43 protein-coding genes and 1 riboswitch (1 of these 44 only partly in view) are annotated in these 42,962 nt (G+C 44.1%); of the genes, 17 read left to right on the top strand and 26 right to left on the bottom strand.

Features of this window, described 5'->3' with window-relative positions; translation table 11 throughout:
- Positions 1–565 precede the first annotated feature (565 nt).
- Complete coding sequence (locus tag HDC33_RS15585) at positions 566–1,429, bottom strand: nucleotidyltransferase-like protein (protein WP_179393489.1); 864 nt, start codon at positions 1,427–1,429, stop codon at positions 566–568.
- Between the two features lie 127 nt (positions 1,430–1,556).
- On the opposite strand from HDC33_RS15585, the gene HDC33_RS15580 reads away from it, so the two are divergent.
- Positions 1,557–1,925, top strand: a complete 369-nt coding sequence (locus HDC33_RS15580; RefSeq protein WP_179393488.1) for a YgzB family protein — start codon at positions 1,557–1,559, stop codon at positions 1,923–1,925.
- A 45-nt stretch (positions 1,926–1,970) separates the two neighbouring features.
- On the opposite strand, the gene perR is transcribed toward HDC33_RS15580, so the two are convergent.
- The 3 genes from perR to bcp form a co-directional block, all read right to left on the bottom strand.
- Complete coding sequence (gene perR / locus HDC33_RS15575) at positions 1,971–2,414, bottom strand: peroxide-responsive transcriptional repressor PerR (RefSeq protein WP_179393487.1); 444 nt, start codon at positions 2,412–2,414, stop codon at positions 1,971–1,973.
- 129 nt (positions 2,415–2,543) lie between these two features.
- Positions 2,544–3,488: a D-2-hydroxyacid dehydrogenase gene (locus HDC33_RS15570; RefSeq protein ID WP_179393486.1), complete on the bottom strand. Its 945-nt coding sequence runs from the start codon at positions 3,486–3,488 to the stop codon at positions 2,544–2,546.
- Positions 3,489–3,501: 13 nt separating this feature from the next.
- On the bottom strand, positions 3,502–3,978 hold the full coding sequence (bcp, locus tag HDC33_RS15565) for a thioredoxin-dependent thiol peroxidase (protein WP_179393485.1): 477 nt from the start codon (positions 3,976–3,978) through the stop codon (positions 3,502–3,504).
- Between the two features lie 126 nt (positions 3,979–4,104).
- Here bcp and HDC33_RS15560 point away from each other — a divergent pair, with 126 nt between their 5' ends.
- Both HDC33_RS15560 and HDC33_RS15555 read left to right on the top strand, forming a co-directional pair.
- Complete coding sequence (locus tag HDC33_RS15560) at positions 4,105–5,397, top strand: glutamate-1-semialdehyde 2,1-aminomutase (RefSeq protein ID WP_179393484.1); 1,293 nt, start codon at positions 4,105–4,107, stop codon at positions 5,395–5,397.
- 70 nt (positions 5,398–5,467) lie between these two features.
- The gene (locus tag HDC33_RS15555) at positions 5,468–6,550 is read left to right on the top strand and encodes an FUSC family protein (protein ID WP_179393483.1); all 1,083 of its coding nucleotides are present in this window, start codon (positions 5,468–5,470) and stop codon (positions 6,548–6,550) included.
- Positions 6,551–7,057: 507 nt separating this feature from the next.
- On the opposite strand, the gene nikC is transcribed toward HDC33_RS15555, so the two are convergent.
- From nikC to mutY, 10 genes are all read right to left on the bottom strand, one after another.
- Positions 7,058–7,954: a nickel transporter permease gene (gene nikC, locus HDC33_RS15550; RefSeq protein ID WP_179393482.1), complete on the bottom strand. Its 897-nt coding sequence runs from the start codon at positions 7,952–7,954 to the stop codon at positions 7,058–7,060.
- A 17-nt stretch (positions 7,955–7,971) separates the two neighbouring features.
- The gene (locus tag HDC33_RS15545) at positions 7,972–8,976 is read right to left on the bottom strand and encodes an ABC transporter permease (protein ID WP_179393481.1); all 1,005 of its coding nucleotides are present in this window, start codon (positions 8,974–8,976) and stop codon (positions 7,972–7,974) included.
- A 108-nt stretch (positions 8,977–9,084) separates the two neighbouring features.
- Positions 9,085–10,704 carry an ABC transporter substrate-binding protein gene (locus tag HDC33_RS15540; RefSeq protein WP_179393480.1) on the bottom strand — a complete coding sequence of 540 codons (1,620 nt, stop codon included), beginning with the start codon at positions 10,702–10,704 and terminating at the stop codon, positions 9,085–9,087.
- Entirely contained in the window at positions 10,701–11,714 is a 1,014-nt protein-coding gene (locus HDC33_RS15535; protein WP_179393479.1) for an ABC transporter ATP-binding protein, read from the bottom strand. The genes HDC33_RS15540 and HDC33_RS15535 overlap by 4 nt, the downstream gene beginning before the upstream one ends.
- The gene (locus HDC33_RS15530) at positions 11,659–12,708 is read right to left on the bottom strand and encodes an ABC transporter ATP-binding protein (RefSeq protein WP_179393478.1); all 1,050 of its coding nucleotides are present in this window, start codon (positions 12,706–12,708) and stop codon (positions 11,659–11,661) included. Before HDC33_RS15530 ends, HDC33_RS15535 begins: the two co-directional genes overlap by 56 nt.
- 150 nt (positions 12,709–12,858) lie before the next feature.
- Positions 12,859–14,610 carry an ABC transporter ATP-binding protein gene (locus HDC33_RS15525; protein ID WP_255457464.1) on the bottom strand — a complete coding sequence of 584 codons (1,752 nt, stop codon included), beginning with the start codon at positions 14,608–14,610 and terminating at the stop codon, positions 12,859–12,861.
- 52 nt (positions 14,611–14,662) lie between these two features.
- Positions 14,663–15,208, bottom strand: a complete 546-nt coding sequence (gene ntdP / locus HDC33_RS15520; RefSeq protein WP_179393477.1) for a nucleoside tri-diphosphate phosphatase — start codon at positions 15,206–15,208, stop codon at positions 14,663–14,665.
- A gap of 179 nt (positions 15,209–15,387) precedes the next feature.
- Positions 15,388–15,696: a gamma-type small acid-soluble spore protein gene (locus tag HDC33_RS15515; RefSeq protein ID WP_179393476.1), complete on the bottom strand. Its 309-nt coding sequence runs from the start codon at positions 15,694–15,696 to the stop codon at positions 15,388–15,390.
- A 64-nt stretch (positions 15,697–15,760) separates the two neighbouring features.
- Positions 15,761–16,507, bottom strand: a complete 747-nt coding sequence (gene fabL, locus HDC33_RS15510) for an enoyl-[acyl-carrier-protein] reductase FabL (protein WP_179393496.1) — start codon at positions 16,505–16,507, stop codon at positions 15,761–15,763.
- Positions 16,507–17,571, bottom strand: a complete 1,065-nt coding sequence (gene mutY, locus HDC33_RS15505) for an A/G-specific adenine glycosylase (protein WP_179393495.1) — start codon at positions 17,569–17,571, stop codon at positions 16,507–16,509. The genes fabL and mutY overlap by 1 nt, the downstream gene beginning before the upstream one ends.
- 119 nt (positions 17,572–17,690) lie before the next feature.
- Between mutY and HDC33_RS15500 the strand changes: the two genes are divergently transcribed.
- Positions 17,691–18,674, top strand: coding sequence for a metal-dependent hydrolase (locus HDC33_RS15500; protein ID WP_179393475.1), 984 nt, complete (start codon positions 17,691–17,693; stop codon positions 18,672–18,674).
- Between the two features lie 120 nt (positions 18,675–18,794).
- Here HDC33_RS15500 and HDC33_RS15495 read toward each other — a convergent pair whose 3' ends face one another.
- Positions 18,795–19,127 (bottom strand): YfhH family protein, encoded by a 333-nt coding sequence (locus HDC33_RS15495; protein WP_179393474.1) that lies wholly within the window; start codon positions 19,125–19,127, stop codon positions 18,795–18,797.
- Positions 19,117–19,929 carry a recombination regulator RecX gene (recX, locus tag HDC33_RS15490; RefSeq protein WP_179393473.1) on the bottom strand — a complete coding sequence of 271 codons (813 nt, stop codon included), beginning with the start codon at positions 19,927–19,929 and terminating at the stop codon, positions 19,117–19,119. Before recX ends, HDC33_RS15495 begins: the two co-directional genes overlap by 11 nt.
- 106 nt (positions 19,930–20,035) lie before the next feature.
- Here recX and HDC33_RS15485 point away from each other — a divergent pair, with 106 nt between their 5' ends.
- Both HDC33_RS15485 and HDC33_RS15480 read left to right on the top strand, forming a co-directional pair.
- Entirely contained in the window at positions 20,036–20,935 is a 900-nt protein-coding gene (locus tag HDC33_RS15485; protein WP_179393472.1) for a TIGR01777 family oxidoreductase, read from the top strand.
- Positions 20,936–20,990: 55 nt separating this feature from the next.
- The gene (locus HDC33_RS15480) at positions 20,991–21,794 is read left to right on the top strand and encodes a polysaccharide deacetylase family protein (RefSeq protein WP_179393471.1); all 804 of its coding nucleotides are present in this window, start codon (positions 20,991–20,993) and stop codon (positions 21,792–21,794) included.
- 153 nt (positions 21,795–21,947) lie between these two features.
- Here the strand turns inward: HDC33_RS15480 and HDC33_RS15475 are convergent, their stop codons facing one another.
- Positions 21,948–23,126, bottom strand: coding sequence for an MFS transporter (locus tag HDC33_RS15475; protein WP_179393470.1), 1,179 nt, complete (start codon positions 23,124–23,126; stop codon positions 21,948–21,950).
- Positions 23,127–23,691: 565 nt separating this feature from the next.
- Between HDC33_RS15475 and HDC33_RS15470 the strand changes: the two genes are divergently transcribed.
- From HDC33_RS15470 to HDC33_RS15460, 3 genes are all read left to right on the top strand, one after another.
- Positions 23,692–23,877 (top strand): SE1561 family protein, encoded by a 186-nt coding sequence (locus tag HDC33_RS15470; RefSeq protein WP_370457493.1) that lies wholly within the window; start codon positions 23,692–23,694, stop codon positions 23,875–23,877.
- A 27-nt stretch (positions 23,878–23,904) separates the two neighbouring features.
- Positions 23,905–25,446, top strand: a complete 1,542-nt coding sequence (locus tag HDC33_RS15465; RefSeq protein ID WP_218843303.1) for a fumarate hydratase — start codon at positions 23,905–23,907, stop codon at positions 25,444–25,446.
- A 321-nt stretch (positions 25,447–25,767) separates the two neighbouring features.
- Positions 25,768–27,672: a heavy metal translocating P-type ATPase gene (locus HDC33_RS15460; RefSeq protein WP_179393468.1), complete on the top strand. Its 1,905-nt coding sequence runs from the start codon at positions 25,768–25,770 to the stop codon at positions 27,670–27,672.
- 51 nt (positions 27,673–27,723) lie between these two features.
- On the opposite strand, the gene HDC33_RS15455 is transcribed toward HDC33_RS15460, so the two are convergent.
- Together HDC33_RS15455 and HDC33_RS15450 are read right to left on the bottom strand one after the other, a co-directional pair.
- On the bottom strand, positions 27,724–28,722 hold the full coding sequence (locus HDC33_RS15455; RefSeq protein WP_370457492.1) for a YihY/virulence factor BrkB family protein: 999 nt from the start codon (positions 28,720–28,722) through the stop codon (positions 27,724–27,726).
- A 26-nt stretch (positions 28,723–28,748) separates the two neighbouring features.
- Positions 28,749–29,132, bottom strand: a complete 384-nt coding sequence (locus HDC33_RS15450; protein WP_179393467.1) for a YtxH domain-containing protein — start codon at positions 29,130–29,132, stop codon at positions 28,749–28,751.
- Positions 29,133–29,361: 229 nt separating this feature from the next.
- Between HDC33_RS15450 and HDC33_RS15445 the strand changes: the two genes are divergently transcribed.
- Positions 29,362–30,720 (top strand): alanine/glycine:cation symporter family protein, encoded by a 1,359-nt coding sequence (locus HDC33_RS15445; protein WP_179393466.1) that lies wholly within the window; start codon positions 29,362–29,364, stop codon positions 30,718–30,720.
- Between the two features lie 74 nt (positions 30,721–30,794).
- Entirely contained in the window at positions 30,795–31,016 is a 222-nt protein-coding gene (locus HDC33_RS15440) for a DUF1128 domain-containing protein (RefSeq protein WP_179393465.1), read from the top strand.
- Positions 31,017–31,078: 62 nt separating this feature from the next.
- Here HDC33_RS15440 and motB read toward each other — a convergent pair whose 3' ends face one another.
- The gene (gene motB, locus HDC33_RS15435; protein WP_179393464.1) at positions 31,079–31,837 is read right to left on the bottom strand and encodes a flagellar motor protein MotB; all 759 of its coding nucleotides are present in this window, start codon (positions 31,835–31,837) and stop codon (positions 31,079–31,081) included.
- Positions 31,821–32,633 (bottom strand): flagellar motor stator protein MotA, encoded by an 813-nt coding sequence (gene motA, locus HDC33_RS15430; protein WP_179393463.1) that lies wholly within the window; start codon positions 32,631–32,633, stop codon positions 31,821–31,823. Before motA ends, motB begins: the two co-directional genes overlap by 17 nt.
- A 713-nt stretch (positions 32,634–33,346) precedes the next feature.
- Here motA and HDC33_RS15425 point away from each other — a divergent pair.
- The 3 genes from HDC33_RS15425 (at position 33,347) to HDC33_RS15415 (ending at position 35,483) form a co-directional block, all read left to right on the top strand.
- The gene (locus HDC33_RS15425; RefSeq protein ID WP_179393462.1) at positions 33,347–34,579 is read left to right on the top strand and encodes an aminopeptidase; all 1,233 of its coding nucleotides are present in this window, start codon (positions 33,347–33,349) and stop codon (positions 34,577–34,579) included.
- A gap of 108 nt (positions 34,580–34,687) precedes the next feature.
- Positions 34,688–34,828 carry a hypothetical protein gene (locus HDC33_RS15420; protein ID WP_179393461.1) on the top strand — a complete coding sequence of 47 codons (141 nt, stop codon included), beginning with the start codon at positions 34,688–34,690 and terminating at the stop codon, positions 34,826–34,828.
- A 79-nt stretch (positions 34,829–34,907) separates the two neighbouring features.
- A complete protein-coding gene (locus HDC33_RS15415; protein ID WP_179393460.1) occupies positions 34,908–35,483 on the top strand; it encodes a beta-class carbonic anhydrase in 576 nt (191 codons plus the stop codon).
- 103 nt (positions 35,484–35,586) lie between these two features.
- Here the strand turns inward: HDC33_RS15415 and HDC33_RS15410 are convergent, their stop codons facing one another.
- Positions 35,587–36,132, bottom strand: coding sequence for a GNAT family N-acetyltransferase (locus HDC33_RS15410; protein WP_179393459.1), 546 nt, complete (start codon positions 36,130–36,132; stop codon positions 35,587–35,589).
- Positions 36,133–36,139: 7 nt separating this feature from the next.
- Complete coding sequence (locus tag HDC33_RS15405; protein ID WP_179393458.1) at positions 36,140–37,942, bottom strand: M3 family oligoendopeptidase; 1,803 nt, start codon at positions 37,940–37,942, stop codon at positions 36,140–36,142.
- Between the two features lie 164 nt (positions 37,943–38,106).
- Here HDC33_RS15405 and HDC33_RS15400 point away from each other — a divergent pair, with 164 nt between their 5' ends.
- The gene (locus HDC33_RS15400) at positions 38,107–38,841 is read left to right on the top strand and encodes a tryptophan-rich sensory protein (protein WP_179393457.1); all 735 of its coding nucleotides are present in this window, start codon (positions 38,107–38,109) and stop codon (positions 38,839–38,841) included.
- A gap of 39 nt (positions 38,842–38,880) precedes the next feature.
- Here HDC33_RS15400 and thiT read toward each other — a convergent pair whose 3' ends face one another.
- Positions 38,881–39,441 (bottom strand): energy-coupled thiamine transporter ThiT, encoded by a 561-nt coding sequence (thiT, locus tag HDC33_RS15395; protein WP_179393456.1) that lies wholly within the window; start codon positions 39,439–39,441, stop codon positions 38,881–38,883.
- A gap of 77 nt (positions 39,442–39,518) precedes the next feature.
- Positions 39,519–39,621, bottom strand: a riboswitch (TPP riboswitch).
- A 107-nt stretch (positions 39,622–39,728) separates the two neighbouring features.
- Here thiT and HDC33_RS15390 point away from each other — a divergent pair.
- Positions 39,729–40,070: a magnetosome magnetite crystal formation protein family gene (locus tag HDC33_RS15390; RefSeq protein WP_179393455.1), complete on the top strand. Its 342-nt coding sequence runs from the start codon at positions 39,729–39,731 to the stop codon at positions 40,068–40,070.
- A 286-nt stretch (positions 40,071–40,356) separates the two neighbouring features.
- A complete protein-coding gene (gene map, locus HDC33_RS15385; protein ID WP_179393454.1) occupies positions 40,357–41,103 on the top strand; it encodes a type I methionyl aminopeptidase in 747 nt (248 codons plus the stop codon).
- A 64-nt stretch (positions 41,104–41,167) separates the two neighbouring features.
- On the opposite strand, the gene HDC33_RS15380 is transcribed toward map, so the two are convergent.
- Positions 41,168–42,310: a DEAD/DEAH box helicase gene (locus HDC33_RS15380; RefSeq protein ID WP_179393453.1), complete on the bottom strand. Its 1,143-nt coding sequence runs from the start codon at positions 42,308–42,310 to the stop codon at positions 41,168–41,170.
- A 77-nt stretch (positions 42,311–42,387) separates the two neighbouring features.
- On the bottom strand, positions 42,388–42,962 hold the end of the coding sequence (locus tag HDC33_RS15375; RefSeq protein WP_179393452.1) for an amidase family protein. Its footprint extends 877 nt past the window's final position; only the last 575 of its 1,452 coding nucleotides appear in the window; its start codon lies beyond the right edge, outside the window; its stop codon occupies positions 42,388–42,390.

Below are 42,962 nucleotides of genomic sequence, written 5' to 3'. Positions count from 1 at the left end.
TTCCATAAAGAAAATGAATAGCTCATTTCTTGCTGACTGGAGAGGAATAGAATTCCTCCCCTGAATCCGAAGATTCGATTGTGTTTCTTTTCGTCTGACATAGGTCAACTTACTAAGAAACGTTTTGCTCAAGTGTGTTAGCACTCTCGCTGTATTTCATTGACGTTTTGCTGTTCAGTTTTCAAGGTTCATTAGTTAAAGTGTTGATTAACATTCGTTGTAATTTCGTCCGCCCTCTAAAAGCGACTTCTCTAATTTAACACCGTATGGTTCTGGAGTCAAGCTTTATTTAAAACTTCTTTTTTTAAGTTGTTTTAAGTTTGCCTCTCAAGCGACCTTAATTACAATAACACGTTCGACATTCTTTTGTCAACAAGATTAATATAAAAAGCGAAATAAAAAACCTCTGACAATCCGCTTCGGCGCTAAGGGGATGCCTTCCGCCATAAGCCTGACCGCTTCGCTATCAGTTTTACGACTCCGGCTGTCCTCTATAACGCGCCTACGCTGATTATATGCCCAGCTTATATAGGACCATTTTAATTCGTTCTATATAAGCTGCCTATCACACTACTTTGTAATCCCTGTGAAAGATCAATTCATTTTTCGAGTCGCTTTGGACTACAGAAACGAAACCTTTCTCAATAAGAAACTCAATGAACACTTCAAGGTCTATTGAATACATCCGAACTTCTTCATGCTCGTGAAGTTCCTGAATCGTCCACAATTCTCGGGTTGCCATAACATCCCTAATATGTCGCGCACCATCAGCCGTCCGGTTATGGATGAAAAATTCACTCGCAAGAAATAATAGTTCCAATCTCTTTTCCAAAGGCTCTTCACTCATAATCAGTTCTTCATATAGTTTGTAAATTGCAGGGTCAATTTTTTTCACCTGAGACCACACCGTCACTTCCGGAAACAATCCGTTTTCAATAACCGCAAGTCTCGCGAGGTGATGAAGTGATTTAACTACGTGATGGTAAGCATCCATGTAGTTCCCTTCTTCAAAAAATGATTTACCTTCCATATATCCTCTTACAAGTTTTGAAAACTCCAGGCCCATTTTTATATCCCGACCACAAAAAGGATACTCCTGCAACTCCGTTCTCAATTTTTCAACGAACTCATTTCGATCGAAGTAGACCTTTCCGTAGTACAACCAATCTACGACTTTACGTTTCGAGCCAAGAACCAACCATTTCCGCAATTGTTTTTCACTAATTATATGCATCGCAGCTTTTTCTTTTCCGTCTGTATAATGCTTCGTAAAGATAGGGATTTCATCGTCGGCGGTAATGATGAGTAGGATCGCATCGAATGTATCTGTTATCGGATCCTCTTTCCCTCTCTTTTCTACAAGAATGACACCAAGAGTCTCCGGAAAACTTGCCCGCTCCTGATAAATTGGTCTTAGTACCTGTTCCACTAATACACCTCCCTGCCATTTCCTTTCGACGAACAGTAAAGTAAATCCTTTATTTAAATCGGTTAAATAACGTAGAAATCGGAATTTATGATATAGTAATTGAGGATATATCAAGGAGGTACGTTGGATGAAACCCTATAAAAATAAGATAAATAGGATACGGTCATTCGCTCTTGCTTTAATATTTGCAGGCGTCGTCATTATGTACATCGGGATTTTCTTCAGAAAAAACGAGATTGTCATGCTCATATTCATGTTCCTTGGCGTCCTCGCCATTCTTAGCAGTACGATCGTTTATGCATGGATAGGATCGTTGTCCACGCGAGCCGTCCAAATCCTCTGTCCGAATTGCGGCAAACACACAAAAATGCTTGGCCGTGTGGATATGTGCGGACATTGCCGTGAGCCTCTTACACTTGACCCTTCATTAGAAGGCAAGGAGTTTGACGAAACATATAACCGTCCGAAAAACAAAGCTAAAGACACTTCCAAATAAAAAGCGTCCGATACCTTCTACATCAAAAGGGGTATCGGACGTTTTTTAATTTGTAGTGGCTACGCGTGAAGCACATATCGGACATGTACCATACACTTCAAGACGATGGGAATTCACTTTGAATCCGGTAACATGAGAAGCAAGATGTTCGACTTCCTCAAGTCCGGGATGGTGGAAATCAACAATCGTTCCGCAATCGTCACAGATAATATGATAGTGATCGTGGGTCACAAAATCAAAACGGCTCGATGCATCTCCATACGTCAGTTCCTTGATGAGTCCCGCATTCAAGAATACACGAAGATTGTTATATACCGTCGCGACGCTCATATTGGGAAAATCGCTTTCAAGTGCTTTATATATATCATCGGCCGTGGGATGTGACTCCGAAGAGATAAGGTACTCTAAAATCGCATGCCGTTGTGGAGTGATTCTGACCCCACTATCTTTCAATGTGTCCAGCGCGTCTTTCAATCTCACTTCAGACATCGCTATGCACCTCTATTCATAAAGATTCTCACTTTATAATCATTATCATCAGTGTACTTAAAATAGGGTTCATATGTCAACTAAAGTGCTATATAGTCGCCTTCTTTATATCCATGGAGTTGATACTTCTTAGTACCCCTGATTCAAGTCAATTAAATTCGCTAGACTGCGATCCCCTTGTTGCCACTTTTCCAGATTCTCTTCAAATATGCCGAGGGCTCTTTCTATATACTTCCCTGAAAGACTGGATACATGCGGTGAAACCGTGCAATTCGGAAGTGCCCATAATTCATTATCGGCGGGCAAGGGTTCCGTTTCGAACACGTCAAGTACTGCATGCCCGATTTCTTCTTTTTTCAATGCCGCTATCAAAACCGCCTCTTCATAAAGGTCTCCGCGTCCGAAATTCATAAAAACGGCATTTTCCTTCATCGCCATGAAATGATTTTCGGTGATCAGTCCTCTTGTCTCCTCCGTGCTCGGTAAAACGGAAATGACGAAATCAGCTTCTCCCAGTCTGCCGATCAAAGCCTCAAACTTAATCGTCTCATTCATCGATTCACTTTCCTTGCCAGATCGATTACAACCGATTGTCGTGACACCGAATGTTTGGAGAAGACGGCCAATTTCAGAGCCGATCGCGCCAGGCCCCAAAATCATGGCGGTCGACCCTTTCAACTCAGTCGAACCAACTCTTCTAACCCACTCTTTCTCCTGCTGTCGTTCGTAAATAAGTGGTAACGATCGCCGCAATGCCAATACATGCGCAAGAACCGATTCAGCCATCGGTGTTTTGTGAATGCCGCGTACATTAGACACCGTAATATTCCGTTCAGCTATTTCAGCAAGCGGCATTTTTTCAACACCTGCTGATGCTACCATGATCCATTCCAGCGACTTCGCCTGCTCCAACAGGGCAGCATCTATATCACTGCCATATGTCACGATAATGGTCGCCTCCTGAATTTCTGTATCCCGTGGTCTTTTATTGAAATGAAACGTCACTTCCGGAAACTTTTCGATAAGCCCCTCTTCTTGATGTTTCTTTATATCGAATGTGAATAGAACTACCATTACCCATTCCCCCTCAAGACTGTGTTAGTTGCTCCAGTGTAGCAAGTGCTTCCTCTATATGACCTTTCACTTTCACTTTTCGCCATTCCTTCACGACCGTCCCCGTCGGATCAATCAGGAATGTTGAACGCTCGATGCCCATATACTCCTTACCGAACATCTTCTTTAATTTCCAGACATCATATTTTTCAGCAACCGTGTGATCTTCATCAACTAGCAGGGAGAACGGCAGTCCATGTTTTCCGATAAATTTCCCGTGCGAAGCTTCGCTATCCGGACTCACCCCAAGTACAACAGCGTTTAGCTTGCTGAAATCTTCATACGCATCTCGAAAATCACATGCCTGTGTTGTACAACCAGGAGTCGAATCTTTCGGATAAAAATAAAGGACTACGTATTTTTCCCCGGCGTATTGTTTTAATGAAGTCATTTCGCCGTTCTCATTTGGCAGTGTAAATTCCGGTGCGTGCATCCCCTCAAGTGTCGTCATCTTCCATTCCTCCAATATATTCTTTTCTTAATCGTACAGAACACGGCCGCCAGTTTCAATTTCTTTGGCTATTTGAACCTTTTTGTTTAGAATAGAGGGAGTAATCAATTGAACGGGGGAATAAAAATGAACAGAGCCAACTCTGAAGAAATCTATAGTGAAGCTTGCGAGCATATCGTAGGTGGTGTAAATAGCCCATCCCGCGGATACCACGCAGTCGGCGGCGGCGCGCCAACAGTAATGGAGCGGGCGGAAGGTGCTTACTTCTGGGATGTCGACGGCAATAAATATATTGACTACCTCGCTGCATACGGACCGATCATTACGGGGCACGCCCATCCACATATCACAGAAGCAATCGTCAAAGCTGCTCAAACAGGTTTACTTTACGGAACTCCTACACGGCATGAAGTGAAGTTTGCAAAAATGTTGAAAGAAGCGATACCTGGAATGGATAAGGTCCGATTTGTGAATTCCGGCACTGAAGCGGTAATGACGACAATCCGCGTTTCCCGCGCATACACCGGGCGGACAAAAATCATGAAATTCGCTGGTTGTTACCATGGCCATTCTGATCTTGTGCTTGTTGCTGCAGGTTCCGGTCCAGCAACGCTAGGTACGCCCGATTCAGCAGGCGTACCGGAGTCGATCGCCAAAGAAGTCATCACAATACCATTCAACGATCCGGAAGCTTATAAGGATGCAATGGATAAATGGGGAGACCAAATAGCGTGCATTCTTGTCGAGCCGATCGTTGGTAACTTCGGTATAGTCGAGCCGAAAGAAGGGTTCCTGCCACTTGTTCATGATCTTGCCGCCGAAAAAGGGGCACTGATTGTTTATGATGAAGTGATCACTGCATTCCGTTTCCATTATGGCGGTGCACAGAATCTGCTCGGTTTAACACCTGACCTAACCGCATTCGGTAAAATCATCGGTGGCGGTTTACCAATCGGTGGTTACGGCGGGAAAAAGGAGATAATGGAACAAGTCGCTCCACTCGGACCTGCCTATCAAGCTGGGACGATGGCCGGAAATCCAGCTTCCATGTTAGCGGGAATCGCCCTTCTTGAAGTTCTGCAAACGCCCGGTATCTATGAAGAAATTGATCGTCTAGGTGCTATTCTTGAAGAGGGCATTTTGAAATCCGCAAAAGAGCATGGGATCACGCTGACAACAAACCGCCTTGGAGGAGCCCTTACGCTGTTCTTTACAGACAAAAAAGTAGAAAACTACGACCAGGCCGAAGCAACGGACGGCGAAGTGTTCGCGAAGTTCTTTAAACTGATGTTGAAAAACGGCATCAATCTCGCTCCTTCAAAGTATGAAGCATGGTTCTTAACCACTGCGCATACTGAAAAAGATATTGAAGATACACTAGCTGCAGTCGATAAGTCATTCAAAGAACTGCAACTCTAATGAACGGTTGACCGCTCCGTTTAGTTAAGGTACAGTAGCGGAAAATAGTTTTAACGAAAGGATAACCCCTATGATACTTGGTGCCCGCATTTTTAAAACGGGCATTGCGATTGTGTTCGCATTGTTCCTGGCAGAAGTTTTGCAATTGCCGCATCCCTTATTTGCAGGCATCGCAGCCATCTTCGCGATACAACCTTCTATCTATAGATCTTATCTAACGATTATCGAACAGATACAAGGTAATGTGATTGGTGCAGTCGTTGCTGTTTTATTCGTTCTCCTATTCGGTAATCAACTGGTCTTCATAGGACTTGCCGCAGTCATTATCATATTGATCATGATTAAATTTGGTCTTGAAAAATCGATTTCAATGGCTCTCGTTGTGATGATTGCCATCATGGAAATTAAAGGCGATGAGTTCCTGTCATTCGCACTACTCAGATTCGTGACAATGATTATCGGTATACTGGCTGCTTTCGTCGTGAACTTGTTGTTCATGCCGCCGAAATATGAAACGAAATTATTTGAATCCATCCATCAGGCACAAGACGAAATCATTCGTTGGACCCGACTGGCCGGAAGACAGGCATCCGAACATATTGCTACAAAGAAATCATTGAATAAATTAAAGGAACGTCTTACACAGGTCGATCAGCTCTATACGTTATTTAAAGAAGAACGAAGCTACTTCAAGAAAAACACACGAAACAAAGCGAGAAAGCTTGTTGTTTACAGACAGATGGTTGCCACTTCAAGAAGCAGTTACGATGTGTTAAGGAAGCTTCATCAGTTTGAAAATGAACTGACTGATCTGCCGGAACATTTCCGGATGATGGTGCAGGAACGTCTCGACGCACTGCTCACCTATCATGAACAGCTTCATCTGAAGTTCGTTGGTAAACTGAAATCCGATGCAGTAAGTACCAGTCCGAATGAAGAATACATCCAGCGTTATGAAGTGATGGAGATATTTGCAAAGGAGATCGCCCTCACGAAGGAAGAAGAGGAATTTTCCGCCTATCACCTCCTGCATATCTTGTCGTCCATCTTTAATTACGAGGAACAACTTGAACATTTTGACAAGCTGATCGTATTGTTCCAGCAATATCATAACAACAAAGTGAACTCGAAACTGACAGATGAAATTTATTAAAAATGGCGGTGGGTACCGATTCTCCCTACGTCTATTGGAGACATTGAAAAGTTCACTATTATAGAACAGGAATAAGGATTGCCTATTTTACACGCTTCGGCGCTTGGGGATCCCTTTCGCTGGTTTTCCCCTGGTATATTGCTTGTACGAGGAAATTCCACTAATAGAGAATTGATATAAGGATTGTGGATTCGGGATGTATATGCTGAGATTTTAAATTGATTAAAATTCGATAACACTTTATTTCGCTGAAGACGCATTACAATGCGCATTCTTAAACAGACTATCCAGCGTAGGCGCGTCTTAGTGGTAGCCGGAGCGATAAGACTGAAAGTGAGCTTCTTTCTGGCTTATCGCGGGAGGCATCCACAAAGCGCCGAAGCTTATTTAGAAGTTATTTTTTATTTCAATTTATATAGTCAACGCCCTAAATTAAAATCCTATACTTTCTTAACTAAAAAATGTCCCGCAAGCCGATGATTTCAACGGTTTGCGGGACATTTTTTCTTAACTCTTCATCTTAGGATCGAGCGCATCACGCAACCCATCTCCCATTAAATTGAAACCCAGTACGGTAAGCATAATTGCCAGGCCCGGGAAAATCATTGTCCACGGGGCTGAATGAAGGAAGTCTTTTGAATCGGCCAACATTTTCCCCCACTCTGGCATCGGCGCTTGTGCACCAAGTCCTAAAAAACCTAATGCAGCCGCTTCGAGAATTGCCGTAGCAATCGCAAGCGTCCCCTGAACAATAACCGGCGCCATCGAATTGGGCAAAATATGGGAAACTAAAATCCGCGCATCTTTCATACCGATTCCCTTGGCAGCAGTAATATACTCATCTTCTTTAATACTTAACACCTTAGACCGTATAAGCCTACCGAAGTTCGGTACATTGATGACCGCAATCGCAATCAATGCATTCCGCAGATTCGGCCCAAGTACTGAAACAATTGCAATGGCCAATAATATAGAAGGAAATGCAAGCATGATATCGAAAATACGCGAAATGATCGTATCAACCCAGCGTCCATAATAACCCGCAATGATACCCAACGCACTCCCTACGACTACCGATCCGATAACAGAAAAGAATCCAACCCATAAGGAAATACGGGCACCGTATATGATACGCGAAAGAATGTCTCTTCCAAGGTCATCCGTTCCAAGCCAATACTCACTGGAGGGAGGGAGAAGCCGGTCTTTTAACACTTGGTCGTTAATACCTTCTTGTGCAATTAACGGACCGAAAATTGCCAGTAAAATAAAAAATAAAACGATACACATACCAACAACGGCCACTTTACTTTTTTTGAAGCCATTCCAAGCTTCACGCCAAGGTCCAACTGTTTTCTCAACTTTCATTACTGCTATTCCATCGGCTTTAGGTACAAATTCAGACATTTACACTTCCCCCTTCCTCAATCATATTTAATCCTCGGATCTATGAGACCATACAACAAGTCAACAATCAGGTTAATCAATACAAAGAAAAGAGCCACGATTAGAATTGCAGACTGGATGACGGGATAATCCCTGAATCCGATAGCATCGTAAATATAGCGACCCACTCCCGGCCATGCAAAAATCGTTTCTGTCAAAATTGCACCGCCAAGCAGCATTCCCATTTGCAGACCGATAATTGTCAACACCGGGATGATGGCATTTTTGAGCGCATGTTTATAGACAACCCAAAACATCTTCTGTCCTTTCGCACGGGCAGTACGAATATAATCTGAACGCATCACTTCAAGCATACTCGATCGGGTCATCCGGGCAATAATTGCCATCGGAATCGTAGCGAGTGCTAGCCCCGGTAATATTAGGTGGCGGAAGACTTGCCATAATTGATCGAAACGCCCTTGAATAATCGTATCTACTATATAGAGATGGGTTATGGCGTTGACAGGATCACGTACTTGTTCACGCCCCCCTGTCGGCAACCACGGATTTTCTACCGCAAAAACCCATTGCCCCATAAGACCAAGCCAGAAGATAGGCATGGAAACACCGATAAGCGCAAAAATCATCGCCGTATAGTCAAACCATGAATTTTGGAACCATGCCGATATTATTCCAGCATTGACGCCGATAATGATTGCTATGATGATGGCGAAAAGAGCAAGTTCAAATGTAGCCGCCAAATAAGGCCAAATCTCATCCGACACGGGCGCCCTCGTTCTCATCGATTCGCCCAGATCGCCTTTAAATAGATTCCCAAGGTATTTGAAGTATTGAATATACCATGGGTTATCCAGACCAAGTTTTATCGTAAGCGCTTCCACAGACTCCTTAGTCGCCTGTTGTCCAAGAATAATCTGCGCAGGATTACCTGGAATTGCCCGGATAATCATGAATACGAGAAACGTCATTCCGAGTAGGACAGGAATGAGCTGCAGCATTCTTTTCCCAATGTAGCTGAGCATATTTTTTCATCCTCCAACTCTGCAATCAACTTGTATGTACCCATTATTTGATAAAGAAAAGGGAGAAATCCGGTAGACCTCTCCCTTTCAACTATTACATAAACACACTTACTTAAATTCTACGTTCGAAAGCAAATCCGATCCAGTTGGGTGTGGAAGGAAACCTGTTAGATCCTTCGCTCCTCCAAGAAGTGGAGTTGAGTGAGCAAGTGGTACCCAAGGAGCATCTGCATGAATGATTTCCTGTGCTTCTTTATACAGTTCATTCCGTTTATCTTCATCGACTTCCGTTTGTGCTGCGATGAGGATATCGTGGAGTTTATCGTTTTTGTAGTACGTATAGTTATTGCTGCCGATATTATCTTCATCAAGCAAAACGTATAGGAAGTTGTCTGCATCTCCGTTATCCCCGGTCCAGCCGAGCATGAACGCATCTGCATCTCCTTTACTTGCCAATTCCAAGTACGTAGCCCATTCATGTGAAACGATTTTCGCAGTAATTCCTACATCTGCAAGGTTTTTCTGAATGACTTCAGCGACTTTTTTACCATCCGGCATGTATGGACGTGGAACCGGCATTGCCCACAGTTCCATCTCAAAACCATCTTCAAGTCCTGCCGCTTTCAGAAGTTCTTTCGCTTTTTCAGGATTGTATTCGTATCCTTCAATATCTTCGTTATATCCTGAAATGGATGTCGGCATCGGATTTTTTGCGATATCCGCACGTCCTTCGAAGAATGAGTCAATGATTGACTGTTTGTCGATTGCATGGTTAATCGCTTGACGCACTTCCACTTTATCGAATGGAGGGCGTGTTACTGTTAGACCCAAGTAGCCGACGTTCATGGACGGACGTTCAAATAATTGCAGTTTGTCATTGTCTTCTACCGCTTTGCCATCCGATGGATTAATACCATCCGCAAGTTCGATATCACCAGCCATCAATGCATTCAAACGTGCTGAGTTATCAGGAATTGAGCGGAATATGATCTTTTTAAGTTTTGGCAGCCCTTCATCCCAGTAATCATCAAACTTTTCAATAGTAATTGTTTCATTCGGTTTCCATTCGACGAACTTGAATGGACCAGTTCCTACCGGATTTCGTTCGAATTCATCATCGCCTTTTTCAAAAGCAGTCGGGCTTGCAATCGCAAACATGCTCATTGCAATATTTTTAAGGAATGGCGCTTGTGGACGCGTCAATTTTATGATGACTGTGTTATCACCGTCTGCTGTAACCGAATCAATGACATGTCCTTCATCACCTTTGAAACCACCGAACATTGAATTATAGTATGGGAATTTCTCCGCATCTCCATTTGCCCAACGCTCGAAGTTTTTTACTACCGCGTCGGCATTGAAGTCAGTTCCATCATGGAATTTGACGCCTTCACGCAATTTGAATGTATACGTTAAACCATCTTCACTCGGCTCCCACTCAGTTGCAAGTCCAGGATTGATCGTCGTATCCTGCTCACCGAAATTCAGAAGTGTTTCGTAGAGATTGACCGTTACTTTGAATGATTCCCCTTCTGTCACCCTTGATGGGTCAAGTGAAGTCGAATCTCCACCTCGTCCAAATACCAATATATCTTTTACATTTTCTCCATCTGCAGTCTTTCCGCCTTCTGTCTTGCCGTCGCCAGTATCTGACGAACAAGCCGCAAGAGCAGTCGAAAGAATGAGTAGCAACAGTAACGCAAATGAACCTAACTTCTTTTTACTCATAAGGACCCCTCCATCTGTTTTATATCATTGTCCACCTGATCACTATAAAGATGACAGGCGACAGAATGACCCGAATCTTGCTCAACAAGTTGTGGAGCAAACTTTGTACAAATATCCATCTTATGCGGACAACGCGTATGGAACGTGCAACCGCTAGGAGGATTTGCGGGATTAGGAATATCCCCCGCTAGAAGAATCTGCTCTTTCTGATAATCCGGATCTGGAACCGGAACTGCGGATAACAGCGCCTGCGTATATGGATGAAGCGGCTTCGCGTAAAGTTGCTCACTTGCAGCCATTTCAACCATCCTCCCAAGATACATGACTCCGACGCGATCACTTATATGACGGACGACCCCTAAATCATGGGCGATGAAAATATAGGTGAGGTTAAATTCCTTCTGCAAGTCTTGCATCAAGTTTAACACTTGCGACTGAATAGACACATCAAGGGCCGAAACTGGCTCGTCGGCGATTATCAATTTCGGATTCGTCATCAATGCACGGGCAATGCCGATGCGCTGGCGCTGTCCTCCACTGAACTGATGCGGATACCGTTTTGCATGGTAGGCACTCAGCCCGACTATTTCCAGGAATTCACGCACTTTCTTTTTTCGTTCTTTCGGATTATCAATACCATGCACAATTAGCGGTTCTTCCAAAATCTTTTCTATTGTATGACGTGGATTCAACGATGCATATGGATCTTGGAATACCATTTGGATATCCCGTCTTGTCTTGCGCATTTCATCGGAAGTTAATGACGTCAAGTCTTTTCCGTCGAATACCACTTTCCCTTCGGTCGGTTCAAGAAGACGCATGAGCATACGCCCCGTCGTTGATTTGCCGCATCCCGATTCTCCTACGATACCGAGTGTTTCACCTTCATTGACATAAAACGAAACGTCGTCAACTGCCTTGACATGCCCGACTGTCCTTCCAAGCATCCCTTTTTTAACCGGGAAATATTTCTTCAATCCCTCTACTTCCAGCAAGGGCTTTGTTGTCATGCATTCCCACCCCTTCTCCGTCATATAGGAAGCATCTGGTCCGATGAGCGTCCGATGTTTCATATAGTTCAGGGTTTTCTTTTAGACAACGGTCAAATGCGAACTCGCACCTCGTTGCAAATCTGCATCCCTGCAGAACCGAACCGGGTTTCGGCACGTTCCCAGGGATGGAATAGAGCCGCTCCTTCTTGTAGCGCATGTCAGGAACCGATTGAATCAATCCTTTAGTATACGGGTGTTGCGGGTCTTCAAAAATCATCTTAACCGAGGCCTCTTCAATGATTTGACCGGCATACATAACAATGACACGTTCACAGGTTTCTGCAACGACACCCAAATCATGTGTAATGAGGAGAACAGCCGTATTCAATCTTGTGTTCAAATCCCGCATCAATTTCAAAATCTGGGCTTGAATTGTTACATCTAAAGCAGTGGTCGGTTCGTCTGCAATGAGTACCTTCGGGTCACATACGAGCGCCATCGCTATCATTACACGTTGCCGCATCCCCCCGGACAATTGGTGTGGATAGTCTCTCATCATTTCTTCCGCGCGCGGCAATCCGACGAGTTTCAACATTTCAATCGCCCGGGCAGCCGCCTTTTTCTTAGACAAACTTTTTACATGGATAAGTACCGCTTCTGTCATCTGATTACCGATTGAAAACAAAGGATTCAATGAAGTCATCGGTTCTTGGAAAATCATTGCAATGTCATTTCCCCGAATATGCCGCATCTGCGTTTCTGTCATCGTCAGTAAATCTTTATCTTCAAATAGTATTTCTCCCCCAACAACTTTCCCGGGAGGTTTTGGTACAAGACCCATGATTGATAAAGAAGTTACACTTTTCCCGCAACCGGACTCTCCGACAATACCTAGGACTTCGCCTTCCTTCAAGTGAAAATCGATATGATCTACAGCCGGTATTTCCCCTGAATCGGTAAAAAAGGTCGTCTGCAAATCTTTTACTTGGAGAACAGTCTTTCTTTCATCCATCGAATCACCTTTTTCTGAATTATAAAGCTAATCATTATTATACAATTGTTCTAGGTAAAGGCAATACTATTTTCATAGAATGCACTATTAAGAAAGGCATGCTTCAGAAAATATAACCTTTCTGCGGCATGCCTTCTCTATTTTCATGTATTAATCTCCCAACATTTGTACCTGGAACAATCCGTAATAAATTCCCTGCAGCGCCATCAATTCCTCATGATTTCCCATCTCTTTGAGTTCTCCGGCGTCAATGACGAGAATTTTATCGGCATGTGTAATCGTCGACAAACGGTGTGCCACGATTAATGTAGTTCTTTCATGTGCAAGCCTATCAAGTGATTCCTGAATGAGCGCTTCACTCTCAAGGTCAAGCGCGGATGTCGCCTCGTCCAAAATGAGAAGCGGAGGATTTTTCAAAAAGACACGCGCAATCGCAATCCTTTGCTTCTGACCACCGGAAAGTTTCACACCGCGCTCCCCGACTTTTGTATCATAACCGAGTGGCAGTGTTTCGATGAATTCATGTGCATTCGCGGCTTTCGCGGCGGCAATCACTTCTTCATCAGTTGCTTCCGATTTCCCCATCAATATATTGCTTTTTACAGAGTCACTGAACAATATAGTATCCTGCAAAACAATTCCGATCTGATCGCGCAGTGATTTAATAGTAACATCGCGCAAATCATGTCCATCAACCCGGACAGCACCGCCCGAGACATCATGGAACCTTGGAATCAGCCCGATAATCGTCGATTTCCCTCCACCGCTCATACCGACGAATGCGACTGTTTCACCTGGGTTGACTGTGAAATCAATACCGTTTAATACCTTTTCTCCATCCTCTTCATAAGTGAAGCTCACATTATCAAACTCGATTTCACCTTCAATCGGAGGGAGTTCCTTTGCACCCGGTTTGTTCGTAATATCATACTCCTGCTCCATCAAATCGAAGACCCGGTCCATGGATGCGAATGATTGCGTTAGGGTTGTCGATGCATTGACCAACCTTCGAAGCGGATTATAAACCCGGTCGATGTACGCGATGAAGGCAACCATCGTTCCAACGGACAAATCATGATTGATGACCTGATACCCTGCGTATGCAAGAACAAGAAGCGGTGCAATATCGGTGATCGTATTGACGACCGCAAATGCTTTCGCATTCCACCTTGTGTGATCTAGTGCTTTATCCAGGAAATTGCCGTTCGTCTTATTAAAACGTTCCTGTTCGACCTCTTCAAGGGCGAAACTTTTAATGACACTTACGCCGGCAACGCGTTCATGCAGGTAGCTTTGCACATCGGCCAGCGCTTGAGATCGTTTCCCTGTCAGTTCACGTAATTTCCCGAAAAAATGCTTTACACTGTACGCATAAAACGGGAATGCGAGAAGCGTAACAAGTGTGAGTGGCACATCCATTGTCAGCATGATGATGACCGCAATGATAATGGTCGCGAGGTCGAGCCAAATATTCATCAGCCCAATCATAACGAAGTTCTTCGTTTGCTCGACGTCGTTTATGACCCGTGAAATAATTTCGCCTGCCCGTGTGTTTGAATAGTAGCTAAGGCTCAATTTTTGTAGATGCGAATACAATTCCTTTCGGATATCATACAGAATCTTATTGCTCACATACTGGGCATAATATTGCCGGTAATATTCAACCGGCGGCCTGATGATGATGAACACAAGAACCGTACCGCCTAGCCAATAAAATAATTGCCGTGTCATCTCCGCCGCAGTAAGCGTCTCCGATCCGATGATTTCATCAATAACGATTTTCATCAACAGCGGCAGGAATAAAGGAATTGCAAATTTCACGATACCGATAAGTATCGTCAGTATGATGTACCAATTATACGGTTTAACGAACTTCATATAGCGCCTTATAATGTCACCCATCCATACACCTCCTACAGAAAAAGCCTGCCGCAAAGAGTCGCGATCAGGCTTTTCACTTACTTTTTTTCACCTGCTTGTGGAACTCGTACCTGGAAGTCCAAACTTCAATGAAGTCTGGAGCGAATGGACCCCTGCGTTGTTTGATCCACCCCAATAAAGTATCCAAATTCTTCTGGAGTATCTGGTCAATGACATCGGGATAACCCATCTGTTTCCTGTGATCGGCATATTCATCCTCGTCAAGAATCATATAGCTCATGTCGGGGAACACTTTCACATCAAGATCATAATCGATGTACTTCAACGATTTGTTATCGTACACGAACGGCGAGCTCATATTGATGTAGTAATAAACGCCATCTTCTCGTAACATGCAAATGATATTGAACCAATGCTCAGCGTGGAAATAGCAAATGGAAGGTTCACGCGTCAACCATGTGCGTCCATCCGATTCTGTAACAAGTGTCCGTTCATTTGCACCGATGACAATATTACGGGTACCTTTCAACACTACGGTTTCCTGCCAAACGCGATGGATCTTACCATTATGTTTATAACTATGTACTTGTATCGTTTCCCCTTCTGTAGCAATCGCCATAACTAAACCCACCTTTTGGTTGCCGGAAAATTTCGAAGCCATTATTATTTCATCATTATACCAACAGAACGGCATTATTTGAAACCTTTCAACTTCCATTTCCATTCAAGGCACCATTTATCTGCATAAAAAAACCGGCAGAAGCGCAAGGCTCCTGCCGGCCGGTGGTATCCATCCACTTACTTTGAACCGTTTTCGAACTGATTCGCGCGCTGTCCAGAAGCATTACTTTTGTTTGCTTCGGATTGTTGGTTTTGTCTCCGAACTTGATTTACATCAGTTTCGGAAGCAAACTCCTCAGTCATCGCATTCATGTTTTGTTTTTGGTTTTGCATTTTTTGCATTGATTGTTGGTTTTGTTTCCGAACCTGATTTACATCAGTTTCAGAACCAAACTCCGCAGCCATCGCATTTTGTTGTTGTTGTGACGCTTGGTTTTGTTTTCGTACTTGATTCACATCAGTTTGATTCGGTTTGTTGTTGGTCAATGGATTTTCACCTCCGTGCTAACTATGATATCCACGGTGGCATTATTTATACACTTGGTAGTTTTTACAACAAAATCGAGCGTCCTCCATCTACGATGATCGTCTGTCCCCGGATCATATCCGAATCGTCCGAAATGAGGAACATAGCTGTTTTCACCATATCATCAATTTCAACCATCCGGCCCGCAGGCGTGTTTTTACGCGCATCTTCCAGCAGTTCTTCCCGGTTAGGGAAATGCTTCAGCGCATCCGTATCGATCGCGCCGCCTGAAACCGTATTAACAGCAATACCTTTTGGTGCCAGCTCGACTGCAAGATAACGTGTAATGGACTCCATCGCCGCCTTCGAAACGCCGACTGTCGTGTAATTTTCAAGATAACGGATTGAACCGAGCGAACTGATGCCGATGATTTTCCCACCCTTATCCATCAATTTTGCAGCTTCCTGCGCTCCGAACAGCATCCCTTTTGCATTGATGTTCATCGTCCAGTCCCAGTGCGATTCTTCCAGTTCCATGATGGGACGCAAAACGCCCGATGCGGCATTCGATACGAATACGTCCAGCCGTCCGAATTCCTCTTTCACTTGTTCAAACATCGTCCGAAGCTTTGCAACATCCCCGACATTTGCGCGGATCATGATTGCCTTTCTGCCTAAAGCTTCAATCTCTTTCACAGTTTCTTCTGCCGCAGATCGGCTTCTTGCATAGTTTACGACGATATCATAGCCTCTTTTTGCAAGTTCAATTGCAAGCGCTTTTCCTAATCCCCGGGAACTTCCCGTCACCATTGCCACTTTATTTTGAGCCATCATTTTGTTCCTCCTCGTTTAATTTCATCCCAAATTTTTAATACCGGGACAGGTTTCGGCAGTGCTTCCACTTCATCTTCCGTGAAAAAACGGTAGCCTTCAGGAATTGGAGCCGCCTTTTCGATTCGTGCTCCGAAGCTTTTCATCTCCCAGGTCAAATGGGAAAAGATATGTTTGAAGGATAGTATATCAACTGTTTCCTTCAGTTCGATACCGAAATGTTGAAGGGCCATATCCTGAGGTGATTCAACACCCACCCGCTCCACCATCGGGAACTCCCATAAGCCTGCAAGCAGACCTTTTGCCGGACGTTGCCTCAGCAGCCATTCTTCTTGTGCATTCCTGATTGCAAACGACGCAACCGGTATAATTTCCATTTTTGTTTTCTTCGTTTTAACTGGCAGTTCTTCTTGTCTGCCTTCTTGGAAAGCTAAACAGAAATCCATGACCGGGCAAAGAAGACATCTCGGTTTCGGTGTACAAATTGTCGCCCCAAGCTCCATCAGTCCTTGGTTGAATGAAGAAGGATCTTCTTTATCAATTAAATCCATGATAACCGTTTCAAATATCTTTTTTGTACGCGGAATCGCGATGTCATCTTCTATAAGTAGGAGTCTGGAAACGACACGCATGACATTCCCATCCACTGCATGCTCGGGAACGCCGTAGGCAATACTGAGGACCGCTCCTGCAGTATACGGACCCACTCCTTTTAACGTAGAGATTTCAGTCCGATTCGCCGGCACTTCTCCGCCGTAATTTGACATTACTTCCCTTACACCCGCTTGTAGATTTCTTGCGCGCGAATAATAACCGAGCCCTTCCCACATTTTCAACAGATCATTTTCATCCGCATTTGCAAGTGCTTCCATAGTCGGAAAGTTTTCGATGAAGCGTTCATAATAAGGAATGACCGTTTCGACTCTTGTTTGTTGTAGCATCACTTCGGAAACCCAAATGTAATATGGATTCGACGTTCTCCGCCATGGTAAATCTCTTTTTTCGCGACGATACCAGGAAAGAAGTGATTCGCGGAATTCGTCTTTCTTCGCTATTATTTGCATCATTTCCTCCTTATCGCATATGCTTATCTTTCAGTATAAAAGGGTATTGATATGTATGTGACTTTCTAGAAAGCTTATCCACTGCTTGGTACGGATGTCCAGGCAAAAGGAGTGATCATTTGGATACTGGAACGCATATAGTCATGGGTGTGGCACTCGGCGGTCTCGCACTGGCGGATCCCGTCGTTGTGGCTGAAAGTACGACAATGAGCGCCGTCGTTGCGGGCGTTATTGTCGGCTCGCTAATCCCGGATGTCGATACCGTCTTGAAACTTAGAAATAACGCGGTCTATATACGACATCACAGGGGAATTACACATTCTATTCCCGCGGTATTATTGTGGCCGCTTGTTATTACCATATTATTAACACTTATTGTGCCCGGTGCCAGCTTCCTGCATGTATGGGCATGGACATTTTTAGCCGTTTTCCTGCATGTTTTCGTCGATATTTTCAACTCGTACGGCACACAGGCATTGCGGCCATTTTCAAAGAAGTGGGTCGCTATAGGGGTTATCAACACATTCGATCCCATAATTTTCATATTACATGCCATCGCTCTTATCGTTTGGGCTATGGGTGCAAATCCTGTTTATACGATAGTGACGACCTATGCAGTAATTTTCGTTTATTATTTACTGCGTTTCGCGCTTAAAGCAGCGGTGAAAAAAGCAGTGTTCCGAACGGTTCCCGATGCGCAGGAAGTTATTATTACACCGACGATGCGCTTTTTCCAATGGAAAGTGGCCGCTACTTCGGAGAAATGTCATTACGTGGGGCGCGCTTACGGGAGGTCCGTGAACATTTACGACCGGTTCGACCGTGAGCCGATGCCGAAGTCCCCTCAAGTGGATGTAGCAATGAGTGATAAGAACATTGAAGCATTCACTTCATTTTCACCCATCTATAGATGGACCATCACATACATCGGTGACATATGCGAAGTGCGCCTCATAGACCTTCGTTACCGAAGTAAAGGCTATTATCCATTTGTCGCAGTGGCGCATATCGATCAGAATCTCAACATCGTCAATTCCTACACGGGATGGATTTTTTCCGAGGATAAGTTGCATAAGAAACTTAACTTCGTCCCGAACTCCTAAGAAAAGCGGTAGGCGTTGTCTAGCCCCGAGGGGTTGGATAACTAGAAAAGAGTACGACCTAGTAGATAGAGTCGACATGAAGGCTATGGACAGTAAGTGTTGCCCATAGCCTTTTTTCTATCATTTACCCTCTTTCACCGATTTCAGCATTGCAATCGGCAATGCCTCATCAGCACGCTCTCCGCCTAATCGATAGCCCCAAGCAAAACGCCCTTTCAAGTAATCGACTTGAAAAAACATGCCTTCGTCTCCTTCAATTCTGTATATTTCACCCGGGACAATCGTTTTCGGATCGATCAGATACGATTGCGCCATAACCACTTTTCTTTGATAAACCGCATATTCATTAATGATGCCAAGCTGTTCGGCTTTGCGAGCTTTTTCGCGAAGTCTTCCTATTTCCGTACGCAGTTCATGCTCTGTCATTTCGCTGTACTTTTTTTCAATCTCCATCTTCTACATTCTCCTTCTTCTCGATGAACGTATCGATTCGTTCAAACGGGATTCCTTTTTGATACATTGCCTGTTTCACCTTATCATTCAAGTCTCGACCGCTGAATTTCGAGCTGAACCGGCGCCATGCCTTTTCTCCTATCGATTCGGTGATAGCCGTCCATTCATCTTCCTCCCGATCGAAGTTAACATTGGCAAGCGCTTGTTTGATCAGGTCAAAAGAATAACCTTTTCGCAGCAATGCATTCTGGATTTTTTGTTTTAATTGGGCAGGGACCGCGGAGCGATTTGCATTTGCGATCTTCTCCGCAAGTTTCGTTGCAATTTCAAGCTGTTCATCTTCCGAATAAGATTCAAGCACCTTCGTTTGCAATTCTTTCCCTATTCCTTTTTTCTGCATTTCTTGCTGGATTGCCTTCGGACCTTTGTTTGAGGAATTTTTGCGCGTTTGAAGAAGCGCTTCCGAAAATGTTTCATCATTTAAAAATCCAAGGTTTTTCAACTTCACAAGTGCTTCAAGTACAATCGCTTCCCCGTAGCCCGATTCCAAAAGTTTCTGCTTCACTTCAAACTCACTTCGCATCCGAAAACCGAGATAGTGAAGTGCGCGGTTGAATGCTTTCCGGATTTCGTCTTCATAGACCATCTCGTCTATTGACCAGTCTTCCAGCGTCATTCCTTTCGTCAGACCGAATTTGACGAGGACCGTTTCATGGACGCTGTATGCATATTTTTCATCCAGGAAAATATTGTATCGTTCGATATCTTTTTTCTGTTGTGTTATTTTCGTTATTACAGGCATCTTTAGCACGCCTCCCTGCTATCTATTAGTATACATGTTCCATCCTAATGCTTCAGCATTATTGGTTTCATTTCGGGGTATAGAATCATAATGGGGGTGTTGTAAAATGAAAGTCGTCATAGCCGGAGGTTCCGGATTTGTCGGAAAGAGAGTAACTGATATCTTATTGGATGAAGGACATGAAATTATCATTTTATCAAGGAAAGACAGGAAAGAAGAGGGGAACGTCAAGTTCGTGAAATGGCTTCAAATAGGTTCCAATCCCGAGCATGAAATCGGTTCAGCGGATGCCTTTGTCAATCTTGCCGGTGTATCCATCAATGATGGGCGCTGGACTGCCGAACATCGAAAACAAATTTATGACAGCAGGATGGATGCGACCGATGAATTGTTGCGAATCATCTTTGCTTTGAAAACAAAACCATCCGTACTCGTCAATGCCAGTGCCATCGGTATTTATCCTGCATCGGAAGACACTGTCTATACGGAACAATCCAATGAATTTGCGGACGATTTTCTCGGGCAGACTGTTTCAGACTGGGAAAAGAAAGCGTCGTCAGTGGAGTCAGCTGGTATACGGACAGTTTTCATGAGATTCGGTGTCGTGCTTGGGACAGATGGCGGGGCATTACCGCTCATGGTTCTGCCATACAAATTATTTGCAGGCGGCACAGTCGGCTCTGGCAATCAATGGGTATCCTGGGTGCATGTAGCTGATATTGCACGTGCAATCGCATTTGTAATCAGCAATAAGGATGTAAACGGACCTGTAAACGCCACATCACCATTTCCAAAACGCATGAAATATTTCGGGAAAACAATCGGTTCAGTGCTGAACAGACCCCACTGGATTCCCGTCCCTTCATTTGCAATGAAAGCAGTGCTTGGGCGTAAAAGCGCACTCGTTTTGGAGGGTCAGCATGTCTTACCCATAAAGTTACAAGACAACGACTTTGAATTTACATTTCCTACACTTGAATCTGCACTGACTGACCTATACAAATAAGAGGTATAAATAAACGATATCTACGCACGCTACCAAAAAGAGAGGTGCGTACTATATGATAAAACAGCATGGTGTCGGTATCCTACTGGCAGTTTTCATCGTCGTGGCGGGCATTGTTTTCAATCCATTTTCAGCTGTAGCCGAGGAATTCCATTGGGGGTTCAAAAAAGCGACTGGGGGCGTCCCGCCTAGTGCCGGCGCTGCACTCGACTCAATGCTCGATAAACATGGAGCGATATATAAAGGTAAGCCCGATGAAAAAATCGCCTATTTGACATTCGATAATGGATATGAAAACGGCTATACAGAAACTATTTTAGACACATTGAAAAAAGAAGAAGCCCCGGCAACATTCTTCCTTACGGGACATTATGTAAAAAGTGCCTTGCCCCTTGTCAAACGAATGATTGCGGAGGGACATGGAATCGGCAACCATTCCTATGATCACCCCAATATGGCGAATCTATCCGAACAGGGGATGGAAGAGGAATGGACAAAATTCGATAAGCTGCTAAAAGAATCGACCGGACTGGAGCGGACGTATTATACAAGACCTCCTAAAGGTGTATTCAACGACAAGGTTCTCGCCAAAGGCAACGAACTCGGATACAGGCATATTTTCTGGTCCGTCGCCTTCATCGACTGGTATGCCGACAAGCCTAGAGGGAGAGATTTCGCATACGGAGAACTGATGAACCAGCTTCATCCGGGCGCCGTCATTTTAATGCATACGGTGTCTCCGGATAATGCGCAGGCCCTGCCTTCATTTATCCAAGATGCCAAGAAAGCGGGCTATTCATTCCGAACACTCGATGATCTTGTGATGGAATACGAAAACATCAACTCGATATTGAGGTAAAAGCAAAAGCGGAAGCGCCTTGGTCAGGGCCGACTTATAATCCGAGGGCCGGGGCGCTAGCGTCTAGACGATAAAATTCCACTCTTTAAAATATTCATGGTACTTTTTTATAGTTTCCAAATGAACAAAAGCGTCCACATGATGGACGCTTTTTTATGCTGCAGACGGACGCTGTTTCATCTTCCCGACGAAGGACACGACGAACAGCACCGCTAAAAAGAGTGAAATCAGCAGCAGGAAACTGAATCCCACATCAAACTCCAGAAATAGGCCGCCCAGGAATGGCCCTGTCAAACTGCCAAAACTGAAAAAGATGCCGCATAATAAATTCCCCGTCGGCAACAGTTGCTTCGGCGTCAAATCGGACATGTACGAAATACCGAGCGAAAAAATCGATCCGGCGAAAAGTCCGGCTATGAAAAACATGGATATAACAGCAGTTGTAGATGTCTCTACAGTACTTGCGATAAAAAACGATATGGCCCCTCCACCAAGCGCGATGAGAAAGACCGGACTTCTGCCGATTTTGTCTGACAACATGCCTAATGGCAATTGCGAAATGATTCCCCCCACAGAAAACGAAGCTAATATAATCGATATCGATGTTAATTCGACTCCGTTTCTGAGCGCATACACCGGATACATTGCGTTTAGTGAAGACTCCAGAAATCCGTATCCGAACGGACCTAAGAATGCGAGCCACGCAACAGCCATCGTTCCTTTAAACCGTGCGAAGAAGCGGCCTTCAGCTGCCTTCCCTTTTATGACGTCCGGAAAATCATTTTTCACCATGAAGACGAGTGACCACGCCAACATGCAAAGGACACCCGACACAATGAACGGCAGACCTTCAAACACATGGACGAGCGGAGCAACCAACGGCCCCGCGGCAAATCCGGCTCCGAATGATAATCCGTAAATCGCGATATTGCGTCCTAATGTATGTTGCGGTGAAAAACTCGTAATCCACGTTTGTGTCGAAAAGTGGAGTGCATGATCCCCGATACCAATAATCAGCCTTAGAATATACCAAAATACGATACTTTTCCATAATGGAAACAGCAGCAATGATACAAAAACCAGCATGCCTCCCCCAATGATGACCGGCTTATAGCCGAAACGCCTGAGCGGTGCCTCCATGAACGGTGAAACAAGTAATGTTCCTATGTATAAACCCGTGGCATTCAAGCCATTCATTGCACTTGAAATACCATCCTTCTCGAAAATAGCTGAAATAAGCGGCAACAGCATGCCCTGTGAAAATCCCGAAATTGATACGATAATGACAAGTATCCAAAATCGTCTTTTCTCCACTTGTGAAAATGTGTCCATGTTTCTACCGCCCCCAACATTAAAGGTCCTTTATTGATTTTAGCATAATTGGTTGTTAAAAATCATAAAGGCCCATCCATATCTGATTGTCAGATTACGGTTGGGCCTTTACGTATGAATTGATCCATCACTTTCCATTTCCATCTGCATAATCGTATTCGTCTCCCGGCATCGCGCCATCGGACACTTACGAATCCCCTCCTTCTAATTAGCTTTCACTTCTTTACAGTATACGTGTGCACCAAAACTTCCGCACTTCCATAAGCCAGGTTTACCGCTGCTCAAGACTTTCCGTTCGGGACTTCACCCCCACTTCTTTAACATCGGGTATACGAATCCTATATTGCGAAGTCTTCTGTTTATGATGTGCGCATCCAACCTCCTATACTTTCTTTCTCTTCAACCTTGCCGACAGCCTCCCTTTCGTTTGATTAAATAAATCATATCATATTGTTAAAGTGTTGTAAACATTCAATTAGGCTTAATTTTCAATTAACCGAGAAGGCCTAGCTTGCTTTATTGATAAATTGCGTTTTTTCGTATACGATTACAGTAATGAAAAGAGGTGTACGGATTGGAAAAAGCACAAAATAAAGGGCCTGTCGAAGGATTGAAAACACGGCTTCATCAATTCCTCGAAACGCTCGATACGATTGAACCGGAAACGGCAGACCTTCAAGAAATCGATCAGCTGATCAGCATGCTCGACGACCTTGAGGAACAGATGGAAAAAATCAAATCAGACAAATAATAATTGTAACATAGGGGGAAGCCGGGAATGTACATAGAACAAATAGAAAAGAGCATGTATGATCTCATTTGCGAAACGTCAACAAATCTGCCAAAAGACGTGCGCCGGAAAATCCGTGCCGCTAAAGAACTGGAAGACGCTGGAACTCGTGCCGCGATGAGTCTAGACACCATTGCGAAAAATATCAATATGGCTGACGAGAAAATGTCACCGATTTGCCAGGACACCGGAATGCCGACATTCAAGATCAAAACACCAGTCGGAGTAAATCAGATTGAAATCAAAGCAGCCATAAAGCGCGCTATTATAAAAGCTACCAAAGATACCAAACTCCGTCCGAACTCCGTCGATTCACTGACAGGAGACAATAGCGGCGATAACCTCGGTACAGGCGTTCCGGTCATTAAGTTCGAACAATGGGAACAAGATCATATCGAAGTGAAACTTATTTTAAAAGGCGGCGGCTGTGAAAACAAAAATATTCAATATAGCCTCCCTGCCGAACTTGAAGGTCTGGGACGTGCGGGTCGCGACCTCGACGGCATCCGTAAATGTATTTTACATTCCGTTCACCAAGCGCAAGGACAAGGTTGTTCAGCAGGTTTCATCGGTGTTGGAATCGGCGGAGACCGCGCTTCGGGTTACGAACTTGCAAAAGACCAGCTTTTCCGCGATGTGGACGATTTGAACCCTGATTCAAAACTTGCGGAACTTGAACAGTATGTGATGCAAACAGCAAACCAGCTTGGCATCGGAACAATGGGCTTCGGCGGCGAAGTCACTCTTCTCGGCTGTAAAATTGGTGTAATGCACCGTATCCCCGCAAGCTTCTATGTTTCCGTTGCGTATAATTGCTGGGCATACCGCCGGATGGCTGTTGATATCGACGCCGCGTCCGGGGAAATTCAAAACTGGCATTACAATGATGGCGATAAAATTGACTTCTCGCAAGAAGACAGCGGTAAAGAAGATGTGAAGCAATCTGCACGCACTGTCGAACTTACTGCTCCGATTTCCGAAGAACAAATTCGTGATTTGAACGTCGGCGACGTCGTCAAAATCAGTGGAATGATGTACACTGGCCGCGACGCAATCCACAAGTACCTATCCGAAAACGACTCCCCTATCGACCTAGACGGACAAATCATTTATCATTGCGGGCCCGTCGTGCTCAAGAATGACGATGGTAGTTATGAAATCAAAGCTGCGGGACCGACGACATCCATTCGCGAAGAACCCTATCAAGGGGACATCATGAAGAAATTCGGTATTCGGGCGGTCATAGGAAAAGGCGGTATGGGGCCTAAAACGCTTGCAGCACTTGAAGAGCATGGCGGCGTCTATTTGAACGCAATCGGCGGTGCAGCACAGTATTATGCCGACTGTATCAAAGCTGTCGAAGGTGTTGATCTCCTTCAGTTCGGTATCCCTGAAGCAATGTGGCATCTTCGCGTGAAAGACTTTACCGCTGTCGTTACAATGGATTCACACGGTAATAGCCTGCATGCTGATGTCGACAAGTCATCTCTTGAAAAACTATCAGAGTTCAAGGAGAAAGTATTCAGCTGAATGAATAAGGTACTGTATACCGACATGGATTTCGGTGTACAGTGCTTTTTTTATTGTAAATTATCAATCTGAAGTGCGGAACGAACCGTAAGACAGCATGTAAAACCGTTAGACAAACCACCCTCCCTCCATTTTCCACTTTTGAAATCAAAGTATTATCTCTCTTTCACCAAACATGGTATACTACTAACAATAATAATTCCTATTTTATAATTACTATTAATTAAACTTTTTAGTCGGTTCCCTTCCACAGGAATCGACTTTCGTGTTTTAAGCAAGTTTTTGAAATTGACTATCATTCTCAATTAGGAGGTAACTGATATGACAATTCTCGTTGAACGCCAGCCACAGAAATCTCTGGGTTGGACAATGCACCTAGAACTGACCGCTGCCATCCTTTCCGGTGTACTCATCCTCGCAGCTTGGTTGACTGGCATACATGGGGTAGAATCGCTTTCTGTCCCTCTGTATATTATCGCTTTTTTAATCGGCGGCTTCACTAAGGCCAAAGAAGGAATCGAAGAAACGATTAAAGATAAAGAACTGAATGTGGAAATGCTGATGGTATTCGCCGCGATCGGTTCCGCAGTAATCGGGTACTGGGCGGAAGGCGCAATCCTCATTTTCATTTTTGCAATCAGTGGTGCGCTCGAAACGTACACGTTGAATAAAAGCCACAAGGAAATTTCAGCACTTATGGAGCTTCAGCCCGAAGAAGCGTGGCTCATCCAAGAAGACGGCACGGACATCAAAGTGCCTACTGCCTCATTGAAGGTGGGGGCGATCCTTCTCGTAAAGCCTGGTGAACGTATTCCTGTCGACGGCAACATCACTTACGGCACGTCCTCCATCGATTTGGCCGCCATAAACGGAGAATCGATTCCTGTTACAAAAGAAGCGGGCGACGAACTATTCGCCGGTACAGTCAATTTGAGCGGCGCCATTCAGATGAAAATGACAAAACCGAGTTCCGAAACACTTTTCCAAAAAATCATTACGCTAGTCCAAAGTGCACAAAGTGAGAAATCACCTTCGCAACAATTTATCGAAAGGTTCGAAGGGACTTATGTAAAAGTTGTTATCATCACGGTATTGGTTATGATGATTCTGCCGCATTTTCTGTTTGGATGGGAATGGAAGATTACATTCTACCGCGCAATTGTCCTGCTTGTCGTCGCCTCCCCGTGCGCACTTGTCGCATCTATCATGCCGGCGACACTTGCCGGGGTTTCCAATGGCGCTAGAAAGGGAATTTTGTTCAAAGGTGGTGTCCACCTCGAACACCTTGGATCGCTCAGAGCGATTGCATTCGACAAAACAGGTACATTAACAAATGGCAAACCTATCGTTACAGACTTCCATGTACGTGAAGGCGCAAATGAAACTGAAATGCTGGCGGTTCTTGCAAGTATCGAATCTCAATCGAATCACCCGCTCGCTGTAGCGATTACCAATTATGCGATTGAAAAAGGAATAACTTTAGAGCGTAATCTTCAGATTGAAGACATACCAGGTCACGGAATCCGAGCAATTGTGGATGAACAGGAACTGCTCATAGGCAACCCTCGTTTTGTCGGAATAGAATTGGCGAGTGAATTTCAGCAAGGCGTTGCCCTATCCCTTGCGGATCAAGGTAAAACAGTTATCTTTATGAGAGATGACATGGGGATTATTGCAGCCGTTGCGCTAAGCGATACTTTGCGACCCGAAGCTGTCGAGGCAATCCGTCAATTAAAACAAGCGGGTATTTTAACAGTAATGCTGACGGGTGATAACGAAAAAACTGCTGCAGCTATCGCGAAAGAAGCGGGTTTAGATTCATACGTCGCGGAATGCCTGCCTAAAATGAAAGTCGAGCATTTGAAACGCCTACTCCTGGACCATAAAAATGTAGGAATGGTTGGCGACGGGATCAATGATGCACCTGCACTCGCCACTGCTACTTCGGGTATTGCCATGGGTGAAGGAACAGATGTCGCACTCGAAACTGCGGATATCGTCCTGATGCAAAATGACTTGAGACGCATCTCTTACGCAATCAAACTATCCCGTAAAATGCAACGGATTGTGAAACAGAACGTTTTCTTCGCCATTTCAGTCATCCTGGCACTGATTGTTTCAAATTTCCTGCAAGTTGTCGATCTGCCGCTCGGCGTTATCGGCCATGAAGGTAGTACCATCCTTGTCATCCTGAACGGTCTTAGAATGCTGAATCATATGGGATAGATGATTCCCTATCAACAACAAATAAATCATGCCAAAAAGCAATGCGTCATGTCAAATGACTGCATTGCTTTTTTCTTTTGCATCTTTCGCTTGTTTTCTCTCTGTCATGACGGCATTGAGTTGCCCACCAAGCATTAGAATGATAGCGGAAAAGTATAACCACATCATTAAAACGATAATTGCCCCGATGCTACCGTATGTATTCGAATAGTTCCCATAGTTACTAACATAGTACGAGAATGCAAGGGATGTCAAAATCCAACCGATTGTAGCAAACAGTGCACCTGGAATTACACTTTTATAATAAATTTTCAAGTTAGGCACCAGCCAATAGACGAGTGAAAAGACAGAGAAAATTAGTACAGGCGGCAATATCCAGCGTAAACTCCCCCATAAGAGCAGGAAACCTTCCTCCAGACCGAGGTATGAGAATACGAGAACGCCAATTTGTTGTCCAAACACCGGGAGTACAAGCGCCACTATAAGTACAGCGATGAGCATGACTGTAAAGACGACCGACATCCCACGCGCCACGAAGAATGAACGTGATTCTTCCGTGAAATAAGAACGATTCAGCGCTTTCGTTAGTGCATTCATGCCTTTGGATGCCGACCATATGGTTGCTACTATACCAATTGACAATAATCCGCCATTCCGATTTTTCAAAATATCACCGATTGTATCTTCAATAAGCATACCAACGCTATCTGGCGCATAATCTCGAATCAATAAGAAAATTTGATCCTGATCCAAATTTAAAAATGGAAGCAATGTCATTACAAAGATTAATAGTGGAAATAAAGACAGCAGGAAAAAGAAGGCGAGTTGCGAGCCAAGGCCCGTTACATCGACTTTCTTTATCCGTACAAGTAGTTCTTTTAAAAACCCATTTGTAGTCGTAACGTCAAAATCTTCAAGATCGCCATCTTTTACATCGTCCAAAAATTTCATAACTGCAGTGTCCGCCATGAAACCGTCCGAGTTTCCCTTTCCATTCCTCGATTTGGCTTGTGGAATGGGTGCAGGAGTTGAATGTCCTTTATCTTTCACACTCTCATCCCCCCTTCCGATGCTATTCACTTTTTTATTTCGTCGCCGCTTTTTTGCACTGGCGTCTCGCTTACGATTGACTTGTATTCCTCTTTTGATTCAACGAAAGCATCCTTCGTATCCATGACAAGGTCTTTCACTTGCGGTGAAAGTGTTTTCAACTCTTCGACCTGCTCTTTAATGTATGATGCGTCACCTGAAAGTCGTTCGAAGACTGACTGGTATTTTTCCTTCTTCTCCTCAAGCTTCCACTTGAGCACGTCAGGATTTTTAGAGTAAAATTTCAATCCCGTTAAGAGGTTGTTTGATTTCATTGCCACCTGATTTCGAGTACTTCTGTCGAACATGCTGACTATCGCGCCAGCAAGCGCACCGAAAATAATAAATTTACCAAATTTGCTATTGCCCATTGTAAAACCTCCAATTCAGACTTATTCGCTTACATAATTATACCCCGAGATCATCAAAAGCAAACAATGTGGTTCATTAATAAAAAAAAGCTTGACGAAAGCACATATTTTTCGGAATATTGACAATAAGCATAGCGAAATTTAGGGGCTGAGAGGATGTGAGGTTTTATAGGGGAAAACCGAAATCGAGTTAAACATAAAACAAATTAGATTAATTGGGGGTAATGGGATGGATGGATTAACAACTTTTTTAGATAAGGCCAGCGGATTTATTTGGGGACCGCCTTTGCTTATCCTTCTCGTTGGAACAGGTATCTTTTTGACTGTAAGACTTGGACTTATACAAGTACGTATGTTGCCTTATGCTTTAAAACTCGTTTTCTCAAGAAATCAGGATAAAACATCTGAGGGTGATATTTCCCACTTCCAGGCACTGATGACAGCGATGGCCGCCACTGTAGGGGTCGGGAATATCGTCGGAGTCGCAACAGCTGTCTACTTCGGCGGACCAGGCGCTGTGTTTTGGATGTGGATGGCCGGATTCTTCGGAATGGCTACAAAATATGGAGAAGCAATTCTTGCAGTTAAATATCGTGTCAAAGATGCCAATGGACAAATGGCCGGCGGACCTATGTACTATCTTGAACACGGTCTGAAAATGAAATGGCTCGGCGTATTGTTCGCTACATTCGGTGCGATTGCGGCATTCGGTATTGGTAACGGGACACAATCGAAAGCAGTTGCGGATGTTTTGAATACAACATTCAGTGTTCCCCATTGGGTTACGGGAGCTATTCTTGTAGTCTTAGGTGGAATGGTTATCATCGGCGGAATTAAAACAATCGGTAAGGTTACATCTTTCTTCGTTCCGATTATGGCCGGATTCTATCTAATCGCAGGTTTGATTGTTATGATTTTAAACATCAACCTTATTCCAGATGCCTTTGCAACGATTTTCAAATTTGCATTTACCGGCGAAGCGGCTGTCGGAGGTGCAATCGGTGCAGCTATCCGCTTCGGGGTCGCACGTGGTCTCTTCTCCAATGAAGCAGGTCTCGGATCGGCTCCGATTGCGGCTGCAGCGGCTCGAACAGACTTGCCAGGTCGTCAAGCACTCGTTTCTATGACGCAGGTACTATTTGATACACTTGTCATCTGTTCAATCACCGGTGTTACAATCGTCATGTCGGGTATGTGGAAAGACAAGAGCATTGAAGCCGGTTCGCTTACAGCGGCAGCTTTCGGCGAGTTCCTCGGAAGTGCCGGACCGATGGTTGTTGCAATCGGATTGATATTCTTCGCGACATCTACAATCTTCGGGTGGGCATATTACGGAGAAAAATGTTTCCAATACCTGTTCCCGAATCCAAAAGTTTTAATTTACTACCGTATCGTATTTATTGCAGTCATCTTTGTAGGCGCTACGGCGACGCTTGATGCAGTCTGGTTATTCGCCGACGTAATGAACGGACTTATGGCTATTCCGAACTTAATTGGACTTCTCGGATTGTCGGGCGTCATCGTCTTTGAAACAAAACGTTTCAACGCAAAACTGAAAGAGGAGAGAGAAGCCGCAAAACGAGGTTGACTTCCTTTTCAATTTGACAGTTCGGTGGAATAATGAAATGATAAGTTCAAAGCTTACGAGAGGCGGACGAAATTATGGATTTATCTAACCCTTCACCAGAAAATGTTTCCTTTATGATTGATAAGATTACGGAAAAACTTCGCATGGTCAATGTAGATGCAATGAAAGCGGAAAACTTCAGCACTTCCAAATACGAAGATTTACACTATATGTACAAAATGGTGATGAAACGCAATAATATCACACCGAATGAAATGCAAGCGATTGCAGCCGAGCTTGGTACGTTAAGAGGTTAAAAACACAAAAAAGATTCGCCGGTATATACATAGCCGGCGAATCTTTTTTTGGCGTATTGGTTTCATTCAAACGCAGTTCCGTCCTTTAAAACAAGCGGCTGGATCAGTACTTCCACCCGACGATTTTTACTCCGCCCATAAGCTGTTTCGTTTGATTCAATCGGTTGGAATTCGCCATACCCTTTGGCACTGAATAACAACGGATTGATTTCACCATTTTTCACAATGCTCTTCAGGAAATTGACCGCTCGCATAACGCTGAGTTCCCAGTTCGATTCATACTGAGCATTTTGAATCGGAATATTATCCGTATGGCCAGTGACTATGATTTGACGGGGAGGATCAAAGACGAGCAATTCTCCGATATCATTTGCAATGCCCATATATTCCGGTTTGATAGTAGCATTACCCGGACTGAATAAAATACTGTCCCTAATTGTCACAAGCAACCCTTCATCCGTCAGTTTTGTCTCGAACTGATTTTCCAACTCGTTCACCGCAATATAGTCATCAACTCTATCCTGAATTTCACCAAGGGACTTCTGGTCTTCTATATACGATGAATTCTCTTCGCTGGTACCCACTGAATCTTTCGGCATCGGAACTGGTGTTGGCGCGGCATTATCCATCACACCTTGCCCCCCGTCAAAGACTTCACTAAAAACCGCTGACATTTTGTTGAATTTCACTTCATCCACTGTACTCGATGCAAACAATACGATAAAAAGCGCAAGAAGAAGAGTCATAAGGTCCGAGTACGGCAATAGCCAGGATTCATCGATATGATTTTCATCCTTTTTTCTCTTACGTCTCTTCGGCAAACGGGCCAGCCTCCTTCTCCGCCGAATTTGCGGCCAGTTTCCGGCGTTCTTCCGCGGATAGATATGAAGCAAGCTTTTGCTCAATGACGCGTGGAGCCTCCCCTTCCAGAACTGAAAGCACCCCTTCTATCATCATTTTCTTCTGTCGGACTTCTTCATGGGATTTACGTTTCAACTTATTCGCAAATGGATGCCAAAGGACATAACCGGTAAAAATACCAAGTAAAGTAGCGATGAATGCAGCTGAAATTGCATGACCTAGTGCATCGATATCATTCAAATTACTCAGTGCGGCAATCAGTCCGACCACCGCCCCCAGTACACCCAAGGTTGGTGCGTAGGTTCCCGCCTGGGAGAATATTTGCGCCCCCGCGGCATGCCGATCTTCCATGGCTTCCACTTCTTCACTTAAGACATCGCGGATATAATCAGCATTTTGTCCATCAATCGCAAGTCCCAATCCATTTTTTAGAAAAGGATCATTGATTTCATCCGTTTGCGCTTCAAGGGACAATAACCCCTCACGACGCGCTATATCCGCCCAACCGGAAAACATACGGATGATGTCGGAATCGGATGCCAACTTCTGTTCTTTAAATAGAATTCCAAATAGTTTCGGTACACGCTTTAATTCATTCATAGGAAATGCGATAACGACCGCCGCAATCGTTCCTACAACGATTATTAGTATAGCTGCAATATTAAATAGGTTTTCTAACGGGACACCTTTCATTGTCATACCGACAAGAAGTGCCACAAACCCTAATACAAGACCAAATACTGTTGATAAATCCATAGTTGCCCCTCCAAGTATTCCATTCTTCTTCTTATTTCGGCATCTTCGGTTTATTCTTTAGGTGAGCCGAAACAATAAATAAATGAGATTCAACATTTTGTCACAACTTTTCAAGGAAGCGAGGATATATAAAAATTCCACTGAATCCGCTTCGGCGCTCGGGGATGCCTTTCGCCATAAGCCGGACAACTTCGTCGTCAGTCTTATGGCTTCGGCTACCCCTGTGAGGCGCCTGCGCTGGTTCTTCTGTTCAACTGATAGAGTAAAATTCGTACACACTGATTAACAACATCCATTCTATTCAAGAAAGTTAGGACAAATAAAAACTCCACTGAATCCGCTTTGGCGCTTGGGGACGCCTGTGCTTAGTCCACCTATTCAACAGAAAGAGTAAGATGTATATTCAACCCTGTAAGTAAATCCCCAGGTATATGGTGGGAAAGCCCGCTTGTTATCTGAATTCCCTTTATCAATGAAGTGGGTACCATCAATATACCTTGGATGAACCAGCGTAGGCGCCTTTTATGTGGTAGCCGTAGCGTATATTAGGGGGAATTCTAAGTTCAAACTATAATGGTGGACCTTTTCGACGGCCTCCCCCCTGTTAAGGCGCCTACGCCCAGTTTGTGTAGCATATCCCACATAGCTTTACGTTGCAGACCAGGTCAGTAAATTGGTACTATTGTAAAAGATAAAGAAAGGGGTAATCATTCATGTCCACTTTTGAAAAACAACTATCTCGATACGCTGAACTCGCAATACAAGTCGGGGTTAATATCCAGCCTGACCAATATCTTTACATCAGCGCATCAACAGATAATATTGGATTCGTTCGACTTATCACTGAAGTTGCTTATGAAGCGGGCGCGCGTCAAGTGTTCGTGGATTGGTCCGACGATCAGGTTTCCAGGCTTCGATTTGAAAAAGCACCCGCTGATTCATTTTCCGAGTTTCCTGATTGGAAAGTGATGGAACGTGAACAGCTTGCCGAAAAAGGCGCGGCGTTCATGAGCATCATTTCCCAAAGTCCCGATTTACTGAAAGGTATCGAGCCATCACGTATTGGTGATTCACAAAAAGCTGCCGGTCAAGCACTCGACAAATACCGTCAGTACGTTCAGTCGGACAAAATCAGCTGGACTGTCATAGCTGCACCTTCCAAGGCATGGGCTGCGAAAGTGTTCCCGGAACTTCCGGAAGAGGAACAAGTTTCAGCGCTTTGGACAGCAATTTTCAAGGCAGTTCGGGCCGACAAAGAAAACCCTGTCCAAGAGTGGATCGATCATGACAATACTTTACATGCCAAAGTCGACTACCTGAATGATAAACGTTTCCACAAACTTCACTATAAAAGCTCTGGTACAGACTTAATCGTTGAATTGCCTGAAGGGCATTTGTGGTGCGGGGCTGGTAGCGTCAATGAAAAGGGGCACACTTTCATGGCGAACATGCCGACCGAAGAAGTGTTCACCGTCCCCCTGAAAACGGGTGTCAATGGCTATGTATCCAGCACAAAACCGTTAAGCTACGGTGGCAATATCATTGATAATTTTAAAATCACTTTCAAGGATGGACGTGTAACAGACGTTTCAGCCGAACAAGGCGAAGAGGTCTTACAGCGCCTTGTTGACACCGACGAAGGTGCAAAATATCTCGGTGAAGTTGCACTCGTTCCGCATGCTTCACCGATTTCACAATCAGGCCTGCTCTTCTATAATACACTGTTCGACGAAAATGCATCGAATCATTTCGCCCTTGGCAGTGCTTATGCGTTTTGTATCGAGGGAGGTAAAACGATGTCGCGTGAAGATTTAGTGGAACATGGTTTGAACCAAAGCATCACACATGTCGACTTCATGATCGGCTCCGAAGAAATGGATATTGATGGCATCCTTTCAGATGGGTCTTGCGAGCCGGTGTTCCGAAAGGGCAACTGGGCATTCTAAAAAACGTCACAATTACTAAAAACATTTCATGAACCCCTTAATTAATATGGTTATTTACTGTATAATGAAGTCAGTATCAAATTATCAATGTAGAGAGGGGTCATATATATGGGCTTGATGTTCACTACAGTTATCGGTTTTGCAGTTGTCATAGGTTTGGCAGCAATTTTCATAATGCACTTTCTTTCTTCAGTTATGCCGGCTTCTGACGCTTCCACAATAGATCCGAAACCAGAAACGAAGTTTTAAGAGTTGCCTCTTGGCAACTCTTTTCTTTTTACATATATTCAAGTATGATTAATAAAAACTTATCAGATAGGAGATTATTATGACGATTCTTTCAGAAATCCTGGGATTCAATGAAACATTTGTAAGCGAAAAACAATATGAACAATACGCAACAACAAAGTTTCCCGACAAAAAAATTGTGGTTTTGACATGTATGGATACAAGATTGACTGAATTGTTGCCAAAAGCGATGAACTTAAAAAATGGTGACGCTAAAATCATCAAAAGTGCCGGTGCAGTTGTCACACATCCATTTGGCGGTATTATGAGAAGCCTGCTCGTGGCGGTTTATGAGTTACGTGCCGACGAAGTTTACATTGTTGGTCATCACGATTGCGGTATGAGTGCAGTCGACACAGGTAATCTCACAAAAAAAATGGTAGAGCGCGGGATTGATAAAGATATTTTTAAAACATTGAAGTATTCCGGGGTGGATATGGAAAAATGGCTGCACGGCTTCGGTGATGTGACAGAAAGCGTCAAGCAAAGTGTTGATGCTGTCCGTAACCATCCCCTTATGGATAAAAAAGTGGCCATCCACGGACTTGTCGTTCACCCTGACACCGGTAAGCTTGATACCATCGTGGACGGCTATGAATTCAATGCCAAGGAATAATATTTCTGGCATATTTCCCGGGAAATAGACAAAAGCCGATTCCTTATCACAGGAATCGGCTTTTTATTTTAGCTGACAATTTCCGCCACGCGGTCTTACCCTTTCAAAAATCATCTTCAACAATGGCATACATGTAATGATCTTCCCAGACGCCATTTATATAAAGAAGTTTTCGCATAAGCCCCTCTTGATGGTAGTCGGACCTCTCCAGCACTTTTATAGATCCGCTATTACGCGGTGAAACATATGCCTCCACCCGATGTAAAGCGACTTTGTCGAAAGCGAATTTCGTGACAAGGCGGACCGCTTCCGTACCGATTCCCCTGCCTGTTTCCCGCTCATCAATCGAATATCCGATGAAACCGCTGGAAAACGGAAGTCTTTTAATGCTGTATAGAGAAATATGACCAATTAGCCGACTAGTGGCCGAATCGAAAATACCGAAATTGTATTCCCGACGGTCCCTCATCTGATAGATCGACTCCCTGATTTTATCCCGTTGAACCGCAACAGTAAAATAACTGCTATCATGCCTCGGTTCAAATATAGACCAGTATTCTTTATTATCACTTATCAATTCCGTGAAGATGAAAGCATCATCTTCAGTCAGTATTCGCAAGTAACTCGTTTGCCCTTCAAGCAAAATCAATGCATATTCACCCTTTTACCGAAGTAAGTTCCAAGAACTCCTCAACATCTTTGACGCATAGCGCTACGCCTTTCGCCCAAAATGCCTGTTTCGTAATATCCTCGCCTAAATGTTTCATCGCAAGGTCTTCTACACTCATAACGGCAGTGTCCCGTAAAAGCGCCATATACTTTTGCTCGAACCCTTCCCCTTCCTCCAAAGCTTTTGCGTAAATGCTGAGGGAGAACAAATAACCGAATGTGTACGGGAAGTTATAAAACTGTACGCCCGTAATATAGAAATGGAGTTTCGACGCCCAGAAGTGTGGATGGACCGTATCAAGTGCGTCTCCGTAAGCCTCTTTCTGGGCTTTAGCCATTAACTCGTTCAATCTTGTAGCCGGCACGATCCCATTTTTGCGTTCTTCATAAAACCTTGTTTCAAAAAGGAATCGAGCATGGATGTTCATAAAGAATGCTACACTGCGTTGTATTTTATCTTCCAGCAATGCTATTTTTTCATCTTTCGTTTCGGCAGCTTTAACAGCAGCGTCTGCAACAATCATCTCCGCAAAAGTCGATGCTGTTTCAGCTACCCCCATTGCATAACCGCGGTTCATCCAATGGACAGGACGCAGTGCGTACGAATGGAACGCATGGCCGAGCTCGTGTGCAAGAGTTGCAACATTCGACATGGTCCCACTGTATGTCATGAAGATACGGGACTGTTCCGACGCCGGCATTCCCGTACAAAAACCTCCCGGTCGTTTGTTGGGACGGTCTTCCGCCTCAATCCAGCTGTCTTCGAACGCTTGCCGGGAGAACGCTTCAAGTTCCGGACCAAATTCCCCGAAATGTTTTAAGATGAATTCTGCACCTTCTTGATAAGCCATCTTTTTTGTTGACGCTGTTACCGGGGCATCCATGTCATACCAATTCATCTTTTCAGTTCCTAGCATTCTCGCCTTAGCGTCCAAGTATTCCACGAATGGTGATTTATTTGCACCGATTGCTCCCCACATCGCATCCAGTGTCACTTCGCTCATCCGGTTGCGGAGAAGGGGTTCTTTTAAAACGGAATCCCACCCGCGCTTTTTATAGACCTCAAGTCTGAAACCGGCAATATGATTCAACGCTGATGCGAAGAAATCCTCTTTTCCTTCCCAAGCTTCTTCCAATGCTTCGAATGAACGTTTTCGCACTTGTGCATCTTCGTGTGAACTTAGGTTATTCGCCTGCCCAACTGAAAGTTCTTTCTCCTCTCCGTCCAGTTCGATTTTTATTTTAATATCGCCGACCAGCATATCATACAACTGTCCCCAGCCGTGATAACCGTCGACGCTCAAGGATGTGATTAAACTCTCTTCCTTTTCGGACAGTTTCAACTCGACTTCTTCACGCCACTCGTTCAGCACGAATGCAAATTCTTTGAGATCGTCTGATTCCATAAGTCCATTCCATGTATCTTCATCCGCTTTTGCAAGCGTTTGCTGGATTTTAAGCCCCGCCGTAGAGAAGCTGGCCCCAAGTGAGCCGGTTTCTCCTTGCAATTGCAATGCCTTTTTGTCAGTCGTATCCGCCGCGAGGAAACATCCGATTACGGCACCTGCTTGGGACATATCTAGTGCAACATCTTTCAACGTTTCTATGAGTTCAGCAACTTCTGCCGAAGCATCGACCGACTGAGGAATTTGAAATGTTGAAGCCGCTTCTTCTAACGAATCGAGCTTTTTCTGTAAATCATCCAGGTGAGTCCGCAGCTCTTGGGATTCACTGCCGCCTTTAAAAAATACATCAAGATCCCATACTTCTGAATAGGTTTTTTTGCTCATTTCAATTCCCCCTCGTATATTCCATTCTAAATTTTCCAAAAACACCTCTTGATTATAACATGTATCTTCGGCATGCGAAATAATGCATTTGTGACGAAAGTTTCATACTTTCCTTCGCAGGCGCCACTTTTCCTCTGTATACTGTTCAATAGGAGGATTTATATATGTTTAGACTTACACTCATGACTCTTTCGCTCATTGCAGTCATCATCGTCAATGCAGCAGCGAACATAGTACCTTTCAACGGAAAAACGACTGGAGAAATATCAAATAGTTTACCGGTGCTCTTTACACCTGCCGATTACGTCTTTTCCATCTGGGCAATTATCTATCTATTTCTTGCAATATGGCTTTATGGCTTCAAACAGAACAAAAAAAACATTGAACATGCTTTGTTCAACCGAAGGGCTATTCTATATATACTCAGCTGTCTGTTTAATATAGCCTGGATTCTGCTATGGCATTTCGGTTATTTTGAATGGACGATTGTTATTATGGCGGCACTTCTTCTAACGCTATTGACCATTTACTTTACGTACCCCAATAGGAATAATCATTTTTACGGAAGAATACCGATTGCCTTATACCTCGGATGGACTTTTGTCGCGACAATCGCAAATATCAGTTATGTACTGACACTGAATGAGTGGTCCGGCTGGGGGCTTAGCACGCCTTTATGGACCGTCATTTACTTAACAATCGCTACTGCAATCGCGCTTCACTTCTTATACCACCATGCGGATATCGCGATGAATCTTGTCTTCATGTGGGCATTTGTAGGTATCGCTGTGAAAAATGGTGCAGACGAATTGTTCGTTTCCGCCGCGGCCCTTTTTCTGGCCGCTTCGATTGCAGCTTTTATCTTCTTCTCCAGAAAAACGCTTACACCTTCCAACTAAAAAATCGCCGTTCTCCCATATCTGGAAGAACGGCGATTTTTATTTACGTTGAAGGAGGCGCGGAGCCGAGGTGAATAAAAATGCTGTAACAATTGCTGACAAAATTATTGCTGGTATCATGTAACTTCCATTGTATACAAGTGAATAAATCCATACCGGCTGTCCTTCGGGAGCGTAAGATGCAAAGAAAACGATTCCGCCGATGAAATGGATCAGATAGCGTAGAAGTCCGCCGATTATTGTACCAACGACGATTGCCGCCACCATCGATCCTTTATTGCCATTCGCTTTACTACTTAACAGCCATGCCAGTGTGACGCCGGCTAGACCGACGAGTGTATATGCCACGAAATAATCAAGCGCCGCCTGTATAGCGTTAAACACATAACCGCCCATCATCAGCTGCAATAAACCGCTGACAAAACCGGTCAGCATTCCGCCAATTATCCCCCACCTGAATGCCATGACGATAATCGGAAGCATCGACAGCGTAATGGATCCACCTTGAGGCATTGAAAACCCGATTTTATCGAGTACAAATGAAATTGCTCCTAAAATAGCCACCTCAAGTAAAAGTTGCAGTTTTTTCCGTTCCAACATAACTCCTCCTCCTACCAGTTACGCGTAAGATACGGGCATAAAAAAAGACATCCCGAACAGAATGGGACATCGAATATGTCAATTTCCATCCACATTCCTACGCAAGAATAATCTTACAGGTTCTAAGGGTCAGGACAATGCGTCCAATCTCAGCCGAAATAGGCACCCCTTGTGGTTCCAGTAATTTAGTTGTCTAATTCATTGTATAAGATGGGAAACCTTTAAGCAAGATGATTAAGAGGTATTGTAATCATTGTATATAGTAAAAGTTAATTGGAGGGATTCACATGATGAACAGTAAAATTTTGGCTGCTCTATGCTATTTCAGCGTCTTCTTCTCTCCTTTGCTCCTACCCGTCATCGTTTATTTCGTTACGGATGACCGGGAAGTAAAATCCCATGCGAAACGCTCGTTGGTATCACATCTAGTTCCCGTCATTCTTCTAATTGCGGGATTTGTCATATTTTCTTTTTCAATGTTTTCCATGACAGGCACCATTGATGGGATGCCCAGCGGCAATTTCGGCTTTTGGCAACTGACGCCAGTCATTTTTATGCTTGTTTATGCTCTTCTATTCCTAGCCATAGTTATTTGGAACGTGTTTCAAGGCGTCAAGGTGTTGAGATGAATGTTTACAAAACGGGTTTTGCGGGGATGAAATAAGAAACGCTATATTTAGGAGTGAACATTTATGAAGATTGGCCGATTAGTGAAAACCGCCATTAAATTTGCACCCATTGTTTATCCGATTATCAAAAAAATGATGTCCGATAAAAAAACTACAAAAACCGCAATTCAAAGAAAATGATTTGACAGTCTGCAAACGATTTTATTGTTTGCAGGCTTTTTTGTTCAGCTCATTATGATATAGTATGGTATGAAAAAGAATGAACGGAAGAAAGGACTTGTGCATAATGATTGCAAAAACTGAAGAAGAAATTGAAGCGTTAAAAAAAATCGGTAAAATTGTTGCTGAAATCAGGGATGCGATGAAAGATGCGACCGTCCCTGGTAAAACAACGAAAGAAATTGATGAACTGGGCGGACGTCTCTTCAAAGAAAAGGGCGCAATCTCAGGACCTATCGCGGAATATGATTTCCCTGGCTATACATGTATCAGTGTCAATAATGAAGTTGCGCATGGCATGCCTGGTCCTCGTGTCATAAAGGACGGTGATCTCGTTAACATTGATGTTTCCGGTTCGTGTAATGGCTATTTCTCCGATACGGGAATTTCTTTTGTGGTCGGTACACCTGACGAAAAGAAACAGCAATTATGCGATGTGGCCAAAAGCGCATTTGACCGTGCAATGACAAAAGTCAAGGCAGGATCCAGCTTAAATCAAATCGGCAAAGCGGTCGAACGTGAAGCGAAAGATCATGGCTTGAAAGTGATCAAAAACCTGACTGGTCACGGTATCGGCAAATCATTGCATGAAGAACCGTCACATGTGCTCAATTATTACGACGCTTGGGATAAGACACTTCTGAAAGAAGGAATGGTTCTTGCCGTTGAGCCTTTCATCTCCGAAAAAGCGGAGCACATCATCGAGTCGGGGGATGGTTGGACATTTATCACACCTGACAATTCCCTTGTTGCACAAATCGAGCATACAATTATCGTCACAAAAGGCGAACCGATTATTTTAACACAACTATAACCAATAACTTAAAAGGCTGCCCCTAGAGATCCAATATACTTGGATTCCTGGGCAGCTCTTTTTCTTATTTCTTTTTAGTTGTTGCGACCGTTTTCGAATTACCTTCTATCAACTGGCCTTTATACCACATTTTCTGGACCGTTTTAATCCCTTTTGTCAACTTGCGGTAATCCCGCTCTTCAGCGTATGACAGTAATGTCAACACTTCACCGTCTGCCCCTGCACGTCCCGTTCTCCCCGACCGATGCAGGTATTGTTCGACTGTATGTGGCACGTCAACGTGGATGACATGCGTTAAGCCTTCAATATCCAGCCCCCGTGCAGCGAGATCTGTCGCTATCAGAATCCGCAACTCGCCTTTACGGAATTTATCCAACGTTTGCTGTCTCTCAAATTTCGTCATTTCTGAATGAAGAACCGAAACCGGTGCTTCGTTATATTTAAGTTTCATTTCTTTCATGCGTAGCTGATCCACATTGTTAATGAATGCCAGCGCACGTATCCCCTTCAAATAGGAAATTCCGCGTAATACGTCTGTTTTGTCCCGCACATCCGTTTTCACAAACGAATGAGTGACTTTGCCCGATTTTGGCATCTCTTCGGCTCCGACTTGTATCCGGATTGGATCGGTCATGAAATTGTTGGCGACTAGTTCGATTTCATCCGTAAGTGTTGCAGATACAGCAACAACTTGTCTTTCCGGATTTGCCGCCTCAATCATATTTTTCACAACAACACGATGATCACGTGCCAAAAGTTGATCGCCTTCATCGAGAACAATATGACGGATATCATGCATTTTCAACTTTTTCACTTTGATTAGTTCTGCCAATCGACCAGGTGTCCCGACAACGATCGTAGGTTTTTTCTTCAGCTGCTCAATCTGCCTCTGCATATTAGCCCCGCCGATTAATTGTGTAACAGTGATACTTGTCCCTGCTATCCATTCCCTTATAACGTTAACGATTTGCATGGACAGCTCCTGCGACGGAGTAATGATCAGCGCCTGCGTCTGTTTTTTATCGCCATCGACCAATTGAAAAAGCGGCAATACAAATGCAAGTGTCTTCCCCGATCCCGTCGGTGACTCTGCCACAATATCTTTACCTGCCAGCATTTCAGGAATCAATTTCTCCTGGATCGGCATTTCATATTCAAATTTCCATTTCTCTTTAAATACATCGTCCATATTTTCTAAGAAGGACATCTTGATCCCCACCTTCACTCTATTCCTTTCAGTTTATCATAATAGGCTCCTGTACACGCTATTTCTGACAAAACTGATTAAGGTTTCCGCCTCGCCATGACGCGTTGTTCGAATGCATAGGCAAAACTGATCAAATCAGGTTCCGTAAATGCTTTTCCTGAAAACGTAATGCCGAACGGTTCGCCTGCGTCGGAAAAAGCCGCGGGAACGGTAACGGATGGATATCCCGCCGCCGCTCCAAAGCTGCACCCATGATCCTGGGGGAATACAAGCGCTTGAACATTGTGCTCTTCCAGCGCCTTACCAAGTGCAATGTCGGCTGCCAAATGACGATTTCGAAGAAGTGCCTCGATATATGCACGTTCTGTCAGTGTTCCGCTAGTCCGTTCAACTTTTTCCAGCATCACTTGACCAAATTTCAATGTTTCTTCCGCATTTTCATTATTGAAACGGATGATATCAGCCAATGTACGGATTGGATTTGTCATCGGTGTTTTTCCAAGATAAGCATTCAGCGCCGCCTTGAATTCATAAAGAAGCACGTTATAACCGAGATCATTTTCCATTGTGCCAAGGTCAATATCATCGATGATGACCGCGCCTGCCGCTTTCAATTGTGTAAGGGCAGCGTCAAAAAGAGCTAACCGTTCCG

It is taken from the genome of Sporosarcina sp. JAI121, from assembly GCF_013408665.1.
Classification (GTDB): Bacteria; Bacillota; Bacilli; order Bacillales_A; family Planococcaceae; genus Sporosarcina.
This window is presented reverse-complemented; position numbering and strand designations above follow the sequence as displayed.

Excerpts from the sequence above, each read along its gene's own strand:
- HDC33_RS15580 (WP_179393488.1), top strand. The coding sequence starts at position 1,557 with ATGAAACCCTATAAAAATAAGATAAATAGGATACGGTCATTCGCTCTT.
- perR (WP_179393487.1), bottom strand. The coding sequence starts at position 2,414 with ATGTCTGAAGTGAGATTGAAAGACGCGCTGGACACATTGAAAGATAGT.
- HDC33_RS15570 (WP_179393486.1), bottom strand. The coding sequence starts at position 3,488 with ATGGTAGTTCTATTCACATTCGATATAAAGAAACATCAAGAAGAGGGG.
- bcp (WP_179393485.1), bottom strand. The coding sequence starts at position 3,978 with ATGACGACACTTGAGGGGATGCACGCACCGGAATTTACACTGCCAAAT.
- HDC33_RS15560 (WP_179393484.1), top strand. The coding sequence starts at position 4,105 with ATGAACAGAGCCAACTCTGAAGAAATCTATAGTGAAGCTTGCGAGCAT.
- HDC33_RS15555 (WP_179393483.1), top strand. The coding sequence starts at position 5,468 with ATGATACTTGGTGCCCGCATTTTTAAAACGGGCATTGCGATTGTGTTC.
- nikC (WP_179393482.1), bottom strand. The coding sequence starts at position 7,954 with ATGTCTGAATTTGTACCTAAAGCCGATGGAATAGCAGTAATGAAAGTT.
- HDC33_RS15545 (WP_179393481.1), bottom strand. The coding sequence starts at position 8,976 with ATGCTCAGCTACATTGGGAAAAGAATGCTGCAGCTCATTCCTGTCCTA.
- HDC33_RS15540 (WP_179393480.1), bottom strand. The coding sequence starts at position 10,704 with ATGAGTAAAAAGAAGTTAGGTTCATTTGCGTTACTGTTGCTACTCATT.
- HDC33_RS15535 (WP_179393479.1), bottom strand. The coding sequence starts at position 11,714 with ATGACAACAAAGCCCTTGCTGGAAGTAGAGGGATTGAAGAAATATTTC.
- HDC33_RS15530 (WP_179393478.1), bottom strand. The coding sequence starts at position 12,708 with ATGGATGAAAGAAAGACTGTTCTCCAAGTAAAAGATTTGCAGACGACC.
- HDC33_RS15525 (WP_255457464.1), bottom strand. The coding sequence starts at position 14,610 with ATGGGTGACATTATAAGGCGCTATATGAAGTTCGTTAAACCGTATAAT.
- ntdP (WP_179393477.1), bottom strand. The coding sequence starts at position 15,208 with ATGGCGATTGCTACAGAAGGGGAAACGATACAAGTACATAGTTATAAA.
- fabL (WP_179393496.1), bottom strand. The coding sequence starts at position 16,507 with ATGGCTCAAAATAAAGTGGCAATGGTGACGGGAAGTTCCCGGGGATTA.
- mutY (WP_179393495.1), bottom strand. The coding sequence starts at position 17,571 with ATGCAAATAATAGCGAAGAAAGACGAATTCCGCGAATCACTTCTTTCC.
- HDC33_RS15495 (WP_179393474.1), bottom strand. The coding sequence starts at position 19,127 with ATGGAGATTGAAAAAAAGTACAGCGAAATGACAGAGCATGAACTGCGT.
- recX (WP_179393473.1), bottom strand. The coding sequence starts at position 19,929 with ATGCCTGTAATAACGAAAATAACACAACAGAAAAAAGATATCGAACGA.
- HDC33_RS15485 (WP_179393472.1), top strand. The coding sequence starts at position 20,036 with ATGAAAGTCGTCATAGCCGGAGGTTCCGGATTTGTCGGAAAGAGAGTA.
- HDC33_RS15480 (WP_179393471.1), top strand. The coding sequence starts at position 20,991 with ATGATAAAACAGCATGGTGTCGGTATCCTACTGGCAGTTTTCATCGTC.
- HDC33_RS15475 (WP_179393470.1), bottom strand. The coding sequence starts at position 23,126 with ATGGACACATTTTCACAAGTGGAGAAAAGACGATTTTGGATACTTGTC.
- HDC33_RS15465 (WP_218843303.1), top strand. The coding sequence starts at position 23,905 with ATGTACATAGAACAAATAGAAAAGAGCATGTATGATCTCATTTGCGAA.
- HDC33_RS15460 (WP_179393468.1), top strand. The coding sequence starts at position 25,768 with ATGACAATTCTCGTTGAACGCCAGCCACAGAAATCTCTGGGTTGGACA.
- HDC33_RS15450 (WP_179393467.1), bottom strand. The coding sequence starts at position 29,132 with ATGGGCAATAGCAAATTTGGTAAATTTATTATTTTCGGTGCGCTTGCT.
- HDC33_RS15445 (WP_179393466.1), top strand. The coding sequence starts at position 29,362 with ATGGATGGATTAACAACTTTTTTAGATAAGGCCAGCGGATTTATTTGG.
- HDC33_RS15440 (WP_179393465.1), top strand. The coding sequence starts at position 30,795 with ATGGATTTATCTAACCCTTCACCAGAAAATGTTTCCTTTATGATTGAT.
- motA (WP_179393463.1), bottom strand. The coding sequence starts at position 32,633 with ATGGATTTATCAACAGTATTTGGTCTTGTATTAGGGTTTGTGGCACTT.
- HDC33_RS15425 (WP_179393462.1), top strand. The coding sequence starts at position 33,347 with ATGTCCACTTTTGAAAAACAACTATCTCGATACGCTGAACTCGCAATA.
- HDC33_RS15420 (WP_179393461.1), top strand. The coding sequence starts at position 34,688 with ATGGGCTTGATGTTCACTACAGTTATCGGTTTTGCAGTTGTCATAGGT.
- HDC33_RS15415 (WP_179393460.1), top strand. The coding sequence starts at position 34,908 with ATGACGATTCTTTCAGAAATCCTGGGATTCAATGAAACATTTGTAAGC.
- HDC33_RS15405 (WP_179393458.1), bottom strand. The coding sequence starts at position 37,942 with ATGAGCAAAAAAACCTATTCAGAAGTATGGGATCTTGATGTATTTTTT.
- HDC33_RS15400 (WP_179393457.1), top strand. The coding sequence starts at position 38,107 with ATGTTTAGACTTACACTCATGACTCTTTCGCTCATTGCAGTCATCATC.
- thiT (WP_179393456.1), bottom strand. The coding sequence starts at position 39,441 with ATGTTGGAACGGAAAAAACTGCAACTTTTACTTGAGGTGGCTATTTTA.
- HDC33_RS15390 (WP_179393455.1), top strand. The coding sequence starts at position 39,729 with ATGATGAACAGTAAAATTTTGGCTGCTCTATGCTATTTCAGCGTCTTC.
- map (WP_179393454.1), top strand. The coding sequence starts at position 40,357 with ATGATTGCAAAAACTGAAGAAGAAATTGAAGCGTTAAAAAAAATCGGT.
- HDC33_RS15380 (WP_179393453.1), bottom strand. The coding sequence starts at position 42,310 with ATGTCCTTCTTAGAAAATATGGACGATGTATTTAAAGAGAAATGGAAA.